General features: G+C 61.9%; 51 protein-coding genes (2 of these 51 only partly in view). 35 read left to right on the forward strand and 16 right to left on the reverse strand.

The annotated features are described in order from the left end of the window. From AC1RMD_RS11715 to AC1RMD_RS11795, 17 genes are all read left to right on the forward strand, one after another. Positions 1-1,352, forward strand: partial view of a M9 family metallopeptidase gene (locus tag AC1RMD_RS11715; protein WP_492926790.1) — the 3' portion only. 895 nt of this gene lie to the left of the window's left edge; the window shows 1,352 of its 2,247 coding nt (coding positions 896-2,247); its start codon lies off the left edge, out of view; it ends in the stop codon at positions 1,350-1,352. Between the two features lie 632 nt (positions 1,353-1,984). Further along, a complete protein-coding gene (gene mraZ, locus AC1RMD_RS11720; protein WP_492926792.1) occupies positions 1,985-2,413 on the forward strand; it encodes a division/cell wall cluster transcriptional repressor MraZ in 429 nt (142 codons plus the stop codon). Positions 2,414-2,422: 9 nt separating this feature from the next. After that, a complete protein-coding gene (gene rsmH / locus AC1RMD_RS11725; protein WP_492926794.1) occupies positions 2,423-3,397 on the forward strand; it encodes a 16S rRNA (cytosine(1402)-N(4))-methyltransferase RsmH in 975 nt (324 codons plus the stop codon). Then, on the forward strand, positions 3,394-3,669 hold the full coding sequence (gene ftsL, locus AC1RMD_RS11730; protein WP_020705059.1) for a cell division protein FtsL: 276 nt from the start codon (positions 3,394-3,396) through the stop codon (positions 3,667-3,669). The genes rsmH and ftsL overlap by 4 nt, the downstream gene beginning before the upstream one ends. Further along, positions 3,666-5,441, forward strand: coding sequence for a peptidoglycan D,D-transpeptidase FtsI family protein (locus AC1RMD_RS11735; RefSeq protein WP_492926796.1), 1,776 nt, complete (start codon positions 3,666-3,668; stop codon positions 5,439-5,441). The genes ftsL and AC1RMD_RS11735 overlap by 4 nt, the downstream gene beginning before the upstream one ends. Continuing rightward, positions 5,438-6,994, forward strand: a complete 1,557-nt coding sequence (locus AC1RMD_RS11740) for a UDP-N-acetylmuramoyl-L-alanyl-D-glutamate--2,6-diaminopimelate ligase (RefSeq protein WP_492926798.1) — start codon at positions 5,438-5,440, stop codon at positions 6,992-6,994. Before AC1RMD_RS11735 ends, AC1RMD_RS11740 begins: the two co-directional genes overlap by 4 nt. Further along, on the forward strand, positions 6,994-8,388 hold the full coding sequence (locus AC1RMD_RS11745) for a UDP-N-acetylmuramoyl-tripeptide--D-alanyl-D-alanine ligase (RefSeq protein WP_492926800.1): 1,395 nt from the start codon (positions 6,994-6,996) through the stop codon (positions 8,386-8,388). The genes AC1RMD_RS11740 and AC1RMD_RS11745 overlap by 1 nt, the downstream gene beginning before the upstream one ends. A 2-nt stretch (positions 8,389-8,390) precedes the next feature. Then, on the forward strand, positions 8,391-9,560 hold the full coding sequence (mraY, locus tag AC1RMD_RS11750; RefSeq protein ID WP_492926802.1) for a phospho-N-acetylmuramoyl-pentapeptide-transferase: 1,170 nt from the start codon (positions 8,391-8,393) through the stop codon (positions 9,558-9,560). Beyond that, the gene (murD, locus tag AC1RMD_RS11755) at positions 9,560-11,104 is read left to right on the forward strand and encodes a UDP-N-acetylmuramoyl-L-alanine--D-glutamate ligase (protein WP_492926804.1); all 1,545 of its coding nucleotides are present in this window, start codon (positions 9,560-9,562) and stop codon (positions 11,102-11,104) included. Before mraY ends, murD begins: the two co-directional genes overlap by 1 nt. Further along, on the forward strand, positions 11,104-12,324 hold the full coding sequence (gene ftsW / locus AC1RMD_RS11760) for a putative lipid II flippase FtsW (RefSeq protein ID WP_492926806.1): 1,221 nt from the start codon (positions 11,104-11,106) through the stop codon (positions 12,322-12,324). The genes murD and ftsW overlap by 1 nt, the downstream gene beginning before the upstream one ends. Then, on the forward strand, positions 12,321-13,388 hold the full coding sequence (gene murG / locus AC1RMD_RS11765) for an undecaprenyldiphospho-muramoylpentapeptide beta-N-acetylglucosaminyltransferase (RefSeq protein ID WP_492926808.1): 1,068 nt from the start codon (positions 12,321-12,323) through the stop codon (positions 13,386-13,388). Before ftsW ends, murG begins: the two co-directional genes overlap by 4 nt. Further along, positions 13,385-14,788: a UDP-N-acetylmuramate--L-alanine ligase gene (gene murC / locus AC1RMD_RS11770; RefSeq protein WP_492926809.1), complete on the forward strand. Its 1,404-nt coding sequence runs from the start codon at positions 13,385-13,387 to the stop codon at positions 14,786-14,788. Before murG ends, murC begins: the two co-directional genes overlap by 4 nt. 2 nt (positions 14,789-14,790) lie before the next feature. Beyond that, a complete protein-coding gene (locus AC1RMD_RS11775) occupies positions 14,791-15,762 on the forward strand; it encodes a D-alanine--D-alanine ligase (RefSeq protein ID WP_492926810.1) in 972 nt (323 codons plus the stop codon). 8 nt (positions 15,763-15,770) lie between these two features. Continuing rightward, on the forward strand, positions 15,771-16,562 hold the full coding sequence (locus AC1RMD_RS11780; RefSeq protein ID WP_492926811.1) for a cell division protein FtsQ/DivIB: 792 nt from the start codon (positions 15,771-15,773) through the stop codon (positions 16,560-16,562). Positions 16,563-16,572: 10 nt separating this feature from the next. Then, positions 16,573-17,805: a cell division protein FtsA gene (gene ftsA, locus AC1RMD_RS11785; protein WP_020705070.1), complete on the forward strand. Its 1,233-nt coding sequence runs from the start codon at positions 16,573-16,575 to the stop codon at positions 17,803-17,805. Between the two features lie 121 nt (positions 17,806-17,926). Beyond that, positions 17,927-19,153 carry a cell division protein FtsZ gene (ftsZ, locus tag AC1RMD_RS11790; protein WP_020705071.1) on the forward strand — a complete coding sequence of 409 codons (1,227 nt, stop codon included), beginning with the start codon at positions 17,927-17,929 and terminating at the stop codon, positions 19,151-19,153. A gap of 83 nt (positions 19,154-19,236) precedes the next feature. Next, a complete protein-coding gene (locus AC1RMD_RS11795) occupies positions 19,237-19,740 on the forward strand; it encodes a peroxiredoxin (RefSeq protein WP_492926812.1) in 504 nt (167 codons plus the stop codon). A 63-nt stretch (positions 19,741-19,803) separates the two neighbouring features. Here the strand turns inward: AC1RMD_RS11795 and AC1RMD_RS11800 are convergent, their stop codons facing one another. Further along, positions 19,804-22,530, reverse strand: coding sequence for a leucine-rich repeat domain-containing protein (locus tag AC1RMD_RS11800; protein ID WP_492926813.1), 2,727 nt, complete (start codon positions 22,528-22,530; stop codon positions 19,804-19,806). A gap of 101 nt (positions 22,531-22,631) precedes the next feature. After that, a complete protein-coding gene (locus tag AC1RMD_RS11805; RefSeq protein WP_492926814.1) occupies positions 22,632-24,020 on the reverse strand; it encodes a KAP family P-loop NTPase fold protein in 1,389 nt (462 codons plus the stop codon). 214 nt (positions 24,021-24,234) lie between these two features. On the opposite strand from AC1RMD_RS11805, the gene AC1RMD_RS11810 reads away from it, so the two are divergent. Then, on the forward strand, positions 24,235-24,750 hold the full coding sequence (locus AC1RMD_RS11810; protein ID WP_492926815.1) for an NADPH-dependent FMN reductase: 516 nt from the start codon (positions 24,235-24,237) through the stop codon (positions 24,748-24,750). Here the strand turns inward: AC1RMD_RS11810 and AC1RMD_RS11815 are convergent. Beyond that, positions 24,744-25,208, reverse strand: a complete 465-nt coding sequence (locus AC1RMD_RS11815) for a DUF2244 domain-containing protein (protein ID WP_492926816.1) — start codon at positions 25,206-25,208, stop codon at positions 24,744-24,746. The two genes, AC1RMD_RS11810 and AC1RMD_RS11815, sit on opposite strands and share 7 nt — an antisense overlap. A gap of 63 nt (positions 25,209-25,271) precedes the next feature. Next, entirely contained in the window at positions 25,272-26,048 is a 777-nt protein-coding gene (locus AC1RMD_RS11820) for a class I SAM-dependent methyltransferase (protein WP_492926817.1), read from the reverse strand. A 90-nt stretch (positions 26,049-26,138) separates the two neighbouring features. On the opposite strand from AC1RMD_RS11820, the gene AC1RMD_RS11825 reads away from it, so the two are divergent. Continuing rightward, on the forward strand, positions 26,139-26,912 hold the full coding sequence (locus tag AC1RMD_RS11825; protein WP_492926818.1) for a helix-turn-helix transcriptional regulator: 774 nt from the start codon (positions 26,139-26,141) through the stop codon (positions 26,910-26,912). A gap of 55 nt (positions 26,913-26,967) precedes the next feature. Here AC1RMD_RS11825 and AC1RMD_RS11830 read toward each other — a convergent pair whose 3' ends face one another. After that, complete coding sequence (locus AC1RMD_RS11830; RefSeq protein ID WP_492926819.1) at positions 26,968-29,259, reverse strand: PAS domain S-box protein; 2,292 nt, start codon at positions 29,257-29,259, stop codon at positions 26,968-26,970. A 230-nt stretch (positions 29,260-29,489) separates the two neighbouring features. Between AC1RMD_RS11830 and AC1RMD_RS11835 the strand changes: the two genes are divergently transcribed. The 6 genes from AC1RMD_RS11835 to AC1RMD_RS11860 all read left to right on the forward strand — a co-directional run bounded on the left by AC1RMD_RS11835 (position 29,490) and on the right by AC1RMD_RS11860 (position 34,694). Then, entirely contained in the window at positions 29,490-30,029 is a 540-nt protein-coding gene (locus tag AC1RMD_RS11835; protein WP_492926820.1) for a DUF2867 domain-containing protein, read from the forward strand. A 288-nt stretch (positions 30,030-30,317) separates the two neighbouring features. Beyond that, complete coding sequence (locus tag AC1RMD_RS11840; protein WP_492926821.1) at positions 30,318-30,749, forward strand: VOC family protein; 432 nt, start codon at positions 30,318-30,320, stop codon at positions 30,747-30,749. A gap of 22 nt (positions 30,750-30,771) precedes the next feature. Further along, on the forward strand, positions 30,772-31,473 hold the full coding sequence (locus tag AC1RMD_RS11845) for a response regulator transcription factor (RefSeq protein WP_492926822.1): 702 nt from the start codon (positions 30,772-30,774) through the stop codon (positions 31,471-31,473). Next, a complete protein-coding gene (locus AC1RMD_RS11850; protein ID WP_492926823.1) occupies positions 31,466-32,689 on the forward strand; it encodes a sensor histidine kinase in 1,224 nt (407 codons plus the stop codon). The genes AC1RMD_RS11845 and AC1RMD_RS11850 overlap by 8 nt, the downstream gene beginning before the upstream one ends. A 76-nt stretch (positions 32,690-32,765) precedes the next feature. Continuing rightward, positions 32,766-33,644, forward strand: coding sequence for an extracellular catalytic domain type 1 short-chain-length polyhydroxyalkanoate depolymerase (locus tag AC1RMD_RS11855; protein WP_492926824.1), 879 nt, complete (start codon positions 32,766-32,768; stop codon positions 33,642-33,644). A gap of 207 nt (positions 33,645-33,851) precedes the next feature. Further along, positions 33,852-34,694 (forward strand): DMT family transporter, encoded by an 843-nt coding sequence (locus AC1RMD_RS11860; RefSeq protein ID WP_492926825.1) that lies wholly within the window; start codon positions 33,852-33,854, stop codon positions 34,692-34,694. Here the strand turns inward: AC1RMD_RS11860 and AC1RMD_RS11865 are convergent. Continuing rightward, on the reverse strand, positions 34,691-35,200 hold the full coding sequence (locus AC1RMD_RS11865; RefSeq protein ID WP_492926826.1) for a hypothetical protein: 510 nt from the start codon (positions 35,198-35,200) through the stop codon (positions 34,691-34,693). The two genes, AC1RMD_RS11860 and AC1RMD_RS11865, sit on opposite strands and share 4 nt — an antisense overlap. Beyond that, positions 35,197-36,549, reverse strand: a complete 1,353-nt coding sequence (locus AC1RMD_RS11870; protein ID WP_492926827.1) for an AAA family ATPase — start codon at positions 36,547-36,549, stop codon at positions 35,197-35,199. The genes AC1RMD_RS11865 and AC1RMD_RS11870 overlap by 4 nt, the downstream gene beginning before the upstream one ends. 227 nt (positions 36,550-36,776) lie before the next feature. Here AC1RMD_RS11870 and lpxC point away from each other — a divergent pair, with 227 nt between their 5' ends. Next, the gene (lpxC, locus tag AC1RMD_RS11875; RefSeq protein WP_492926828.1) at positions 36,777-37,712 is read left to right on the forward strand and encodes a UDP-3-O-acyl-N-acetylglucosamine deacetylase; all 936 of its coding nucleotides are present in this window, start codon (positions 36,777-36,779) and stop codon (positions 37,710-37,712) included. 12 nt (positions 37,713-37,724) lie between these two features. Here the strand turns inward: lpxC and AC1RMD_RS11880 are convergent, their stop codons facing one another. Continuing rightward, on the reverse strand, positions 37,725-38,204 hold the full coding sequence (locus AC1RMD_RS11880) for a hypothetical protein (protein WP_492926829.1): 480 nt from the start codon (positions 38,202-38,204) through the stop codon (positions 37,725-37,727). A gap of 223 nt (positions 38,205-38,427) precedes the next feature. Here AC1RMD_RS11880 and secA point away from each other — a divergent pair, with 223 nt between their 5' ends. After that, positions 38,428-41,214, forward strand: a complete 2,787-nt coding sequence (gene secA, locus AC1RMD_RS11885; protein WP_492926830.1) for a preprotein translocase subunit SecA — start codon at positions 38,428-38,430, stop codon at positions 41,212-41,214. 614 nt (positions 41,215-41,828) lie between these two features. On the opposite strand, the gene AC1RMD_RS11890 is transcribed toward secA, so the two are convergent. Further along, positions 41,829-43,913 carry a TonB-dependent receptor plug domain-containing protein gene (locus AC1RMD_RS11890; RefSeq protein WP_492926831.1) on the reverse strand — a complete coding sequence of 695 codons (2,085 nt, stop codon included), beginning with the start codon at positions 43,911-43,913 and terminating at the stop codon, positions 41,829-41,831. A 144-nt stretch (positions 43,914-44,057) separates the two neighbouring features. Here AC1RMD_RS11890 and AC1RMD_RS11895 point away from each other — a divergent pair, with 144 nt between their 5' ends. Both AC1RMD_RS11895 and AC1RMD_RS11900 read left to right on the forward strand, forming a co-directional pair. After that, complete coding sequence (locus AC1RMD_RS11895; RefSeq protein WP_492926832.1) at positions 44,058-45,170, forward strand: sensor histidine kinase; 1,113 nt, start codon at positions 44,058-44,060, stop codon at positions 45,168-45,170. A 5-nt stretch (positions 45,171-45,175) separates the two neighbouring features. After that, entirely contained in the window at positions 45,176-45,943 is a 768-nt protein-coding gene (locus tag AC1RMD_RS11900; RefSeq protein ID WP_492926833.1) for a LytR/AlgR family response regulator transcription factor, read from the forward strand. Here the strand turns inward: AC1RMD_RS11900 and AC1RMD_RS11905 are convergent. From AC1RMD_RS11905 to AC1RMD_RS11915, 3 genes are all read right to left on the reverse strand, one after another. Next, entirely contained in the window at positions 45,940-47,943 is a 2,004-nt protein-coding gene (locus tag AC1RMD_RS11905; protein ID WP_492926834.1) for a sensor histidine kinase, read from the reverse strand. The two genes, AC1RMD_RS11900 and AC1RMD_RS11905, sit on opposite strands and share 4 nt — an antisense overlap. Before the next feature lie 74 nt (positions 47,944-48,017). Further along, the gene (locus AC1RMD_RS11910; protein ID WP_492926835.1) at positions 48,018-48,419 is read right to left on the reverse strand and encodes a type 2 periplasmic-binding domain-containing protein; all 402 of its coding nucleotides are present in this window, start codon (positions 48,417-48,419) and stop codon (positions 48,018-48,020) included. A 15-nt stretch (positions 48,420-48,434) separates the two neighbouring features. After that, entirely contained in the window at positions 48,435-49,649 is a 1,215-nt protein-coding gene (locus AC1RMD_RS11915; RefSeq protein ID WP_492926836.1) for a porin, read from the reverse strand. Positions 49,650-50,041: 392 nt separating this feature from the next. On the opposite strand from AC1RMD_RS11915, the gene argJ reads away from it, so the two are divergent. The 5 genes from argJ to AC1RMD_RS11940 all read left to right on the forward strand — a co-directional run bounded on the left by argJ (position 50,042) and on the right by AC1RMD_RS11940 (position 53,990). Continuing rightward, the gene (gene argJ, locus AC1RMD_RS11920; RefSeq protein WP_492926837.1) at positions 50,042-51,280 is read left to right on the forward strand and encodes a bifunctional glutamate N-acetyltransferase/amino-acid acetyltransferase ArgJ; all 1,239 of its coding nucleotides are present in this window, start codon (positions 50,042-50,044) and stop codon (positions 51,278-51,280) included. A gap of 1 nt (position 51,281) precedes the next feature. Beyond that, a complete protein-coding gene (locus tag AC1RMD_RS11925) occupies positions 51,282-52,154 on the forward strand; it encodes an ATP-binding protein (RefSeq protein ID WP_492926838.1) in 873 nt (290 codons plus the stop codon). Then, the gene (locus AC1RMD_RS11930) at positions 52,151-52,567 is read left to right on the forward strand and encodes an NUDIX domain-containing protein (RefSeq protein WP_492926839.1); all 417 of its coding nucleotides are present in this window, start codon (positions 52,151-52,153) and stop codon (positions 52,565-52,567) included. The genes AC1RMD_RS11925 and AC1RMD_RS11930 overlap by 4 nt, the downstream gene beginning before the upstream one ends. A 20-nt stretch (positions 52,568-52,587) precedes the next feature. Further along, the gene (locus AC1RMD_RS11935) at positions 52,588-53,010 is read left to right on the forward strand and encodes an anti-sigma factor domain-containing protein (protein WP_492926840.1); all 423 of its coding nucleotides are present in this window, start codon (positions 52,588-52,590) and stop codon (positions 53,008-53,010) included. A gap of 128 nt (positions 53,011-53,138) precedes the next feature. Further along, positions 53,139-53,990: a DUF3667 domain-containing protein gene (locus AC1RMD_RS11940; protein ID WP_492926841.1), complete on the forward strand. Its 852-nt coding sequence runs from the start codon at positions 53,139-53,141 to the stop codon at positions 53,988-53,990. A 7-nt stretch (positions 53,991-53,997) separates the two neighbouring features. On the opposite strand, the gene yacG is transcribed toward AC1RMD_RS11940, so the two are convergent. The 4 genes from yacG to AC1RMD_RS11960 all read right to left on the reverse strand — a co-directional run bounded on the left by yacG (position 53,998) and on the right by AC1RMD_RS11960 (position 56,523). After that, positions 53,998-54,171 carry a DNA gyrase inhibitor YacG gene (gene yacG / locus AC1RMD_RS11945; RefSeq protein ID WP_008445476.1) on the reverse strand — a complete coding sequence of 58 codons (174 nt, stop codon included), beginning with the start codon at positions 54,169-54,171 and terminating at the stop codon, positions 53,998-54,000. A 9-nt stretch (positions 54,172-54,180) separates the two neighbouring features. Beyond that, positions 54,181-54,936, reverse strand: a complete 756-nt coding sequence (gene zapD / locus AC1RMD_RS11950; RefSeq protein WP_008445477.1) for a cell division protein ZapD — start codon at positions 54,934-54,936, stop codon at positions 54,181-54,183. A 65-nt stretch (positions 54,937-55,001) separates the two neighbouring features. Beyond that, positions 55,002-55,640: a dephospho-CoA kinase gene (gene coaE, locus AC1RMD_RS11955; protein ID WP_492926842.1), complete on the reverse strand. Its 639-nt coding sequence runs from the start codon at positions 55,638-55,640 to the stop codon at positions 55,002-55,004. Positions 55,641-55,647: 7 nt separating this feature from the next. Beyond that, positions 55,648-56,523 (reverse strand): prepilin peptidase, encoded by an 876-nt coding sequence (locus tag AC1RMD_RS11960; RefSeq protein ID WP_492926843.1) that lies wholly within the window; start codon positions 56,521-56,523, stop codon positions 55,648-55,650. Between the two features lie 175 nt (positions 56,524-56,698). On the opposite strand from AC1RMD_RS11960, the gene AC1RMD_RS11965 reads away from it, so the two are divergent. Continuing rightward, positions 56,699-57,157, forward strand: partial view of a hypothetical protein gene (locus AC1RMD_RS11965; RefSeq protein WP_492926844.1) — the 5' portion only. 3 nt of this gene lie beyond the right edge of the window; the window shows 459 of its 462 coding nt (coding positions 1-459); the start codon lies at positions 56,699-56,701; the stop codon falls past the right edge of the window.

The following is a 57,157-nucleotide window of genomic DNA, read 5'->3' on the forward strand; positions in this document are numbered from 1 at the left end:
CGGCGCTGCTGGGCGGCGGCTACGGTTACCAGCTCAACGACGCCACCAACGAGGCGTTCCGCTTCATGCAGTATCCGGCGCTGAAGGCCGGCGTCAAGCCGATGGTGCAAGCCATGCTGGCCAGCTCCAGCATGACCGGCGCCGACAGCGAACTGTGGCTGGCGGCCGCCAGCGCCGTCAAGTACTACGACAACGCCAACTGCGGCGAGTACGGCACCTGCGACTTCGTCAACACGCTGGCCAACGCCGTGCTCAAGTACAGCAAGGCGTGCAGCCCGACGCTGCGCATCCGCGCCCAGGACATGACGCCGGCGCAGTTGCAGGACAGCTGCGACAAGCTGGCGGCGGAGGAGGGCTTTGCCCACGAGATGTTGAAGACCAACCGCACGCCGGTGGCCAACGACAACAACACCACGCTGGAACTGGTGGTGTTCGACGACTACAGCAACTACAGCAAGTACGCCTCCATCATCTACGGCATCGACACCAACAACGGCGGCATGTACCTGGAAGGCCAACCTGACGTCCCGGGCAACCAGGCGCGCTTCATCGCCCACGAGGCCTCGTGGCTGCGGCCGTCGTTCCAGGTGTGGAACCTGGAGCATGAGTATGTCCACTACCTGGACGGCCGCTACGACATGCAGGGCGATTTCGGCATGGGCGTCTCGGTGCCGACCGTGTGGTGGATCGAGGGCATCGCCGAGTACCTGTCGCTGAAGAATAACAACCAGGCGGCGATCGACATGGCGCGCACCGGCACCTACCGCCTGAGCCAGATCTTCGGCAACACCTACAGCATGTCCGACTACACCAACCGGGCCTATCGCTGGGGTTATATGGCGGCCCGCTTCATGGTCGAGAAGCACCGCGCCGACGTTGACACCGTGCTGGGCGATTTCCGGGTCGGCGCCTACAGCGGCTACCAGGACTTCATGGGCCGCATCGGCACCCGCTACGACGCCGAGTTCGCCGACTGGGTGAACACCGCCAGCACCGCCGGCCAGCCGCCGCTGCCGGAACCGCAATTGCCGCGCTGTTCCTCGCTGACCTACCTGGGCAAGAACTGCGGCATCACCGGCCAGGCCTCGAGCAGCCAGGGTTATCTGTTCCTGATGGTGCCGGCCGGCGCCAAGAACGTCAAGATCTACAGCCGCGGCGGCAGCGGCGACGTCGACCTGTACCTGGCGCTGGACCGCTACCCGACCGTGGCCTCGTTCGACATGGTGTCGGCCTCGGCCGGCAACGCGGAAAACCTGTACCTGCCCAACCCGGTGGCCGGTCACTGGTACTACATCATGCTGAAGGCTAAAACCAGCTACAGCGGCGTGACGGTGTATGCCACCTACGACTAATGATTGATTAAGAAGCACTTAAAACGGCAGCCGCGAGGCTGCCGTTTCTGTTATTCGCCGACGGATTTCGTATAATACGGCTTGGCGGCGCAAGCCTTGCTTGTCTATACAAGTTGAGCGGTGCCGCGGTAATGTTCAACCACGCACCAGGTTTTCCCCACCCGCCTCATTGCGCCACCGGCGCGACTTGCCGCAAGAAATCCCGTCCGCACGCACATTCCCGGCCCCGTCCCCGTCCTTGTTTATTTGCTAGCACAATGTTGGCGCTTTGCAACTATATGCATTTAATTCAATTATTTTATGCCGCCGTTTTCAGCGCTTTGGTGCGCTGAAACACATGTGCATAGATGAGGTAGCACATTCACTGTTTGCCATAAGTACTTAATTTACCTGACTATTTTATTTCTACCCGGCTTCAAGGAATCGCGCTAAGTCCTTAATTTCATTACTAAAATCGCTGTTTCGTTTGCCTGAAAGCGCTTGACCACTATTCTTGCTTCCTCTAAAGTGGGCATCTGTGTGAAAAAGTGTCTTTTTGTGGGAAGTTTCCCCCGACTTAGCGGCGGGGGAAATGCAAACCGGAAAACGCCGATCATGCTCCGCTAACCCTACTGAGGTGTAAAGGTAATCCCGTGTTTCAAGGCGCGTCCGCAATCAATCTCGATGCCAAAGGCAGGATGTCTATCCCCGCCAAGCACCGTGACGCGCTCTCGATCCAGTGCGAAGGCCGCCTCACGCTGACCCGCCATCCCGATGGCTGCGTCATGCTGTTTCCCCGCCCCGTGTGGGAACAACACCGCCAGCAGATCGCCCAATGGCCGCTGCAGGCCCGCGCCTGGCAGCGCATCTTCCTCGGCTACGCCACCGACGTCGAAATGGACACGGCCGGCCGCATCCTGATCTCGCCCGAGCTGCGCAACGCCGTCGGCCTGCAGCGCGAAGTCATGATGACGGGCATGGGATCACATTTTGAAATCTGGGATGCCGCCAAGATGGCGGAAAAAGAGCAGCAGGCGATCGAAGCCGGCACCCCCGATGTACTCGCCAATTTCTCCTTCTAAGGCTCCGTGATGACAATTACATCGGTGCCGGAATTTCAGCATCGGACGGTGCTGCTGGACGAAGCGGTCGACGCCCTGGCGATCGCCGGCGCGCGCGCCGACGGCGTCTACGTCGACGGCACGTTCGGCCGCGGCGGCCACTCGCGCCTGATCCTGTCCAAACTGGGCGCCAACGCGCGCCTGCTCGCCTTCGACAAAGACCTGCAGGCGATCGCCACCGCCGGGCAGATCGACGATCCGCGCTTCACCATCGTCCACGACAGCTTCGCCACCATGCACGCGGCCCTGGCCGAGCGCGGCGTGGCGCAGGCCGACGGCATCCTGCTCGACCTGGGCATCTCCTCGCCGCAGGTGGACGACGCCGCGCGCGGCTTCAGCTTCCGCAACGACGGCCCGCTCGACATGCGCATGGACACCACGCGCGGCATGTCGGCGGCGCAGTGGCTTGCCATCGAAACCGAACAGACACTGGAAAAGGTGATCAAAGAATATGGGGAAGAACGGTTTGCTTTTCAGATTGCAAAGGCGATTGTTGCTCGCCGGGCAGTCGAACCAATTTCAAGCACACGACAGCTTGCCGGCATCGTGGCAGGCGCGGTCAAGACTCGGGAAAAGGGCAAGGACCCGGCCACCCGTACCTTTCAGGCTATCCGGATTTTCATCAATAAAGAGCTTGAAGACCTCGAGATCGGTCTGACCCAGGCCTGGAACAGCCTGGCGCCGGGCGGCATCATCGCCATCATCAGCTTCCACTCGCTGGAAGACCGCATGGTCAAGCGTTTCTTCGCCGCCAAGGCCAACGTCGAGCAGCCGGACCGGCGCCTGCCGATCCGCGCGGTCGACCTGCCGCAGCCGGAACTGAAGCTGCTGGCCAAGTTCAAGCCGTCCGACGCCGAGATCGCGGCCAACCCGCGCGCGCGCTCGGCCGTGATGCGGGTGGCGCGCCGCCTGCCGTTCACCGCCACGGCGAAGGGCGCGCCATGAGCGGCAAGATCAACCTGGTGCTGGCCGCGCTGCTGGTGGCCTGCGGGCTGTCGCTGGTGAACGCCCAATACCAGGCGCGCCACCTGTTCATCGAACTGGAACGCACGCAGTCGCAGGCGCGCCAGCTCGACATCGAATGGGCGCAGCTGCAGCTGGACCAGTCGACCCTGGGCAAGCACGCCCGCATCGAGGAAATCGCCCGCCGCGACCTGAACATGACGCCGCTGACCGCCGCGCGCACCCAGTACCTGACGCCGGAAGGATCGAAATGAGCCGCGGCGGCAATCTGAACACCTCGCGCGTGGCCCGCTCCAAGGGCGTGCCGTTCTCCAGGAACCCGGTGCTGGCGGTGCGCCTGCCGGTCTGGCGTTCGCGCGTGGTGCTGTTCGTATTGTTCGCCGCCTTCGCCGGCCTGGGCGCGCGCGCCCTGTGGCTGCAAGGCCTGTCGACCCAGTTCCTGCAGAAGCAGGGCGAGATCCGCTACGCCCGCACGCTCGACCTGCCGGCCACGCGCGGCAAGATCACCGACCGCGACGGCCAGGTGCTGGCGTCGTCGGTGCCGGTCAAGGCCATCTGGGCGATCCCGGACGACGTCCAGGAAGCGCCGCCGGCCAAGCTCAAAGAGCTGGCCAGGCTGCTCGGCATGAGCAACGCCGACCTGCAAAAGAAACTCGACTCCGACCGCGGCTTCGTCTACCTGAAGCGCCAGGTCGAGCAGGACGTGGCCGACCAGATCACCAAGCTCGGCATCGATGGCATCCAGACCCGCAAGGAATACAAGCGCTTCTACCCGCAGGGCGAAGTGACGACCCACGTGGTGGGCTTCACCAACGTCGAAGACGCCGGCCAGGAATCGATGGAGCTGGCGCAGCAGAAGACGCTGGTCGGCCAGCCGGGCAGCCGCCGCGTCATCAAGGACCGCCTGGGCCGCATCGTCGAGGACATCGAGTCGGTGCGCGAGCCGCACGACGGCAAGGACCTGACCTTGTCGATCGACAGCAAGCTGCAGTACATCGCCTTCACGCAGGTCAAGGAATCGGTGGAGAAGTTCCACGCCAAGGCCGGCGCCGCCATCGTGCTGGACGTGCACACCGGCGAAGTGCTGGCGCTGGCCAACTGGCCGACCTACAACCCCAACGACCGCACCAAGCTGACCGGCGAACAGCTGCGCAACCGCGTGATGACCGACACCTTCGAGCCGGGTTCCTCGCTCAAGCCGTTCACGGTCGGCCTGGCGCTGGACGAAAAGCGCATCACCCCGCACACCATGTTCGACACCGGCGCCGGCGCCATGGTGATCGCCGATCATGTGATCCACGACACCCACCCGCACTACCTGGTCGATGTCCAGACCATCATCCAGAAGTCGTCCAACATCGGCACCTCGAAGATCGCGCTGGGCATGCCGCCGCAGGAGATGTGGGAAATGTTCACCAAGGTCGGTTTCGGCCAGCAGCCCAAGTGGGGCTTCCCCGGCGCCGTGGCCGGCCGTGTGCGTCCGTACAAATCGTGGCGCCCGATCGAACAGGCCAATATGAGCTTCGGCCAGGGCATCTCGGTGTCGCTGATCCAGCTGGCGCGCGCCTACATGATCTTCGCCCGCGACGGCGACATCATTCCGCTGTCGTTCCAGAAAGTGACGGAGGCGCCGCACGGCACCCAGGTGGTCAGCGCCAAGACCGCCGCCGAGATGCGCGTGATGCTGGAAATGGTCACCCAGCCGGGCGGCTCGGCCGTCAAGGCCCAGGTGCCTGGCTACCGCGTCGGCGGCAAGACCGGCACCGCGCAGAAGGTGGTCAACGGCCGCTACTCGCAGACCAAATACATCGGCAACTTCGTCGGCATGGCGCCGATGTCGGATCCGCGCTTCGTGATCGCCGTCATGATCGACGAGCCGGGCGGCCCGGTGCACGTCGGCGGCGACGTCGCCGGCCCGGTGTTCTCCGCGCTGGCCGCCAACGCGCTGCGCGCCAAGAACATCACGCCCGATGCGACCCTTACCCATATCATCATTCCTGATAATGCAGCACAGGAGAAACCGTGACGACTTCTGACTTCGACCCGCTGGCAATCGCCGCCGCCATCCGCAAGCTCGCGCCGTCCGCGCAGTTGGCTTCGGATTCGCGCCGCATCAAGCTGGGCGATGTGTTTTTTGCCTACCCTGGCGACGCCGGCGACGGCCGCGGCTTCATCGCCAGCGCCATCGAGCAGGGCGCCGCGCTGGTGGTGCTCGACCCGGCCGGCTTCACTTGGAACGACGGCTGGGCCGTCCCCTATATCACCGTCGACCAGCTCAAGCAGCACGCCGGGGTGATCGCCCACGCCTACTATGAGCAGCCGGATGCGGCGATGTTCAGCGTCGGCGTCACCGGCACCAACGGCAAGACCTCCAGCGCCGTGTGGCTGGGCCACGCGCTGTCGCGCGGCGCCGAACCGGCCGCCGTGGTCGGCACGCTGGGGGTGGGCCTGTTCCGCGCGCGCGGCGACGTCGAATACGACGTCACCGGCTACACCACGCCGGACGCGGTGCTGCTGGCGCGCACGCTGGCCGAGCTGCGCGCGCAGGGCGCCGCCGCGCTGGCGATCGAAGTGTCGTCGATCGGGCTGGAACAGGGCCGCGTGGCCGGCATGCACTTCGACGTCGCGCTGTTCACCAACCTGACCCGCGACCACCTGGACTACCACGGCACCATGCAGGCCTACGAGGCCGCCAAGACCAAACTGTTCGACTGGCCCGGCCTGAAAACGGCGGTGCTCAACCTGGACGACCCGATGGGCCTGCGCCTGATCGCCCACCTGAAGGCGAAAACGCCGCTGGCCGGCGGCATTCCATTGATCGGCTACACCTTGCGCGACGCCGCCGCGCAGCCGGACATCGAGGGCGTGCTGATGCTGCGCGCCAGCCAGTTCCGCAGCAGCCGCAACGCCGGCACCGAATTCCAGCTGGAGTGCCCGCTGGGGGGGGCGCTGGTCAAGACGCATTTGGTCGGCAACTTCAACATCAGCAACGCGCTGGGCGTGATGGGCGCGATGCTGGCCAAGGGCCTGGGCCTGCGCGCCGCCATCGAAGCGGTCGAAGCGCTGCTGCCGGCGCCGGGCCGCATGCAGCAGGTCGGCGGCCAGGACGCGCCGATGATCGTCATCGACTACGCCCACACGCCGGACGCGCTGGAAAAAACCCTGGCCGCGCTGCGTCCCGTGGCCACCGACCGCGGCGGCCAGCTGTGGTGCGTGTTCGGCTGCGGCGGCGACCGCGATCCGGGCAAGCGCCCGCAGATGGGCAAGATCGCGCAGATGGCCGACCACGTGCTGGTCACCAGCGACAACCCGCGCAGCGAAGATCCGCACGCCATCATCGAGCAGATCGTCGCCGGCATGGACCGCAACCACCCGGCATCGACCGTGCAGACGCTGGACGACCGCGCCGCCGCCATCCTGTCGGCGATCAAGCACGCCGGCAAGCCGGACGTGATCCTGCTGGCCGGTAAAGGCCACGAGCCGTACCAGGAAATCAAGGGCAAGAAACTGCCATTCTCCGACGCCGACCACGCGCAACTGGCGCTGTCGGCCCGCTTAACCATGATGAGGACGAATTGATGCGTGCAGCACTCGCACAGATTCTGCCTTCCGTGACCGGCGCCGAATTGATCGGCTCCGGCGAAGTTGTATTCAACGGCGTCTGCACCGACAGCCGCAACGTCTTTGCAGGTTCGCTGTTCGTCGCCCTGCGCGGCGAGGTGTTCGACGCCCACAGCTTCCTCGCGCAGGTCGCGGAGAAGGGCGCCGCCGCGGTCGTCGTGGAGGAACTGCCGGAAGGCTGGGACGCGGCCAAGGTCGCGGCCATCGTCGTGCCGGACACGCTGGCGGCGCTGGGCCAGATCGCCAACCACTGGCGCCGCCAGTTCGCCATGCCCGTCATCGGCGTCACCGGCAGCAACGGCAAGACCACGGTCAAGGAAATGATCGCCGCCATCCTGGCCGCCGCCCACGGCGAAGACGGCCGCCTGGCCACGCGCGGCAACCTGAATAACGAAATCGGCGTGCCGCTGACGCTGTTCCGCATGGAAGCGAAGCAGCAGTCGGCCGTGGTCGAACTGGGCATGAACCATCCCGGCGAAATCGGCCGCCTGAGCGCCATCGCCGCGCCGACCATCGCCATGGTCAACAACGCCCAGCGCGAGCACCAGGAATTCATGCACACCGTGGAAGCGGTGGCGCGCGAAAACGGCGCCGTGCTGGCCGGCCTGGCGGCCGACGGCGTGGCCGTGTTCCCGCATGGCGACGAGTTCACCACTATCTGGGAAGAGCTGTCGGCCGGCCGCCGCGTGCTGCGCTTCGGCCTGACCAAGGATGCGGAAGTGAGCTGCACCTTCCGCGCCGGCGACTTCGGCAGCGAGATGTTCGTCACCATCCGCGAAGGCGAGGGCGAGCCTGAACAGTTCTTCGTCAACCTGCAAGCCGCGGGCGAACACAATGTGCGCAACGCGCTGGCCGCCGTGGCCTGCACGTATGCCGCCGGCATCGCGCTGGACCAGATCAAACTGGGCCTCGACACCTTCGCGCCGGTCAGCGGCCGCCTGCAGAAGAAGGCCGCCGCCAACGGCGCGGTCGTCATCGACGACAGCTACAACGCCAATCCGGACTCGGTGCGCGCCGCCATCGACGTGCTGTCCAGGGCCGCCGCCCCGCGCGTACTGGTGCTGGGCGACATGGGCGAAGTCGGCACCCAGGGCCGCGAGTTTCACGAAGAAATCGGCGCCTACGCGCAGAGCAAGGGCATCGAACAGGTGCTGGTAACGGGCGAGCTGGCCGCGCATATACAAGGCGCGTCCATTCGTCATTTTGAAAACTTCGGCGATTTGCTGGCTGCTGTCGAAGCGGCCGTCACGCCGGATGCAACCGTATTAATCAAGGGCTCCCGCTTCATGAAAATGGAACGGGTCGTGCAGCATTTGATTGGATCGCAACAAGCTAACAAGGAAAGTCACTAATCATGCTGCTCTGGCTCGCACAATATTTTCAGCAGGACCTCGGGCCACTCCGGGTCTTCAACTTCATCACCTTCCGCGCGGTGTTCGCCACCGCGACCGCGCTGCTGATCGGCCTGTCGGCCGGTCCGGCCGTGATCCGCAAGCTGACCGCCATGAAGTACGGCCAGGCCGTGCGCACCGACGGTCCGCAGACCCACCTGAAAAAACACGGCACCCCGACCATGGGCGGCGTGCTGCTGCTGATCTCGATCGGCGTCTCGACGCTGCTGTGGTGCGACCTGTCCAACCGCTTCATCTGGCCGGTGCTGGTCGTCACGCTGGGTTTCGGCGCGGTCGGTTGGGTCGACGACTACCGCAAGGTGGTGCGCCAGGACCCGGAAGGCATGCGCTCGGCGGAAAAATACTTCTGGCAGTCGCTGGTCGGCATCGGCGCCGCGCTGTACCTGGCGTTCTCGGTGTCCGCGCCCAACGCCGGCCAGGTGTTCGAGCTGTTCTTCGCCTGGGTGCAGTCGGGTTTCTCGATGGACCTGCCGCCCAAGGCCGACCTGATCGTACCGTTCTTCAAGACCATCAGCTATCCGCTGGGCGTGTGGGGCTTCATCGCCTTGACCTACTGCGTCATCGTCGGCACCAGCAACGCCGTCAACTTCACCGACGGCCTGGATGGCCTGGCCATCATGCCGACGATCATGGTCGGCTCGGCGCTCGGCCTGTTCGCCTACCTGACCGGCCACGCCACGTATTCGAAGTACCTGTTCATCCCGCACATTCCCGGCGCCGGTGAATTGATCATCTTCTGCGGCGCGCTGGCCGGCGCCGGCCTGGCCTTCCTGTGGTTTAACACCCACCCGGCCCAGGTGTTCATGGGCGACGTCGGCGCACTGGCGCTGGGCGGCGCGCTGGGCACCCTCGCCGTCATCGTGCGCCAGGAAATCGTCCTGTTCATCATGGGCGGCATCTTCGTCGCCGAGACGGTGTCGGTGATTATCCAGGTGGGCTGGTTCAAGATCACCAAGAAGCGCTACGGCGTCGGCCGCCGCGTGTTCCTGATGGCGCCCTTGCACCACCACTTTGAACAAAAAGGCTGGAAAGAGACCCAGGTCGTCGTGCGCTTCTGGATTATCACGATGATGCTGGTGCTGATCGGTCTCTCTACTTTGAAACTGCGCTGATGATCTACCAAGGCAAAAACGCACTGGTACTGGGACTGGGTGAATCCGGTCTGGCGATGGCGCTGTGGCTCGCCCGCAGCGGCGCGCGCGTGCGCGTGGCCGATACCCGCGAAGCGCCGGAACGCCTGCCCGCGCTGCGCGCCGCCGTGCCGGAAGTGGACTTCGTCGCCGGCCCGTTCGCTTCGGGTTCATTCGATCCTTCGCTGCTGGAAGGCGTGGACTTCGTCGCCGTCAGCCCCGGCCTGGCGCCGTACCGCGAACTGGCCGAAATCGCGCCCGCCGCCGCCGCCGCCGGCGTGCCGGTATGGGGCGAGATCGAACTGTTCGCCCAGGCGCTGGAAGCGCTGGAACATGAACGCGGCTACACGCCCAAGATCATCGCCATCACCGGCACCAACGGCAAGACCACCGTCACCACCCTGGTCGGCCAGCTGTGCGAACGCGCCGGCAAGACCGTGCGCGTGGCCGGCAACATCAGCCCCGCCGCGCTCGACGTGCTGCGCGAAGTGATGGACGCCGCGTCGGGTACCAGCGCGCTGCCCGAAGTGTGGGTGCTGGAGCTGTCGTCCTTCCAACTGCAAACCACCTACACGCTGGAGGCGGACGCCGCCACCGTCTTGAACGTGACCCAGGACCACCTGGACTGGCACGGCGACATGCCGTCCTACGCCGCCGCCAAGCACCGCATCTTCGCGGCCGACACCGTGCGCGTGTTGAACCGCGACGACGCCACCGTGATGCGCATGGCCAGCGCCACCGGCCCCAACGTCACCTTCGGCACCGATGCGCCGACCTTGCGCGACGACCTCGGCCTGAACAGCGAGCGCGGCGTGCTGTGGCTCGCCACCGCCGTGCCGTCGGAAGAAGAGGGCGAACCGAAGAAGCGCAAGAAGAACGATCCGCCGCCGCCGCCGGTCGAGTGCATGGTCAAGAACCTGATGCCGGCCGACGCGCTGCAGATCCGCGGCGTGCACAACGCCGCCAACGCGCTGGCCGCGCTGGCGCTGTGCCGCGCCATCGAGCTGCCGTTGGCGCCGCTGCTGCACGGCCTGCGCGAGTATCGCGGCCAGCCGCACCGCGTGGAACTGGTCGGCGCCATCAACGAGGTTGAATACTACGACGACAGCAAGGGCACCAACGTCGGCGCCACCGTGGCCGCGTTGAACGGCTTGGGCAAGGCCTTCGCCGGCGCCAGCCAGCGCCTGCTGGTGATCATGGGCGGCGACGGCAAGGGCCAGGACTTCACGCCGCTGGCCGAACCGGTATCGCGCTACGTGCGCGCCGTGCTGCTGATCGGCCGCGACGCGCCGCGGATCCGCGCCGCGCTGGAAGCGTCGGCGGACCTGGGCTACGAGATCGAAGACTGCGGCACCGACCTGCCGCAAGCCGTCAAGCGCGCCAGCGAACTGGCGCAAGCCGGCGACGCCGTGCTGCTGTCGCCGGCCTGCGCCAGCATGGACATGTTCAAGAACTACGCGCATCGCGCCCAGGTGTTCATCGACACCGTGCGCGAGATCGCCCTCGATGCCGGACAGGAGCTCTGATGGCTTTCCAGATGCCGTTCCGCTTTGCTGACAAGTCGACGCCGCCGTCGATGGACAGCCGCGCGCGGCAATCGAAGATGATGGAATACGACCAGCCGCTGGTCTGGGTCACGCTGCTGTTGATGCTGCTCGGGATGGTGATGGTGTATTCGGCCTCGATCTCGCTGCCGGATTCGCCCAAGTTCGCCAACTACGCGCGCTGGCAGAACACCTATTTCGTGCAACGGCAGGCGATGTTCATCGGCGTCTCGCTGCTGGCCGGCCTGTTCGTGTTCCGCGTCCGCATCTGCGACCTGCAAAAGGCCGCGCCCTACCTGTTCATCGGCACGCTGGTGCTGCTGGTGATGGTGCTGATCCCCGGCCTCGGCGTGGTGGTCAACGGCGGCCGCCGCTGGCTCTCGCTCAAGGTATTCAACATCCAGCCGTCGGAGCTGATGAAAGTGGTGGCCGTGCTGTACGCCGCCGACTACACGGTGCGCAAGCAGGAATACATGCACAAGCTGACCAAGGGCTTCCTGCCGATGGCGGCGGCGGTCGGCTGCGTCGGCCTGTTGCTGCTGCTCGAACCCGATCTGGGCGCCTTCGGCGTGATCGTCTGCATCGCCATGGGCATCCTGTTCCTGGGCGGGATCAACGCCATCTGGTTCGGCGGCATCGGCGTGGTGCTGGTGGCGATCTTCGGCTCCATCATCGCGCTGTCGAAATTCCGCCGCGAGCGCTACTTCGCCTACCTCAATCCGTGGGAAGAAGACAATGCGCTGAACAAGGCCTACCAGCTGACCCACTCGCTGATCGCTTTCGGGCGCGGCGAGATTTTTGGCGTTGGCCTGGGCGGCAGCGTGGAAAAGCTGCACTACCTGCCGGAAGCGCATACCGACTTCCTGCTGGCGGTGATCGGCGAAGAACTCGGCCTGGCCGGCGTGCTGGTGGTGATCGCCATGTTCTACTGGCTGATCAAGCGCGCCTTCGACATCGGCCGCCAGGCCATCGCCATCGACCAGACCTTCGCCGGCCTGACGGCCAAGGGCATCGGCATCTGGATCGGCGTGCAGACGTTTATCAATATGGGTGTCAACCTTGGCCTGCTGCCGACCAAGGGCTTGACCTTGCCGCTGATGAGCTATGGCGGCACGGGTGTGGTAATCAACTGCGTCGGACTCGCGATCCTGCTCCGGATCGACTACGAGAACCGGGTCCTGATGCGTGGTGGCAGACTATGAAACGATTGATGATCATGGCGGCCGGCACCGGCGGTCACATTTTCCCCGGCCTGGCGATCGCGCAGACGCTGCGCGCGCGCGGCTGGGAAGTGACCTGGCTGGGCACCGCCGCCGGCATGGAGCAGGAGCTGGTGCCCAAGCACGGTATCCCGATGGACAGCATCGACTTCACCGGCATGCGCGGCAAGGGCTTGAAGCACTCGCTGGGCGGTGCGCTGAAGATGGTCAAGGCCTTCGCCGCCTGCTTCGGCTATATCGGCAACCGCAAGCCGGACGTGGTGCTGGGCATGGGCGGCTACGTCACCGTGCCGGGCGGCCTGATGGCGCGCCTGCGCGGCGTGCCGCTGGTGCTGGTCAATGCCGACGCCGCGCTGCTGCTGTCGAATAAAACCCTGGTGCCGTTCGCCGAGCGGGTGTGCTTCGGCTTCCCGGCCAACTTCGGCAAGGCCGCCAGCAAGGCCGTCGTCACCGGCAACCCGGTGCGCAGGGAAATCCTGGACATGTCCGCGCCGGACCTGCGTTTCTTCGGCCGCGAAGGTCCGCTGCGTATCCTGGTGGTGGGCGGCAGCCTGGGCGCCAGGGCGCTGAACGACAACCTGCCGGCCGCGCTGGCGCTGATCCCGGCCGCGCAGCGTCCGCAGGTGACGCACCAGTCGGGCAAGAAGAACATCGATGCGCTGCGCGCCGCGTACGCGCAGGCGGGGGTGGAAGCGAACGTGGTCGACTTCATCGACGACATGGCCGCCGCCTACAGCCACGCCGACGTGGTGGTCTGCCGCGCCGGCGCCATCACGCTGTCGGAACTGACCGCCGCCGGCGTGGCCAGCGTGCTGGTGCCGCTGGTCGCATCGACCACCAGCCACCAGCGCGACAACGCGCAGTGGATGGCGAAACAGAACGCGGCGATACACATGCCGCAATCGGAAATGAGCGCGCAGAGTGTCGCGACGCTGTTGGAAACGCTGACCCGCGGCGCCTGCCTGACCATGGCGACGGCGGCGCGCAGTGTCGGCAAACGCGATGCGAACGACGCTATCGCACAGGTATTGGAACAACTAACATGAAGCACAAAGTACAGAACATTCACTTCGTCGGCATCGGCGGCAGCGGCATGAGCGGCATCGCCGAAGTGCTGCTGACGCTCGGCTACACCGTGTCCGGCTCGGACCTGGGCAGCAACGCCGTCACGCAACGCCTGGCCGGCATGGGCGCCACGGTCTATCAAGGCCATGCCGCCGACAACATCGGCATGGCCGACGCCGTCGTCACCTCGACCGCCGTCCAGCAGGACAACCCGGAAGTGGTGGCTGCGCGCAGTCGCAAGATTCCCATCGTTCCGCGCGCCGTGATGCTGGGCGAGTTGATGCGCCTCAAGCGCGGCATCGCCATCGCCGGCACGCACGGCAAGACCACCACCACCAGCCTGGTCGCATCGGTGCTGGCGCAGGGCGGCCTGGATCCGACCTTCGTCATCGGCGGCCGCCTGACCGCCGCCGGCGCCAACGCCAAGCTGGGCACCGGCGAATACCTGGTGGCCGAAGCCGACGAATCGGACGCCTCGTTCCTGAACCTGACGCCGATGATCGAAGTCATCACGAACATCGACGCCGACCACATGGAAACCTACGAGCACGATTTCGAAAAGCTCAAGCAGGCCTTCGTCAGCTTCACGCACCGCCTGCCGTTCTACGGCCGCGCCATGCTGTGCATCGACGACCAGCATGTACGGGCCATCCTGCCGCAGGTGACCAAGCCGGTGACCACCTACGGCTTCCACGAGGACGCCGAAGTGCGCGCCGTGAACGCCCGCGCGGTCGGCGTCGAGATGCACTTCACCGTGATCCAGGAAGGCTATCCCGACCTGGACGTGGTGCTGAACCAGCCCGGCCTGCACAACGTGCAGAACGCCTGCTCGGCCATCGCCATCGCGCGCGAGATCGGCATCGAAGACAAGGACACCCAGGCCGGCCTGGCCGCCTTCGCCGGCGTCGGCCGCCGCTTCACCAAATACGGCGAGGTGGCGATTCCAGGCGACGGCGCCAAGGCGGGGACCTTCACGCTGGTGGACGACTTCGGCCACCACCCGCTGGAAATGGACGTGACCACCGCCGCCGCGCGCGCCGCCTATCCCGGCCGCCGCCTGGTGCTGGCCTTCCAGCCGCACCGCTACAGCCGCACGCGCGACCTGTTTGAAGACTTCGTCAAAGTGCTGGGCACCGTCGACGTGCTGGTGCTGGCCGAAGTCTACGCCGCCGGCGAAGCGCCGATCGTGGCCGCCGACGGCCGCGCGCTGGCGCATGCGCTGCGCGCACGCGGCAAGACCGAACCGATATTTGTAGAGGCGATCGGCGATATGCCGGAAACCATCATGAGCGTGGTGCGCGACGGCGACGTCGTCATGACCATGGGCGCAGGCTCGATCAGCGGCGTCCCCGCCAAACTGACTAACTATCCAAAGGTCTGAAAGTGAATCACCTTACTCCTATTGACGCAAAAGCATACGGCAAGGTCGGCGTGCTGTACGGCGGCCGTTCCGCCGAGCGCGAAGTCTCCATCATGTCCGGCAACGGCGTGCTGGCGGCCCTGCAAAGCAAGGGCATCGACGCCCACCTGTTCGACACCGGCGTGCGCACGCTGGCCGAACTGGCCGCCGAAAAATTCGACCGCGTGTTCATCGCGCTGCACGGCCGCTTCGGCGAAGACGGCAGCCTGCAGGGCGCGCTGGAACTGCTGGGCATTCCATACACCGGCAGCGGCGTGATGGCCAGCTCGGTGGGCATGGACAAGATCACCACCAAGATCGTCTGGCTGGCCGCCGGCCTGCCGACGCCGCGCTACGCGGTGCTCAGTGCGGCCGCCGTCGCCGGCGCCGACCTGGACGCGGTAGCGGCCGACCTGGGCCTGCCGCTGATCGTCAAGCCGCCGCATGAAGGTTCGACCATCGGCATCACCAAGGTCAGCGCCGCCGGGGAATTCAAGGCCGCTTTCGATATCGCCGCCGCGCTGGACGATTCCGTGCTGGCCGAGGAATTCGTCACCGGCCGCGAGTTCACGGTCGCCATGCTCGGTTCCGGCGCCACCGCGCGGCCGCTGCCGGTGGTGGAGATCGTGGCGCCGCAAGGCAATTACGATTACCAGAACAAGTACTTCACCGACGACACCCAGTATTTCTGCCCGGCCGCGCTGCCGGAAGCCTTGACGCGGGAGATGCAGCGCCTGGCCGTGCTGGCCTACCGCGCCATCGGCTGCGAGGGCTGGGGACGGGTCGACTTCCTGCTGCGCGAGAGCGACCAGAAGCCCTTCCTGCTGGAGGTGAACACGTCGCCGGGCATGACCGGCCACTCGCTGGTGCCGATGGCGGCGCGCGCGGAAGGCATCAGCTATGAAGACTTGTGCGTGGAAATCCTGCGCACCGCGCGCTTGAAAATGAAGGGTTGAGCAACACGATGTGGCAAGACGCTAAAGCCTTGAATGCGACCGCCAGCGGCATTTTCGCCTTGACGTTGTTGGCATCCATCGCCGCAGGCGTGTGGTGGGTGGCGCAGCGGCCGATGTTCACGCTGCGCACCATCCGTATCGAGACGATCGGGCAGGACGAGTTAAGGCATGTGAATCACCTGACGCTGCGTAACAACGCGCTGGGCCGCATCAAGGGTAACTTCTTCACGACGAATCTGGATGCGGTGCGCCAGGCGTTCGAATCGGTGCCCTGGGTGCGCCGCGCAACGGTGCGCCGCGAATGGCCGGACCAGCTGATCGTGGCGCTGGAAGAGCATGAGGCGCTGGGCACCTGGGGCGAGGACGGACGGTTGTTGTCGACCAAGGGCGAGTCGTTCACCGCCAACCTGGCCGAGGCGGAAGAGGACCATGTGCTGCCGGAGTTCGACGGACCGGAGGGCAGCGAGAAGGAAGTGCTGTCGCGTTACGACGAGCTGCGCACCTGGTTCGCGCCGCTCAAGCTGGTGCCGGAGTCGTTGTCGCTGTCGGGGCGCTATGCATGGACGGTGCGGCTGAATAACGGCATGAGCGTGGCGCTGGGGCGGGAACAGACCAGCACCACGTTGAAGGAAAGGGTGGACCGCCTGATGGGAATTTATCCGCAGCTGGTGGAGCACTTGCAGAACATCGAGACCATCGATATGCGTTACCAGAATGGGCTGGCACTGAGTGCGACGGGATTGAAGATTCCGGCCGAGGGAGCCAAGCCAAAACCGATCGTGAAGAAAAAAATACAGTAGGCAGAGATAAATGACTAAAGACGCTAAAAACCTGATCGTTGGCCTCGACATCGGCACCTCGAAAGTGGTGGCCGTGGTGGCCGAGGTGATGGGCGATGGACGCCACGAGGTGATCGGGCTGGGCCAGCACGAATCGAAAGGCCTGAAGAAGGGCGTGGTGGTCAACATCGAAGCGACCGTCGAATCGATCCAGCGCGCGCTGGAAGAAGCGGAGCTGATGGCCGATTGCAAGATCCGCAATGTCTACGCCGGCATCGCGGGCAGCCATATCCGCAGCTTCAATTCCAGCGGCATGGTGGCCATCAAGGACAAGGAAGTGACGGCCACCGACGTGGCGCGCGTCATCGAAACGGCAAAGGCGGTTAACATACCGACCGACCAGCAGCTGCTGCACACGGTTCCGCAGGAATTCATCGTCGACAGCCAGGAAGACGTGCGCGAACCGATCGGCATGAGCGGCATCCGGCTGGAAGTCAAAGTCCACATCGTCACCGGCGCCGTCTCGGCGGTGCAGAACATCGTCAAGTGCGTGCGTCGCTGCGGCCTTGAAGTGTCCGACCTGATACTGCAGCCGATGGCTTCGGCCGACGCCGTGCTGACGCCGGACGAGAAGGAACTGGGCGTGGTGTTGATCGACATCGGCGGCGGCACCACCGACGTCGCCGTGTTCTCGGACGGCGCGATCCGCCACACCGCCGTGATCCCGATCGCCGGCGACCAGATCACCAACGACATCGCGATGGCGCTGCGCACCCCGACCTCGGAAGCGGAAGAGATCAAGATCCGCTATGGCGTGGCCAAGCAGGTGCTGGCCGATCCGGGCGAATCGCTGGAAGTGCCGGGCCTGGGCGACCGCGGTCCGCGCAACCTGTCGCGCCAGGCGCTGGCCGCCGTGATCGAGCCGCGCGTCGAAGAGCTGTTCGCCATGGTGCACCAGGTGGTGCGCGAGTCGGGCTACGAAGGCGTGCTGTCCTCGGGCATCGTGCTGACCGGCGGCACCGCGATCATGCCGGGCATGGTCGAGATGGCGGAAGACATATTCCTCAAACCGGCGCGCCTCGGCACGCCGGACTACCGTGGCCAGCTGGCCGACGTGGTGCGCAGTCCGCGCTACGCGACCGTGCTCGGCCTGTTGTTGGAAGCGAAAAAGCAGTACCTGCGTGGCCATATCGTTACGCGTCAGGATGGCTCGGTGAAGGCAGTATGGCAGCGCATGAAAGAATGGTTCCTCGGGAATTTTTAAACGCTTTTGTAGTACGAAACACACTAAACTTTTTATATTAAAACCGCAGTTTTCAATCCCCAGTTCTTCTAACGATATGAGGACTGGCGCTTGAAAACCGCATTCTGATAGGAGTCACATCATGGAGTTTGATATGGTCGATAACGCAGCTTTGGGCACCGTCATCAAGGTCGTCGGAGTCGGCGGCGCAGGTGGCAATGCAGTTCAACACATGATCAACAAGGGCATGTCCGGCGTCGAATTCATCGCCGCGAATACCGATGCGCAGGCGCTGTCGACCTCCAAGGCCGACAACGTGATCCAGATCGGCGAGACCGGCCTGGGCGCCGGCATGAAGCCCGACGTCGGCCGCAAGCTGGCCGAGGAATCGCGCTCGCGCATCGAAGACGCGCTGCGCGGCGCGCACATGGTGTTCATCGCCGCCGGCATGGGCGGCGGCACCGGCACCGGCGCCGCACCGATCGTGGCGGAAATCGCCAAGTCGCTGGGCGCGCTGACCGTGGCCGTGGTGTCGAAGCCGTTCTCGCACGAAGGCCAGAAGTGCATGGACATCGCCGACGAAGGCCTGGAGCAGCTGTCGGCCCACGTCGACTCGCTGATCGTGATCCTGAACGAGAAGCTGGAAGAGATCTACGAAGACGAATCGCTGATCGACTGGCTGCAGCACGCCGACGACGTGCTCAACAACGCGGTCGCCGGTATCGCCGAGATCATCAACGTGCCGGGCCACATCAACGTCGACTTCAACGACGTCAAGACCATCATGGGCGAGCAGGGCAAGGCCATGATGGGCACCGCGACCGCGTCCGGCGTCGACCGCGCGCGCATCGCCGCCGAGCAGGCCGTGGCGTCGCCGCTGCTGGACGGCGTCGACCTGTCGGGCGCCCGTGGCGTGCTGGTCAACGTGACCGCGTCGCGTGGCCTGAAGGGTAAGGAGATCAAGGAAGTCATGGCCGCCGTGCGCGCCTTCGCCGCGCCGGACGCGTCGATCGCCCAGGGTATCGCCTACGACGACAACATGGGCGACGACATCCGCGTCACCGTGGTGGCCACCGGCCTGGGCAAGGCCAAGAAGCACGTGCAGCTGGTTCCCCAGCAGATGCTGCGCACCGGCACCCACAACAGCCCGATGATGCCATCGGCTGCCCTGGGCGGCGGCGCGGCGTCGTCGTCGGTGTCGATGGGCGCCACCAGCGGCATGGGCGGCGGCGCGTCGCCGGCCTTCGACGGCATGAAGGCGCCGGCCGTCTGGCGTCGCGAATCGGCTTCCGAGCAGGTGCGCGCGATGGAAAAGAACGGCATGGAAACGTACGACATTCCCGCCTTCCTGCGCAAGCAGGCGGATTAAGGCATACTGCTCGCTCTAAGCCGGTGAAAGCCGCGCCTTGGCGCGGCTTTTTTACGTTAAACATTTTATAAAAGGAGTCATTCATGACCATCAAGATTGGCGACACCCTGCCGGAAGGCACCCTGTCCGAATTCATCGAAACCGAAACCGAAGGTTGCTCGCTGGGCCCGAACACGTTCAACGTACAAGACCTGGTCAAGGGCAAGAAGATCGCGATCTTCGGCCTGCCAGGCGCCTACACCCCGACCTGCTCGGCACAGCACGTGCCAGGCTACGTCAAGCACGCCGCCGACCTGAAAGCCAAGGGCGTCGACGAAATCTGGTGCATCTCGGTCAATGACGCCTTCGTCATGGGCGCGTGGGGCCGCGACCAGAAAGCCACCGGCACCGTCCGCATGATGGCCGACGGCAACGCCGCCTACTCCAAGGCCCTGGGCCTGGACGCCGACTTCAGCAAGTTCGGCATGGGCACCCGCTCGCAGCGCTACTCGCTGCTGGTTGAGAACGGCGTCGTGACCCAGCTGAACATCGAACAAGGCGGCAAGTTCGAAGTCTCGAACGCCGAAACGTTACTCGGCCAGTTGTAATACTTTCGTTTAGTCCCACAATTCAAAAAGCCGTTTCTCTTGTCGAGAACGGCTTTTTTTCATTTACCTTTCTACCCGCAAATTCTGTATTTTTTCCAAGACTGAAAAGTCAGTAACTTTTGTTTCCCTGATTTTGAGAACAGACAATTTCTTTAAATTTTTCAGCTCTCTAAGACTTGAGATATTAGTGTTGTTTAAATTTAAGTGGGTCAAGTTTGTTAACTCAGAAATTGGGGCCAAATCGGAAATGGATGTCCCACTCAAATCAAGTTCATATAGTTTCGTATTATTTGAAATTTCTGTAAAGTCAATAATTTTTGTCTTACGTAATCTTAAGCGTCGCAACTCCTTCATATTTCTTAATATGGAAAGGTCATCTATAATTGTGTCATTTAAACTAAGGGTCGTTATTTTGTTAAGGTGTTTTAATGGAGAAAAATCACTGATCGGATTATTGTCAGCATAGAATATGCTTAAATTTCTTAAATTTTCAATAATGGATAAATCCGAGACAAAATTATTGTCAAAGCTTAAGACGCGAAGCTCTGTCAAGTTTTTTAACGGCAATAAGGTCTTAATTTTTGCGGAATCAATATAAAGACCGGATAGATTTTTTAATCCCTTTAGTGAAGTTAAACTTGTAATTGGATTGTATGATAAACTAATAAATTGAATTTTCTTTGAACCACTTAGAGATGGTATTTTTTTTAATTCGCAACTATTTATTGATAGATCTTCCAAGTCGTGCAAACCCGATATGTCAATATTATTTACATTTCTGCAGATTGATAATTTCAAAGATAATATATTTGACGAGTTCTTTAACAGATCTTCTGAAATTCTAAATTTCCCCAGATCCAATAATCTTAGATTGCTTAGCTTTTCGATATTTGGGAAATCTTCAAAATTTTCCCCTTCGGCAAAAAGCAGTAATGTTTCCTCATGAGGGGATGCTATTAATTTCTCAATCCCTGTAGATGGTATGTTGTATTTCTCGGAATCTTTCTTTGCTGAATAAAATATGGCGTGTTGGTGCGCAACCAATGCATTTAGTACTACTTGTGTTGATGGGTTTATAAAAGTTTTACATTCTGCAATTGCTGTCGCGGAACACCGGATCGCGACATCATATTGAAATTCTTTGGAAATATATACATGTTTATTTGTAAGAATTTTTGCAGCAAGAGCTGATTTTGATTCGCTGAAATATTTTTGATTGCTTTTATTGAAAACAATTGAGGCTAAATACTCTGCCCATTCTTTATCTCGTTCAGCTGATATTAATTCAAATAAATATATTAAAATTTCCCGCCAAGCTGAGTTATCTGCCCATTTCATTAAATCTGGCCGTGTTACAGAGCCTTCAGATTTACTTGTATTGTGAATAAAGCTTGGGCTTATTATTTTTGCTGCAATATATCTTGCACAAAAATACTCTTGGAAGCTAAGGTGGACAAATGAAAATCGTCCCTCACCTCTGGGCAAAAGCAAACCACTACGCCTTGCTACCCACTTTAAAAATTCCTTGGCGCTAAGCTGAGCCTGAGAAACGCCAGAAACGTTCATGGAAATTTTTAGCCACTCTAGAACTTTTTCTTCTGTAACAATAACGCCTGCCGTCGAGGTTGGGGAACTATTGCTTCTTTGCAATTGCATCTGGAAGCCAACATATGCAATCCAATTCTCTCGTGTTTCCCACCCATATGGGGCAAGAGCATCATCCGATTTTATTTTTCGATGCTGATCTATAGTGTTAATATAAGCATTGGAGATTTCTTTATAAAGCAAGGCCCTACCATCTGGAAGATGAGCTCTTTCTCGATGAACAATAGCCATCAAACTGAGTAAATTTGGGGTGCGCGCAAGCTCCGCAGTAACACTCGATTGCTCCAGGGAGAAAATCAAGTCTTCAGCACGTTCTTTTCCCTCGTTCTCAGAAGCGGTACGTTGTAAGTACCAATTTTCCACAAATGAAGCAATTCTTTTTTTATCAAATGGCATCAAATAGCGGACTTCCGCCCATCGATCAAGTTTTAATTCTTGCCAAGTAATTTGATCATAATGAATTTCTGAAAAGCCACCTGAATTAAATTCTTTTGACACTTTTACTAAATTATTTTCTTTTGTGTTAAGTTTGAAACTTTCTGGAGCTATATGGTCGGCCGATAATAGATCCCCGGATATATTTTCCGAAAGTAAGAAATTCGGTTTATTCACTGGAAGATCGTCATATCCCACTACTCTGCTAGTTGCTAGCACACATGCGCCATCGTCCGAAGCTGCCTGAATCCAAGCTGCTACTCTCTTCCGATGATGCACAGGAATTTCGTCAACACCGTCTAAGATGAGTACGTATTCCTTTTTTGCAATTTTTAGTTTTAAACGATCTACTATCTCATTATTTATTTTTTCACCTAGAAGCCGCTCAGCGACAAAAATAGCCAAGTGAGAAATTCTTACATTTGAATTGAAACAGTGGCTCTCCATTTCCCTAAGCGTGCAAGGTATTGGTAGTTTATTTTCTAGTATCGGAGGAATAGGGGCGATTAGGCCAGACGAAAGTCTCCATGCCAACCAATTGGCTAACGTCGTTTTTCCTGATCCAGGGTCACCTAATAAGACTAGTCGCGAATTTTTGCTAAGTGCATCAAAGAGACTTTCACCCATAGGCCAATTTACTGGATCACTTGATGGATTAACTGGTTCCTCTGATATCAAAGGCTGCACAAATAAACTTTCTATTCTTATAGGTGGAAGATCTCGCATGTTAGGTAATGCCAGAGTATCCACGATACCTCTACGGCGCCTTATCTCACCTAAGTAAGGCCGTAAAATAATGTCTTCCCATAAAGGCACGGAACTAGTTGAGAACTTCTCTATTTCTATATTTTTCATTTTAGCAGCGGTTTAAAATCGTTGGCTAATAATTGGTCCGAATATTTTCTGATTATTGAACCAATCCAGAAATTATCAATATCGCCAGGATTGGGGAACAGATCTTTTAAAATTGGTTGGCTGGTTTCTTCATCGTACCCATCTATTATGTGCAACATAGAAAGGGTAATGGCCCAATCGGGTTTTTCCAAGCCTTTTTCTCCAGTGCAGTAAGTGAGAATTTCATTCCAGAAGTCTGGAGTGAAGTGCCACCTTTCCCATATGTCACGGTGAAATTGATTAATATATGAAGCAATCAATACCCGTACGGCCCAAATTTGCTGATTTGCAAGGCCACTTTTTGGAAATGCAACTTTCTCTGCAAATCTCCCCCATTGATTGGATAATGCCTTTAATCTACGGGGATTGGGTGGTAAGCAAATTACCTTATCTACAGCTTCAAGCAATGCCTGCTTTTCTTCAATGTTATATAACCAAGTGGAAAATAAAAAAATAGAAGATGCCGGTGAGGGAAGGCGATAAATATCGCTGCATATTTTTTCTAAATAATGTGCCGCCCTTAGTTGACTAGATCGTAATTTTGCTTCTTCTGAGTTTCCAGATGCAGCCAAACTTGTTGGTGTAGATATTTCTTCTCGGATGGCATCTACTAATATTCTCTCATTCATGCCGAGTACAAAAACGCATTGTGGTATACTGAGATATATTTTCAACCCCTCTAAGAGCCTTATAGCAGATTTCGGATTGCATCTATCTAAATCATCAATGAATATTACCGCTCTGGAGTTTTTTTCCGGAAGCAAACATTCAATGGTTTGACACAAATGATTTCGGATCGAAGTAGCCGTGGCAGGGATTGAGAAATTATCTCGTTCCCACTGCTCGCCACGTTTCTCAATTTTTTCAACACTAGGAAATGCCTCTGAGCCTATTAGCTTAGCGGCACCACTTAAGTTGTCTAGAACACTATATGCTAAAACTGTTCCTAATTTTTCAAGGCGAGCCCTTACTGAAGCCACTACTCCCATTTGTGAACGCATTTCGTTTAAAAGAGCTACCACCGGTACTGATTCATTTTGATAGCGCCATGCATCAAACCACACTGTAACTACTTCTTTTTGTAAAATATTTCTCCTGCGAGTAGAAAGTGGTGCATGAGTATGTTCTATAGAGCCATCTACAGGCATCTCGCCACCAAGCGCAAATTGCACTTGTCGCATAAAACTCGTTTTCCCGCTACCCCACTCCCCATGTATTCCGAGAACATGGGGCACGGAACAGTTCTTTATTCTGTTCGAAATCCGAGCCACTTCGTCGCCCCAATCAAGTTTGTCCTTTATTGTGGGCAGATCATTGTGCAGTATGGGTTGGCTATCGCTGGGCATGGAATTTTTTTGGTTGTAGATTACAACAATTATCTCACTATCTTACCGAAGCAAAAATGTAAATCACACATGTTTATGACTCCAACATTGCAGTAACGGAACATCTAGGATTCCTGTATGGAAGCAGTTGCTGAGGGTATTGAGTTGCGCTCTATTACGAACGATGTTTTATGATGGTAAATTGCCAACAAATACGGTTTGTTTGATCGGGAGGATGATGAAAATTCTAGCGATTTCCGGCAGCCTGCGGGCCGCCTCCATCAACTCGATGCTGCTGCGCGTGATGGCCGATGTGGCGCCGTCCGGCATCGAGGTGCGGCTCTACCACGGGCTGGGGCAGCTGCCGCTGTTCAACCCGGATATCGCCGAGCCGCCACCGGTGGTGGCCGCCTTGCGCGACGCCTTGCTGGCCGCCGATGCGGTGGTGATCGCCAGCCCCGAATATGCGCACGGCGTGACCGGCGCGATCAAGAACGGCCTCGACTGGATGGTCGGCAACGAGACCTTCATCGACAAGCCGGTGGCGCTGTTGAACGCTTCGCCGCGCGCCACCCATGCCTACGCCTCGCTGCGCGAAACCATTAGCGTGATGTCGGCCCGCGTGGTGGAGGCGGCGTCGATCACCTTGCCGCTGCTGGGCGCCAACCTGAGCGAGGAGGCGATGGGCGCCGATCCGCAAATCTGCGGCATGCTGCGCGCGGCCTTGCTGGCACTGAAGGCCGATCAGTAACCCTGCACGCGCAGGCAGACAGCCAGTTCATCGGCCAGCCGGCGCCGCTGGGCCGCGCCCAGGAAGCGGCCAACCTCGATCTGCCCGCCGTGGTCTTCCAATTGGATCAGGTCACTGTCGCGCCGGGGCGGCAGCAGGCGGGTGGTGCGTGGCTGCAGCCGCAGCTCGCTGCGCTTGCGGCCCCGGCGCTGCGCCACCACGATGACGCCGGGCGATATATCGATACGGTCATAGTCGTCGCGATGGCGCGCGCAGTAGCGCAGGCAGGCCGCCAGCGCCGCCTGTTCCAGCGTGGCGTAGACCAGCACATACCAATAGCCCTGCCACAGGAAGGCCAGCGCCACCAGCGCCGACGGCACGCACAGCGTCGCGAACACCAGCGCCAACTGGCGCTGGGTCAATGTGCAGCGGCGCTCCAACAGCCAGCTGCGCGGTTCCGATGGCATATCGCGCGGCATCGCGTTCTCCCAGGACGTCCGTAAAGTATATCCCGGTTCGCCGGCGCGCCGCCGAGAGGGACGTCAGTAGATGTCGCCGAAATCGTGCTTGGCCTTGAACAGGGTGGAGTCGATCGAGAACGAACAGTCGGCCTGGACGGCGAAGTATTGCAGCGTCTCCTCCGGCGCCGTCGCGAACAGGCTGCGGATCGCCGTCACGCGCTCGGCCGGCGTGCGCATGCGCGCGGTCCACTCGTCGAATTTCATCTCCAGCTTCCAGTCGCTGACGCGCTCGCAGGTGAAGCCGGCGCCCTCCAGCATCGTGCGCCATTCGGAGGGCCGGTAGTCGCGCACGTGCGAGCCGTCGCGCAGCAGCTCGACAGCCTGCAGGGTGGTGTCATGCAGCGGGCTTTCCGGCGCGGTGATGTCGATCACCACCAGCACGCCGTCTTTCTTCAACACCCGCTTCACTTCGCGCAACGCGGCCGGCACGTCCAGCCAGTGATGCGCCGAGAAGCGCGTGACCACCATGCAGAACGAGGCGTCGGCAAACGGCAGGCTGGCCACGTTGCCCTGCTGCGGGATGACGTTGTCCAGCCCGCGCTCGCGGGCGGCGCCGGCCACCACGGCCAGCATTTCCGCCGACAGGTCGAACGCCGTCACCGACTTGGCCACCGGCGCCACGGCGAAGCTGGCGTGGCCGGCGCCGCAGCCCAGGTCCAACACCGTCGGATGCGGCCCCAGCAGGCGGGCCATTTCGCGCAGTGCGGCCAGGTCGGCGCCCTGCGCGTGGACCGTGCTGGTCAGGTAGGCGCTGGCGGTATTGCCGAACTGTTGGGCGACGACGGCTTGCTGTTTCATGTTTTTCTCCAAATTGGGGCGAGTCAGGGCAGAATAGGCGTGTTTTTATCCTGTAACAAGACAAGAACTTATCCTGGTATAAGAACCACCATGCACACCAAACTCGGCGAATTCATCCGCACCCATCGCGAGCGCACCTTGCCCGCCAGCGTAGGCCTGCCCGGCGGCGGACGGCGCCGCACGCCCGGCCTGCGGCGCGAAGAACTGGCGCAGCTGTGCGACGTCAGCCCGACCTGGCTGACGTGGCTGGAGCAGGGCAGGCAGGTGCAGGCGTCCGGCAAGATGCTGGCGCGGCTGGCGGACGTGCTGCGGCTGTCGGCCGCCGAACGCGCCTACCTGTTCAGCCTGGCCGACCGGCTCGATCCGCACCACGACGACGACGGCGGCCACGCGGAGCAAGCGCTGGACGCGCTGGTCGCGGCCATCGATGCCCCGGCCTACATCCTCGACCGGCAATGGAACGCGGTGGCATGGAACCCGCAGGCGGCGCAATTGTTCGCCGGCTGGCTGGCGCCACGTCCGCCACCGCAGTCCCGTCCCAACCTGCTGCGCTATATGTTTGTCAGCCCGGCGGCGCGCGAGCTGATCGTCGACTGGCCGGAGCGTGCCCGGCGATTGGTGGCCGAATTCCGCGCCGACATCGGCCGCCATGCCGGCGAGCAGGCGCTGGCCGGGCTGATCGCCGAACTGTCGGCGTCCAGCGCCACCTTCGCCGAGCTGTGGACCCTGCAGGATGTGGTTGGCAGGGAAGGGGGACTGCGCTGTTTCCGCCATCCGCAGCGGGGCGATCTGGCCTTCAACCAGGTAACGCTGCATCTGGCCAAACGTCACGATCTGAAGCTGGTGCTGCTGCTGCCACGCTGATGCCGCGGCACACACCGCTTGCTCCAGGCCACTGCCGCCGCGACGGCAAACAATGCTACTGGGATTTGGGCTGCGCCAGGGCGTCGTTGATGGCCGCGCACAAGCTGTCGAGGTCGATAGGTTTGGTCAGGTAGCGGAAGAAGCCGGCCGCCATGCCGCTGCGGATCTCGCTGCGCATGGCGTTGGCCGTCAGCGCGATCACGGGAATGTGGGCGGTGCGAGCGTCGGCGGCCAGCGCTTTTTTCGCTTCATGCCCGCTCATGCCCGGCAGGTTGATGTCCATCAGGATCAGGCGGGGCTGCTGGCTGATGGCCAGCGCGATGCCTTGCGGCGCGTCGGTCGCGCTGATCAGCCGCAAGTCGCCGCGAAAGCCGATCGCTTCTTCGATCAACTTCAGGCTGGCAGGATTGTCCTCGATGTACAGGATGGTGGCCGATTCGCCTTGATGTTGGGCGGCGCCGAACGACGCCGCCTCGGCGTCGGCGTCCGTCGGCGCCGGCAACGCTTGCTGTGGCAAGGCCGGCAGTTCGATCCAGAACACGCTGCCGACGCCTACCGTGCTGCTGACGCCCAGCGTGCCGCCCATCAGCTCGACCAGGCGCTTGGTCACGACCAGGCCGATGCCGGTGCCTTCCTCCGCGCCGGCTTCCTGGCCAAGGCGGTTAAAGGGTTGGAACAGCGCTTCCAGCTGTCGCGCATCGAGTCCGGCGCCGGTGTCCTGCACCGAGATGCGCACCAGCTGCGCCGTCGACGTGACGTTGAGCACCACCGCACCGCTCTTGCGGTTGTACTTGATGGCGTTCGACAGCAGGTTCAGGACAATTTGCTTGAGGCGGGTATGATCGGCCAGCACCACCACCGGCTCGGCCGCCGCGTACAACATGCGGATGCCGCGCCGGCTCGCCTGCTCGTCGAGCATCGCCACCAAGTTGGTCAACAGCGGCATCAGTTGCACCGGCTCCAGCGACAAGCTCATGTTGCCCGATTCGATCTTGGCCAAATCGAGGATTTCATCGATCAGGGCCAGCAAGTGTTTGCCGGCGGCAACGATGTTGAGGACGAAGGTGCGCTTTTGCTCCGCGGTCGAGGGCAGCGCGTCATTGGCCAGCAGCTGCGAGAAGCCGAGGATGGCGTTGAGCGGTGTGCGCAATTCGTGCGACATGCTGGTCAGGAAGCGGTCCTTGGCCTGGTTGGCGCGCTCCAGTTGATACTTCTGCTCGTTGAGGGCCTGCTCGATGCGCTTGCGGTCGGTGATGTCGCGGATCGCCGAGGACACCAGCACGCCGTCCTCGGTCTCCAGCGGCGACAGGCTGATCTCGACCGGGAATTCGGTGCCGTCGCGGCGCAAGCCGTGCAGCTCCAGCCCGGCGCCCATTGAACGCGGCCGCGGCTGGCTGACGAAGCCGCTCCGCAGCGTTGGGTGTTGCGCGCCGTAGCGCGCCGGTATCAGCACTTCGATCTTCTTGCCGAGCAGTTCGGCGCGCGGATAGCCAAACAATAGCTCGGTCTGCGAATTGATCAGCACGATCTCGCCGGCCTGATTGACAATGATGATGGCGTCTGGCGCCGATTCGAGCAGGCCGCGGAATTTTTGTTCCGCTTTCTTGCGTTCGCTGACGTCGCGGATCGCGCTGATGACGAAGGTTCCGGCCTCGGTCTGGATCGGCGACAAGCTGATCTCGACCGGGAATTCGGTGCGGTCCTGGCGTACGCCGTGCAGATCCAGACCGGCGCCCATGGTGCGGGGGCGCGGCTGCTCAAAGTAGCGCGTGCGGTGGCCGACGTGCGCGTCGTGGAAACGCTCCGGCAACAGCACCTCGATGCGCTGGCCGACCAGCTCGTCGGACTTGTAGCCGAACAGGCGCTCGGCCTGGGTATTCGCCAGCACGATGGTGCCGGTGAGGTTGGTGACGATGATGCTGTCCGGCGTGGATTCGAACACGCTGCGGAACTTTACTTCCATCAGTTGCGCGTCGCGTGTCGCCTTCAGCTGCGTACGGTCCCTGGTGCTGGAGACGATGTAGCGTACCCGGCCCTTGTCGTCGGGAATCGTGACGCTGGAGGTGTCGATGTAAATCAGGCTGCCGTCTTTTTTCTTGCGCAGCGATTCATAGTCGCAACTGCCGATTTCGTCGAGCTTGCGTCCAATTTCGCGGTCGGCGTCGGCCTGTCCCGGGAGGGAAATCAAAGACCACAGATTGTTGCCGATGGCTTCTTCGGCGACGTAGCCGAAAATGCGCTCTGCGCCTAGGGTCCAGCGCACCACCATACGGTCGCGCGTGGTGACAATCACGCCACCTGGTGCTTCGGTCAAAATTAGCTGGTCCAGATCATCTGGCTTAAGCATAGGGCGGAACCGGTTGTTCGTTCATTAAAAAGCAGTGATTGAACATAGTCAATTTTGTCGAAGCCGTCAACGAACTTGCCATTCGATATCGTTGTAATTCGGTGTGGCGCTGGCGTGCCGGCATGGTGGGTTAGCGTATGCGTCCCACGGAGTGGTCCTTAAACTGGACCACGCAACCGCTTCCCGCATTTGATGTTATAGTTCCAGCATCATTTTTCAGAAATGCTCACGTGCCGATCGAACTCAGTTTCGCAACACCGGTTGCGCTTCCCGCGCAGTCCAGCATCACCGGCCTCTACAAGTCGGTCAACCTGGCCGATGCCTTTGCCATCAGGCTGCCATCCGGCGCCTCCGCCGATCCGGATCTGCTGGCCCGGTTCATTTTTTCGCACCAGCCTGCATGGATCGGGACACTCACCAATCTTCGCGATCTGATTGTTGCCGGCTTTGGTCTGAAGACGGCCAGGCATCTGGCAACGCTGGCCCATGCCGCGAAGGCTGAACGGCTGGGCATCTTCAAGGTCTACAGCACCAACGCAACCGAGGTGGTGGTGGGGGAAGACGACACGCATCTCGATTTCCGCTTGTCGATCCTGTGCAGCGGCGGGCCGGAGGCCGACAGCGGACGCGCATTGACCCTCTCGACGGTGGTCCATTGCCATAATCTGCTGGGGCGGGTCTACATATTCTGCATTGCGCCTTTTCACCGCATGGTGATCAAAGCCAGCCTGCGCCGCGCCGCGCGTATCGGCTGGCCTGCCGCGGCCTAGCGATATCAACGCCCCCGACAAGGGCGCGTACCGGATCTGGAAGGACGGTGCGCTGGCAGGAAAATTCAGGGGCGCGCGGATGGTGGCGGTCTACCGCGAAGACACCGGTGCTGACGCTTGCTGGCGCCAAGGCAACGCTGGCCTTGCCCTCGCCAGCGTCCGGTAATACGAGGACTCCGAACTTCCGCAGTTCAAACTCTAGGCCGTCAATGAACTGTAGTGAATTTTACTGAGAGGAACGTGGGAATGATGATGCGAACAATAGCGGCGCTATGCATGGGAGTTCTGATGACGGCTGCTCAGGGCGCGGCCGCCGCTGCCGAGCCGGCCGGGCACATCATCGGCGTGGGCGGCGTGTTCTTCAAGGCCAAGGACCCGAAGGCGCTGGCGGCCTGGTATCGCGATGTGCTGGGCATGCCGCTGGAAGTGTGGGGCGGCGCGAAATTGCGCTACGACGCCCCCCGGCATCCGCCGGCGCTGATCTGGAGCGCGTTCCCGGCCTCGACGAAATACTTCGCGCCATCGACCAGCGAGTTCATGATCAACTACGCGGTCGACGATATGGACGCCCTGATCGCTCGGCTGGAGGCGAAAGGCGTCGCCATCCTGAAGCGCACCGACGACGACCCGAACGGCCGCTTCGCATGGATACTCGATCCGGAAGCGAACAAGATCGAACTCTGGGAGCCGAAACCCGCAGCTTCGCCCAACAAGCCATAAGATCCGGGCTGGCAAACGAATAATGAACCGCAACGCCTTGACGATACTGGTGGTGGAAGACCATCCGACGATCGCGCGCCAGATCGTCGACTTCCTCGATGGATTGAAGTGGCAGACCGACCACGCCGCTACCGGCGCGCTGGCCATCGAGCTGGCGACGCGCGACCCTTACGATGTCGTTCTGCTCGACCTGAATCTTCCCGACATCGATGGGCTGGAGGTGTGCCGCGCGATCAAGGCGCGCGCGCCGCGCAACGTGCCGGTACTGATGCTCACCGCCCGCGACGCGTTCGAAGACAAGGCGCGCGGCTTCAAGCAGGGCGCCGACGACTACCTGACCAAGCCATTCGACCTGCGCGAGCTGGCCCTGCGTTGCGAAGCGCTGGCGCGCCGCGGGCAACTGCATCTCAGCCAGGAACTGCGGGTCGGCCCGCTGACGCTGCTGCCGCGCGAAAAGCGCGCCCTGTGCGACGGCGCGCCGCTGCCGTTGACGGCGCTCGGCTTCAGGATCCTGCTGATGCTGTGCACCGCGTCCCCGCACGCGGTGTCCCGCTCCGCGCTGATGCACGAGCTGTGGGGCGCCGATCCGCCGGACAGCGATGCCCTCAAATCGCACATCTATGCGCTACGCAAGCAACTGGAACTGGCCGGCGCCGGAAAGTTGATCGTCACCATTCCCCAGCTCGGCTATCGGCTGCAACCGGAAGCGGCGGACCGTGTTTAGCTCGATCCGGCAGGGCCTGTTTGCCGCACTGGCCGGCTTCACCGTCCTGATTTGCGTTGGCTATACCGGACTCGCGCTGGTCATTTCCTACGTCACCGAGGACATGCTGATCGACCGGTTGCTGGAGCGCGAAGCGGCGGCCATGACGGCGCATTTCGGCCTGCACGGCGTGGTCCCGCCGCCGGCCGACGCGATGATGCGCGTCTATCGCAGCGCCGAGGCGCTGCCGGCCATCGTGCGCGAGCGGGTCGCCGCTGGCCAGGCGCGCGCCGAAATCTCCACCGGCACGGGCCAGCACTATCATCTGCGCGCGCTCGACCTGCCGGGGCAGTCCGGCCTGCAACGTGTCTATCTGTTGGCCGACGTCCGTCCGTTGCTGGTGGTGTCGAAGCTGTTCCAGGATGTCGGCGGCGTGTTGATCCTGTTTGCGCTGGGCTTGATCGCCCTGGCGCTATTGCTGGCCTACCTGCTGTCCAGGCGGCTGGTCGCGCCGCTCCAGGTGCTGGCGAACGAGGTGCGCAACCTGCCGTCGGACAGTCCAGTCGAATTCAGCGCCCGGCATCGCCGCGATGAAATCGGTTACCTGGCGCAGAAGCTTGGCACGACGCTCACCGAACTGCATGCCGCGCTGAACCGGGAGCAGGCGTTCACGCGCGACATCAGCCATGAGCTGCGTACGCCGCTGACGGTCATGACCAATCTCCTCGGGCCGGCGCAATCATCGCTACTGGATGCTGACGATGTGGCGCAGCTGCGGGCTGGCGTCGGCGAGATCGGCAATACCGTCGACGTCCTGTTCGCACTGGCGCGCGCGGAGCATATCGCCGAGGAGGCGTTCGACCTGCGCGGCTGTATCGAGGAAGCGCTGTTGCGCCTGCTGGACAAGGGCGCCTGGGAAGACGAACGACTGGTGCTCCAGCTGCCCGACCGCTTGGAGGTCTGGGGCAACCGCCACCTGTCCACGCTGCTGATCAACAACTGCCTGGGCAACGCCCTGTTCCATGGCGGCGCCGATTCGCGGCTGCTGCTGTCCTTTGCCGACGGCATGCTTAGCCTGAGCAATACGGTCGAGCCGGGCCGGCCCGGCACGATGCAGGGTTTCCTGCATGGCCAGCATCTGCTGCTGCGCAGCGCCAGGGCCATGGGCTGGGAGATCGCCTTCCATGCCGGCGCGACGGCGTATCGGGTCGAGATCGTGCCGCGCCGCGCGTGCTGAAATCGGCTGGATTTCACCCAGGTTTCACCGCCGGTTTTTTATCCTGTGTGCTCGACAACCTTCCCGAGCCATGCACATGAAAATACTGATCTGCCTGATCTTCCTTGCCTGCGCCGCATTTCCGGCGCTGGCCCAGGTGAAGTCCCTTCTGCACAAGGAGGAGAAACGCCGCTATCTCGTCTACACCCCGGCGTCCTATGCGAGCCAGCCTCAGAAGAACTTTCCAGTCGTCTTCAATTTTCACGGCAGCGGCATGACCATGGCCGAACAGATGCTGTACACGCAAATGAACCGCGCCGCGGACCGCCACCAGTTCATCGTCGTCTACCCGATGGGCATCAAGCAGGACTGGAACGTCGGCTTCGGCATGTCCTATCTCGAAGGCAGCGACGACATCGGCTTTACGGAGGCGCTGCTGGCCAGGGTGGCGCAGGATTACCGCGTCGACAGCCGGCGCGTGTACGCGGCCGGCCTGTCGCGCGGCGGCTTCTTCACGCTGCGCATCGCGGCCGAGCTGCCGCACCTGTTCGCGGCCGTGGCATCGGTCGGCGGACCGATGCCCGAGCCGGTGATGCAGCACCATGCAAAGCCGGGCAAGGTCGGCGTGCTGCTGCTCCACGGCACGGCGGACCAGGTGGTGGCGTATGCCGGCAAGCCAGGCAGTTATCTGTCGGCGGAGGACAGCTACGGCTATTGGCTGAAGCAGAACGGCATGGCAGCGGCCGGCGCCAGCCGCCGCCTGATCGACAGCGACGCCGCCGATGGCACGGACGTGACCTGGCTGGAGCAGGGCAATGGTCAACAGAGCGTGGCGCTGGCGACGGTCAGGGAAGGCGGCCATACCTGGCCTGGCGCCGACCCGTTCAATGTCGGCCTGCCGATCGGGAAGACCACCCGCGACATCGACGCGAACGAAGTCATCTGGAACTTCTTCGACCAGCATCGCCGTTTCTGACGCGGCGTCGCCGACGGCATGCGCTGAGTTGGCGTGGCATTCTGCAAGGAAAACATCCCCTTGCTATAATCGGGGCGACCGGGCACTACCCGGTCCTGGCTCCCGACGTCGCCATGATGACGTTCCCAGTGGTCCGCACGGACCTGCCGCAAGGAGCTTCCCCTGTCCACCGCCACCCGCTCGGAAAACCTGCACAGCATCTATGCGATGCTGGCAGCGGTCGCCATGTTTTCGTTCATGGACACCACCATGAAGGTGCTGTCCTCCCACTATCCCGCCACGCAAGTGACCGCCATGCGCGCGCTCAGTTCGCTGCCGCTGCTGTGCGGCTACATGCTGTATCGCGGCGCCTTCCGCGGCATCTTCCAGGTGCGCTGGGGCATGCACATCTTCCGCAGCCTGCTCGGCATCGCGATGCTGACCTCGTTCGCCTACGGCCTCAAGGCGCTGTCGCTGGCCGAGGCGTATTCGATCTTCTTCATCGCGCCGTCGCTGATCACGGCGCTGTCGGTGTTCATTTTGAAAGAGAAGGTCGGCACCGGTCAGTGGGTCGCCATCGTGGTGGGCCTGCTCGGCGTGCTGGTGGTGCTGCGGCCCGAAGGCAGCGGCTTCCTGACCTTGGGTGGGCTGGCCTTGCTGGGCTCGGCCGCCTGCTACGCCATGGCGGCGATCACCAGCCGCGTGCTGGCCCGCACCGACAGCAACGAGTCGATGATGTTCTGGTACCTGCTGATGATGGCGGCCGGCGGCCTGGCGATGTCGGCCAGCCACTGGGTGCCGGTGCGCGCCGAGGACGGCTGGGTGCTGCTGGCGCTGGCGCTGAGCGGCTTCCTCGGCCAGCTGGCGATCACGCGCGCCTTCAGCTCGGGTCAGGCCTCGGTGGTGGCGCCGTTCGAATACTCGGCGCTGGCCTGGGGCGTGGCCATCGACTGGCTGCTGTGGCACACCCTGCCCGACGGCTACACGCTGCTCGGCGCCGGCATCATCATCGCCAGCGGCATCTACCTGGTGCGGCGCGAATCGGTCCACGCGGAGGCCGAACATCCTTAACGACGCCTCCGGGGTTGAATGACTGGTTTCTTCGGTTCATAAGCTTTCAGTCCTGCATCCCCGGTTAGAATTTCTACTAAGTAGCCTGCCTTCGCATAGTGTTCCGCGACACTTTTAATTGTGGCATCGCCTATGGATGTTCCTCCTGCGGCGAGAGGAGGCCAGACTTCCGCTAAACTATTTAGATTCTCGGCGTCCCAAAGTGCCGATTGATCTGTGAACGCTGCCCAAGGAGTCTGCGCGTCTGCAGTGTTCCGGAGGCACACGGCTAATTGCCGTGCCTTTTCAAAACGATGAAGTGGCGCCTGAGCAATATGGTTCCCAGTTTCGATAAGTGTCGCCATAGGCAGTACGAAAGTACTATCTTTTTCACGTTCTGCTGCAAGCAAATTCTCCACCCTCGCATGGTCCCAACGGTCGTCAAGTGGGCCAGCCTCTTCTTTTCCGGGAACCTGCAACCAACAGCAAAGTACTGAGGTGTCTAGAATGAGTACCCGTTTGCTCATTCGCTCACCTGCCTGAGGCCTATCGTAGGTTCAGCGGATTCCTCTCTCCATAAATCCAACTGCGATGTTTGGGTGTTGGTTGCAGAGGCCTTTTTTCGTTTTCCAGAAAGGGTCTTTTCAATTAACCCCTTGCTAGAAAGTTGGCCAATGGGCCCTTGAGCTAACAGCTTTGGAAGTTGCTTAATATCTTCCAGTAGCGTAAGTACGCTATGTCCTGATTGAGCGTCGCGGTGTGCAACAGTAATAAAGGGGACCATTTCTGTTCCCATTGCGTCCAACAGTGCTGGGTTATGAGTTGTCACTAATACGTCTACGCCACGCTTTGAGCCTTCCTCTTTCAGCATGTCTAACAGTAGTTGGGCGCGAGAGGGGTGTAGACCGTTATCTACCTCCTCGACTACTAACAAGCTCCCAGTTGGTCGCGTAAGGAGTGCAGTAAGAATTGCTAAAAAACGCAAGGTGCCATCCGACATCCCCCTGGCATCGATCGTATGGGGATCAAGTCGATCAAGCCAGTGCTCCTCACAATATAACATTGCGTCAGAGTTAAATCTCCCCACCGTTTCTGCGTAGACTCGTCGAATATCACGCTCTGGAAGCTGGCTGGCATACTGGGTAAGTACGCTTTCGATCTCCTGCTGCTTTTCCTTGGGCAATGCTGCAAGAATGCCCGCGATGTTGCGAGCGTCTGACTCAAGTTTTTCCGCTAAAGGGGAATAGCTTCGCATATGCGAGGGAATGGGGTCTAGAATAAATATTTCACGTAACGCGGTGACAACCTCCGCTACACCATCCTGGATTTCTTGACGTAATTTCTGGCCGACTAATTGAAATAGTACCGTGTGCGTGCGACTCAATTCTCGTCGAGTTCCATGCTTCTCGTTGTAAAGCCTTGCCACGATCGTCGGTGAGTCGTCAGTGCAAGGATCGGTGCGAAAAAGCTTAATATTTCCAGTCTGTGATTTTCTTTCGCCATCTTTGCCCACCCTATGCTTGATACGTGTGAGTTGTTCGGCGAACACGTCGCAGCGGTTTTCACTAACACGGCAGTCCATGCGATATTCGTAATCGGTCGTGTTGTCCACGCGGCAGACAACTCCCAATGCAAAAGTATTGCCGGGACGTTTCGCGGCCCATTCCACTCCGCCTCGCAATGCGATCTGTGAGCCATCTCCCTGTAGCGCTGACGTGAGCATTGCACCTGAGGCAATTCGGTTTAACAGCGAAAATGCGTCTAGGGCATTTGATTTTCCACTAGCGTTTGTGCCGACTAGAACTGAAATGGGGTCGATATGAAGAGACGCTTTCTCATAGCTCTTCCAGTTTTCTAACTGTAATTCAGTAATCATGTATGTAGCCCCACTGCGATTTCGTTGCTAAATATTTACTATCTTGGTAAGTTGGTATATAGCTATGCTTGCGCTAGCACTGTAGCGCAAAGTGCCGACTTCCCCAAACGACGTTCATGGAAAGATATCATTAAAGAGTGGGGGCGAGCTTTTTGTCATCCAGTCCGTTGTCGCGTGAGGGGGTAAGGGGGGCAACAGGTCGAAGCTAAACTCGCTATAATCGTCGGATGTTAAAACAACGCACTATCAAAGAAATGGTCCGCACCACAGGTGTCGGACTGCACTCCGGCACCAAGGTCGAACTGACGCTGCGCCCGGCCGCGCCGGACACCGGCATCGTGTTCCGCCGCGTCGACCTGACGCCGGTGGTGGAGTTCCCCGCCAGCGCGATGGCGGTGGGCGATACCCGCATGGCCTCGGTGCTGGTCAAGGACGGCGCCCGCGTGTCGACCGTCGAGCACCTGATGTCGGCCTGCGCCGGCCTCGGCCTGGACAACCTGTACATCGAAGTGAGCGCCGAGGAAATCCCCATCATGGACGGTTCGGCCTCGTCGTTCGTGTATTTATTGCAACAGGCCGGCGTGCTGGAACAGCCGGTCGCGAAGAAATTCATCCGCGTGCTGAAACCGGTGGAAATCCGCGAAGGCACGGGCGACAAGGAAAAATGGGCCCGTCTGACGCCGTACAACGGCTTCAAGCTGGACTTTTTCATTGAATTCAACCATCCGGCGGTCGACGGCACCCAGCAACGCGCCCATGTGGACTTCGGCGACGTCTCCTACGTGCACGACGTGGCCCGCGCCCGCACCTTCGGCTTCATGCAGGACGTGGAAATGCTGCGCGGTATAGGCCTGGCGCGCGGCGGATCGCTGGAAAACGCGATCGTGATGGACGAGTACCGCATCCTCAATTCGGACGGGCTGCGCTACGACGACGAGTTCGTGCGCCACAAGATCCTGGACGCCATCGGCGACCTGTACCTGGTCGGCCACCCGCTGCTGGCCAGCTACGAGGCGCACAAATCCGGCCACGCGCTGAACAACCAGCTGCTGCTGGAGCTGCTCAAGCATCCGGATGCGTATGAAATCGTCTCGTTCGCGACCAATGAAGTCGCGCCGCCTTCGTATCTGCGCCAAATGGCGCGCGAGTGGGCGCTAACTTAGTCCGGTGTGCTTCTAGGTTGGGCGCCGTTTCGCCACCATCGCTTTAAGGGCCGCGATCAGCGAGGCGTTCTGCGGGGTGTCGTCCAGCGTATCGCCGAGCTCGTCGAAGGCCGTCACGGCCGCTTCCGTCAGCCACAGCGAGCGCATCTGCTCCTTGATCTCGGCCGGCTTGGTCATCAGCACCTTCAATTTCACGCCCTGCACCTGCCAGCCGCGCAGGGCCAGCGTGTCCTGCAGCTTGGGCAGTTGCTGCTTGAGCTTGGCCGCCAGCGCCGCGTTCGGCAACGACAGGGTCAGTTGCCCGGCCTCGAAGGCCAGGATTTCGCAGTACTTGAACATGGCCGGCAGCGCCGCCGCGCAGTCTTTTTGCAGCGCGGCCATGCGCTGGATGGCCGGCAGCAGGGCCGCCATTTTGTCGTCGCGGCGCAGGAAATCGGTCGCGCCGACGGGGGTGTGACGCCTGATGGACACGTTGGAAGAGTTGAATCGCATGTGCAGCAACATATCACAGCGGCAAAAAAACGTCACCACCGGTTAAAATAGCTTAATTTTGTGACATTGTTCACTCTTGGGCTATTGTTAAACAGGTCAATAACCCAATGTAGGCGCGGACGCATGATAAAATCACCGTCTTTTGCCATAGTCGAACTCCGTGCGGTAAGGCGTTTTTCCCCTACAGAGCTTTTTTTAACGGCGTTTTTTCAAGAATTCAAGCATGTCATTACTGACCCAGATTTTCGGTAGCCGCAACCAGCGGCTGCTCAAGCAATACCAAAAAACGGTACGCGAGATCAATGCGCTCGAGCCGGCGATGGAAAAACTGTCCGACGCCGAGTTGCAAGCGAAGACGCCTGCATTCAAGGAACGCATCGCCAATGGCGAATCGCTGGACGCGATCCTGCCCGAGGCGTTTGCCGTCTGCCGCGAAGCAAGCAAACGCGTCTTCAAGATGCGCCACTTCGACGTTCAGCTGATCGGCGGCATGGTTTTGCACTTCGGCAAGATCGCCGAAATGGGCACCGGCGAGGGCAAAACCCTGACCGCGACCCTGCCGGCCTATCTGAACGCGCTGTCGGGCAAGGGCGTGCACATCGTCACCGTCAATGATTACCTGGCGCAGCGCGACGCGGAAACCATGGCCAAGCTGTACGGCTGGCTGGGTCTGACGACCGGCATCAACCTGTCGCAGATGGAGCACGCCACCAAGCAGGCGGCCTACGGCTCCGACATCACCTACGGCACCAACAACGAATTCGGTTTCGACTACCTGCGCGACAACATGGTGTTCGAAGCCCGCGACCGCGTGCAGCGCGTCCTGAACTTCGGCATCGTCGATGAAGTCGACTCGATCCTGATCGACGAAGCCCGCACCCCGCTGATCATTTCCGGCCAGGCCGAGAACCACACCGACCTGTACTACAAGATCAATGAGCTGCCGCGCCTGCTGACCATGCAGGTCGGCGAAGAAACGCCGGACGGCAAGGGCAAGGTTGAAGTCCCGGGCGACTACACCAAGGACGAAAAAGCCCACCAGGTGCTGCTGACCGAAGCCGGTCACGAAAAAGCCGAAGCGATCCTGACCCAAATGGGTCTGCTGCCGGAAGGCGCGTCGCTGTACGACTCGGCCAACATCACGCTGGTGCACCACCTGTACGCGGCGCTGCGCGCGCACGCGCTGTACTTCAAGGATCAGCACTACGTGGTGCAGAACAATGAAGTGGTGATCGTCGACGAATTCACCGGCCGTCTGATGACGGGCCGCCGCTGGTCCGACGGCCTGCACCAGGCAGTCGAAGCGAAAGAGGGCGTGAAGATCCAGAACGAGAACCAGACCCTGGCCTCGATCACCTTCCAGAACTACTTCCGCATGTACGCCAAGCTGGCCGGCATGACCGGCACCGCCGATACCGAAGCCTACGAATTCCAGGAAATCTACGGCCTCGAAACCGTGGTGATCCCGCCCAACCGTCCTTCGCAGCGCAAGGACCGTCAGGACCAGGTCTACAAATCGTCGGCCGAGAAGTACAACGCCATGATGCTGGAAATCCGCGAATGCTACGACCGCGGCCAACCGGTGCTGGTCGGTACCACCTCGATCGAAAACTCGGAACTGCTGTCGGGCATCCTGACCAAGGGCGGCCTGCCGCACAACGTCCTGAACGCGAAACAGCACGCCCGTGAAGCGGAAATCATCGCCCAGGCAGGTAGCCCGAAAGCGATCACCATCGCCACCAACATGGCCGGCCGCGGTACCGACATCGTCCTGGGCGGCAACGTCGAGAAGCAGATCCAGTTCGTGGAAGCCGACGCTGCGTTGAGCGACGCCGACAAGGCCGCGCAATCGAAAGCACTGCGCGACGGCTGGCTGGCATTGCACGAGCAGGTGGTTGCTGCCGGCGGCCTGCATATCGTCGGCACCGAGCGTCACGAATCGCGCCGCGTCGACAATCAGCTGCGTGGCCGCGCAGCACGTCAGGGCGACCCTGGCATGTCGCGCTTCTTCCTGTCGCTGGACGACCAGCTGCTGCGCATCTTCGCGGGCGACCGCGTGCGCGCCATCATGGACCGCCTGAAGATGCCGGAAGGCGAACCTATCGAAGCGGGCATCGTCTCGCGTTCGATCGAGTCCGCGCAGCGCAAGGTCGAGGCACGCAACTTCGATATCCGTAAGCAGCTGCTGGAATACGACGACGTCGCCAACGACCAGCGTAAAGTGATCTACCAGCAGCGTAACGAGCTGCTGGAAGCGACCGACATCTCGGAGCTGATCCAGTCCCTGCGCCACGGCGCCTTCACCGACCTGGTACGCGAATACGTGCCGGCGGAATCGGTGGAAGAGCAGTGGAACATCAAGGGCCTGGAAGCGGCGCTGGCGGCGGAATGGCAGATCGACTTGCCGTTGCGCGCCATGCTGGAAAAAGAACAGAACCTGAACGACGACGACATCCTGGAACGCGTGATCGCTGCGGCCGATGCGCTGTATCAGTCGAAGATCGACATCGTCGGCAAGGAATCGTTCGGCGGCTTCGAGCGCAACGTGATGCTGCAAAGCGTGGACAGCCACTGGCGCGAACACCTGGCGGCGCTGGATCACCTGCGCCAGGGTATCCACCTGCGCGGTTACGCGCAGAAGAACCCTAAGCAGGAATACAAGCGCGAAGCGTTCGAACTGTTCGGCCAGATGCTGGATATGATCAAGAACGAAGTGGTCAAACTGATCATGACGGTGCGTATCCAGTCGCGCGAAGAGATCGATGCGGCCGAAGCGGCAATGCAGCAGTCGCACGTTGAAAACGTGAGCTACCAGCACGCCGACTTCAACCCGAACGCAGCGCCTGAAGAACTGCTGGCGCCAGCGCCGGTATTGGGCAACCTGCCACCGGAGCTGCAAGGCCTGAGCGCCGAGCAGCTGATGGAGATGGGCCTGAAAGTCGGACGCAACGACCCATGCCCATGCGGCAGCGGCAAGAAGTACAAAGCCTGCCACGGCAAGCTGGCATAAACAAAAAACCGGAGCTAGTCTCCGGTTTTTTTATGTTATGTGGTGCGAGCTCCTTTGCTCGCGCGCTTACCAATGCAACGGCTTCTGTATTGGTTTCTTCTTGGTTGGGACGGTGGGCGGCAGTTGTGCATCATCCAGCTGCTCGTCAGTCAGATGCGTGATATTCCAATGCGAATATTTTGAAAGCGAACCGCTGATACTCCTATGTACATTTTTCCCGGAGACGGGCGGGTGGACTGGCGTCCGTTCCGTGCGTGGCGAAAGTTGCTAATGCTGGGGCGGTGAAAAAAATGACCTTGTCCAGAGTTTCGTTTTGGTCTCGCCGTAAGAGTAATGCTTCGAAGAACTTCACAATATCGAACCACTTGAATCGCGTACCCCGTAAGCGCCCATAGTAAAGGTTGTAGCCATCAACGTAGGCCACAGTCTTCCCGCTCGACGCATTGTTCGTGGACACCAGCTTGCTCTCTTTGGATGTGAAAAAGCCGCCCATAAGAGCGGCTCTTCCGTCCCGAGTGAGGGTCAACTTAATGACACTACAAGGGATGAGTGGTATCTCAATGCTAAACCCGATTAACTAGCTTGTCAATTCTGTGTAGTGCCTTGCCGTGCGTCTAAAGCTGTCGCTCGTAGACTGCGCGGATACCGGCGCGAGTGGGTGTGCTGGCGGTGCGGGTGGCGGTGTAGCTGGCGTCGGCGTAGAAGCTGCCCAGCAGTTGGTCCTGGTGCAGGACGTTCAACAGCGACACGCGCAGCCGCGATTTGCTGTCGAATTTCCATAGCGCGTAGCCGTCCAAGGTGCGCGTTACGCCGGTGTAGCTGGCCAAGTTGCCGCTGATCCTGACCAGGCCGCCCGTCTGCAAGCCGGCGTTGAAGCCCAGTGTCAACGTACCGGCGGGGCGGTAGTCCAACCCGACGTTGGCGCTGAAGGGGATTTGCGCGCTGAGACGATTGTCCGGGCCCGGCACGGCGTCCAGCCGCGACCAGTTGCGCGAGGCGTTGGCGCGCACGTCGACCGGCCATGCGCTGAGCGGGAACTTGGCGTCGAACTCGATGCCGGCCACCTTGGCCTTGCCGCCGTTGAACGGCGTCGTCACCCACGAACCGTTTTGGCTGAACAGGCGCTGCACCGTCACGTCGCGGATGCGCCGCGCGTAGGCCGATACGCTCACCGAGCCCTCCTTGCCGAAGTACGATTCATACGCCGCATCCAATCCCCATGCCAATTCCGGCCGCAGATCTGGATTGCCCTGCACGTCCGGATTGGTGGGGCCGTTGTCGTTGTTGATGGTGTAGCGGCGTGGCAGCAGGTCGCGGGTTGGCGGCGCCTTGTAGGTGCGGGCGAGGGCCAGCCGCACCTGGTCGCGCTCCTGGTTCGGCAGCTTCCACATCATCTGCGCCACCGGACTGAAAACGCTGGAGTGGTTTTGCACCGCCGCCAGCAGGGCCCCGTCGGTGCGGGTGTCCAGACCTTCCCAGCGCAGTCCGAGATAGGCCTGCAGGCGGGCCGTCACGTCCCATTCATCTTGAGCGAAGAGGGCGATGCGGCGCACGCGCGCCTCGTACTCTTGCAGCAGTTGGCCCAGCGCAGCGCCGCTGGCCGTACTGTCGTCCTGGAGGCGCGTCTCGCTGCGGCGCGTGTCGGCGCCGTCCCAGCCGATGGCGAGGCTGTGTGCTTCGCGCAGGCGGGCCAGGTATTTGCCGCTGGTGGTGAGGCTGTCGTCGTCGGCGGTCGATGTGACTGCGCGCGTGAACAGCGGCGTGCCGCCTTTGCTGGCGCCGTGGAAGGCGTAGTCGGTGTTGCGGTGGTTGTAGTCGTAGCCCAGTTTTACGCTTAGCTTGCCGTCCGCGCCGACCGCGTGCGTCCACGTCGCGCCGCTGCGCAGGAAGGCCGTGTGCGACAGCGCGTGCCAGTCATTGTTTGGGTAGGCGGTCGATGCGCCGTACATGGTGGTTTCATGGGAGTCCCCGTGGCTGCTGGTGCGGTACAGGTCCAACAGGTTTTGCCATGCCAGCGTATCGCCGTTTGCCAGTGTCCAGGTCAGGCGCGGCGCCAGATTCAGTTTGGTCTGGCGCGATGCGTTCAGTTCCGCGAAGGTGCGCAGCGCGGCCGGTCCTTCTACGCGCTCGGTGGTGCCGGGCGTGTTGCGGAAACCCGTTTCACTTAGCGTGGCGGCCAGGCCGTACGATAGCGCGCCGTCGCGATCCGCGATCTGCATCGTGGCGGAAGGGCCGGTTACGCCTTGCAGGTTTTCGATGCCCAGCTTGAGGTCGCGCTGCGCGCGGCTGCCTTTGCGCAGGATGACGTTGATGCTGCCCGCCATCGCCTGCGCGCTGTATTCGGCCGACGCGGTGCGCAGTATCTCGATGCGCTCGATCAGTTCGGGCGAGATGGCGTCGATGGACATGCCCTGCGGTGCTGGTTCGCCGTTGATCAGCAGCTGCGTGTAGCCGGCGCCCAGGCCGCGCATGCGCACTTCGCCGCCGGCCACGGAGATGCCAGGCTGTCGCTTGAGCAGGGCGGAAAGCGTGGTGTCGCCAAACAGGTCGATGTCCGCCCGGCCGACCACGATCTTGGCCGCCGTGTCGTTGCGGCGCAGGGCCTGGGCGGCGGAACCGTTGATGTCGACGCGCTGCATGTCGGCGGCGTCCTGCGCATTCGCGCTCGCCGCGAGGCAGAGCAGTAAAAGAGGTTTCATGAGATGGGCGTAAGTTAATCCGGCGCAGAGTATCGCGCCGCACCGGCCGTGCGAGAGCGCCTTTGTGACGAGCGCCCGGATTGCGGTGACGATGCCCGGCCGCCGCGCATTTTGGCGGCCCATGCCGCTGATATACTCGCCGTCATGGATCAACCCTCCCTCACATGGCGCGAAGTACGCAACACCCTGCTGGTCAATCTGCTGGTGTGGGGCTTGCTGTGCGCGGTCGGCGCCGCCAGCGTCTACAGCGACGTGTTGCGCGAAGGCGGCAGCCGTAGCTATGGGCGCGTAATGCTGAACTGGGATTTGAATCACGTGCTGATGATGACGCTCAGCTTCGGCCTGTACCTGGTCTTCCGGCGCCGGCCCGAGCTGACCGCCAGCGCCCGCGCCATCGCGCGCTGCTACGCGATGGTGCTGTTCATCTTCCTGCCGCTACAGCTGGTCTACATGGCGGTGCTGGACGCGCTGCGTGAAGATGGTGCGCTGGACCTGGCCCATGCCTTGCGCCTGTTGCTGTCGCCGCACGGTTTCAATGTGTTCCTCGAATTCGCCTGGGCGACCGGGACCTACACGGCGGTCACCGCCATTTGCATCTGGCGCCGCAGCCAGGCGCGGGACAAGGCCTGGCAGCAGGCGCTGACCGACAACCTGCATCTCAACCTGGAGCTGGAGCGCCAGCGCATGCTGGCCCTGCGCGCGCAACTGGAGCCGCACTTCATCTTCAACGCGCTGAACGCGATCAGCGCGCTGGTGCGCACCAGCGACGGCGACCTGGCGCTCAACGGCATCAACCGCCTGAGCGATCTGCTGCGCTACGCACTGACCGCCAGCGGCCGCGATTGGGTCAGCGTCGGCGAGGAGCTGGCCTTCGTCGACGACTACCTGGCCTTGCAGCGCCTGCGCTACCGGGCGCGCCTGCAAGTGCAGATGGATATCGGCGACGTTCATGGCGGCGAATGCCCGCCGCTGCTGCTGCAACCGCTGATCGAAAACGCCTTGCGCCACGACCTGGATTGCCACGAAGGGGACAGCGATATCGGCATCCACATGCGGCGCGAAGGCGAGCAACTGCACATTCGCATCAGCAATCCGGTCACGACGGACGCGTCGCCGAATCCGGGGCTCGGGATGGGGCTGGCCAACACGCGGGCGCGCTTGCAACTGGCCTATCGCGGCGATGCATCGCTGGACAGCGCCTTGCGCGACGGCCGCTTCGAAGTGGCGATCCGCATGCCTCTTTATCCGAAGGAGTGACGGCGATGCGTGTCTTGCTGGTCGACGACGAAGAACCGGGGCGCATCAACCTGCGCTACGCGCTGGCGCGGCATCCGCAGTGGCAGGTGGCCGGCGAATGCGCCAGCGCTGCCGCCGCCCGCGAACTGCTGGCGCGGCAGGAGGTGGACCTGGTGTTCCTGGACGTGCAGATGCCGAAGGAATCCGGCATCGACCTGGCGCGCAGCCTGAGCGCAATGGCGGAGCCGCCGTTGATCGTGTTCGTCACCGCCTACAACGTCTACGCGATCGAAGCCTTCGAAGTGCACGCGATGGACTACCTGCTCAAGCCTTTCGACGACGCCCGCCTGGCACAGACGCTGGAACGCGCGGCGGCGATGCTGGCGCAGCGCCAGCTGGCGGGCTTCGCGCCGGCCTTGCGCGCCTACGTTGCCGCGCAGCCGGCGGCCGCGCCGGCGGGCTACTGGCAGCAGGTCAGCGTGCGTTCGATCGGGCGCATCGAGTGCATACGGCTTGAGGATGTGCAGTGGCTGGAGGCGGATGGCAATTACGTCAAGCTGCACCTGGCGACACGCTGCGTGTTGTACCGCATGCCGCTCAGCCGACTGGAGGAACACCTGAACCCGGCCCGCTTCGTCCGCGTGCATCGCCGAGCCATCGTCGCCGCGGAGCAGTTCGCCGCGATGTCCGTGGTGGGGGATGGCAGCTACCTGCTGGCGCTGCGCTGCGGCGATACGGTGGCCGTCAGCGAGCGCCACGTGGAAGCGGCGCGCGCCCGCCTCGCGGCAGTCTAGCGTGTAGCGTCGCGCTGCGGCGCGGAGTACGGCAGCAGCATGCGCACCGCCGTGCCCACGTCCGGCGCCGAATCGATGGTGATGCGTCCACCCAGCACGCCGGTGACGATGTTGTAGACGATGTTCATTCCCAGCCCCGTCCCGCCCTGGCCCATCTTGGTGGTGAAGAAGGGATCGAACACGCGGCGCAGCACGTCGTCCGCCATGCCGACGCCGTCGTCGCTGAACATCAGCTCGACGATGTCGTCGTCCACCGCTTCCGCGCGCACGGTGATGGTGCCGCCCTTGCGCTGGTCGAAGGCGTGGTTGAGCGTGTTGTTGACGAGGTTATTCAGTACCTGGTACAAGGCGCCGGGATAGGAGTCGAAGCTCAGTCGTTCCGGTATCTGCAGTATCACCTCGCACTCGGCGCGGCGCAGGCGCGGCATGTAGGTGGCCATGGTGTCGTGCACCGCCGATAGCAGGTCGAACCTGCGGCGCTGGTCGTTGGTCTGGTCCACGGCGATTTGCTTGAACGACGAGATCAGCTCCGCCGCCTTGTGCAGCGAGCCGGAAATCAGCTGGCTGGCCAGGCGCACTTCCTCCAGGTGCGCGGTCAGTTCCGAGCGCCGCAGCGCGCCGGCCGCCACGTGCAGGTCGAACTCCACCACGCGGTCGCGCAATGCGGTCGACGCCAGCAGGCTGTTGCCGATCGGCGTATTGAGCTCGTGCGCGATGCCCGCCACCAGCGATCCGAGCGAGGCCATTTTCTCGGCCGCCAGCAGTTCGTCCTGCGTATGCTGCAAGGTCTCCAGCGCCGTGCTCAGGTCGGCATTGGCGCGCTCCAGCGCCGCCGAGCGCTCGCGCACGCGCGACTCCAGCGACACGTTCAAGTCCTTCAGCTCGCGCTTGGCGTTGAGTTCCTCGGTCAGGTCCAGCAGCGCCCAGATGATCGAGTCGTTGCCGTCCAGGGTCAGCGAGGACGACCAGATCGCCACGCTGCCCACGCTGCCGTCGGGCAGCAGCACGCCGGCGATGGCGCCATGCACCGCGCCTTCGGTCTGATACATTTTCCAGATGCGGTCGCGCTCCAGCGTGCTGGCCCAGAATGGCACTTCGTCGCTGCGCTTGCCGATCAGGTTGGCGGCGCCGGCGCCGAAGGTGTGCGTGACCGCGCGGTTGGCGGCGACGATGCGGCCGTCGCGGTCCGACACCGTCAGCGGCAGCGGCGCCATGTCGAACAGCGTCTTGAAGCGCGCCTCCGATTCCGACAAGCGCAGCTGCGATTGCTCCAGCTGCGCGATGCGTTCGCGCAGCGCTGCGCTCATGGCGTTGAGCGTGCGCGTGAAGACGGCGATTTCATCGTCGCCCTCGACCGGCAGCGCCTTGTTGTAGTCGCCCAGCGCCATTTGCTGCGACTGGTCGGTCAGCGCGTGCAGGCGGCGTCCGATGCCGTGGGTGAAGGCGTAGAACAGCACCACGCCCAGCGCCAGCCCGATCAGCGAAATCACGCCGCCTTGCAGCAGCACCTCGTCGCGCGCCTGCTTCAGGTCCTTGGTGGTGAGCCCGAAATTGATGGAGCCGACGCGGTTGTCGCGCAACAGCAGCGGCGAGCGCGCGTGCAGCATGGCGTCGTCGAGCAGGGTGCGCACGCCTTTGAAGCTGGTGCCGCCGCCTTGCCGCAGCAGGTCCGGCAACGGGCCGTTGCGCTTGCCGGCTTCGATGATGGGTTTTTCGTTTTCGTCGAGGATGACCAGATAGCGCACAAAACTGTCGTCCGGATCGGCCAGCATTTCGGTCAGGTAGTTGGTCAGTTCGGACAGGCGGCCGCGCGTGGCGTAGGGGCTGAGGGAGAGATTGAGCGTGACCGCGTATTCGCGGGCGACGCGTTCGGCGTTGGTGCTGACGGCTTGGTTCATCAGGCGCAGGCTGTTCCAGATCAGCAGGCCAACCACCAGCGCCTGGATGACGGCGCTCAGCAGCAGAAATTTCGCGCGCAGCGATAGACTCAAAACGTACACTCCTTGTGGCGTTGCCAGGAGCGCACGTACCTGCCGTCCGCGCGGGACGGCAGGGTGCCAGGGCTACCTGGAGGTTAAGGCAGGGTCAGGATCACTTTGACGGTGTCGTCCACTGCCGACTTGTCAATATAACCGATCGCCTTCGGATCGGCAGCAACTGCTTTCTTCACCTCGGCGTTGTTCGGATATTCCTTCGGCGGCGTGGCTTTGCCGGTGAACACCAGCTTGGACCACAGGGCCTTGACCTGCGCCGGGTCTTTTTCCGCGACCTTCTGGTAGAAGTCGGCGCGGATGTGCGAACCTTCGGCCTGGTCGACCGGCGTGAACAGGTTGGATTTACCGAGGAAGAACTGCGAAGCCTGTTCCGAGAACATGCGGGTCGCCGGGTTCTTCTGGCTGACGATGACAACGGTTTCCGCCGAGGCGCCGGCTGCGGCGAACGACGACAGCAACGCAGCGATGATCATTTTTTTCATGTTGTGGACTCCCGATTAGAAGACGAAATCGATCGCCGCGGCGACCACGGTGACGTTGTTGTTGAAGCCAGGCTGGACGAAGATCAGCGAGCCGCCTTTGGTTTTAGGCTTGGCGCGGTCGACCTGCACTTTCAACGCCATCGATTTGGCGAAGTCCCAACGCACGCCGATCAGGTCGGACGTCTGTTCGGTCGCTGGCAGCAGGCCATACACGGCGACGCCCAGTGGGTGGTTCTTCGGCAGGTTGGCGGGCGGGGTCACCGAGCTGCCGGCGTCGCGGACGGAGGCGTGGGCGTAGTAGGGCAGGAACTTGCCGACGCGGTAGCCGACCATGGTGTACCAGGCATTGGTGTCAGGAACGTAGACGGCTTCCTTGGCGCGACGCTGGGCGTACTCGGTCTGGACCACGATGTTGCGCCAATCCATGGTGCCGCCGATCGAGGTGAAGGCGATCTTTTTGCCATCGGTCAGGCCGAGGTCATTGGCCAGCTGCTTGAAGCCGAACTGGTTCAACGTCCCGGTCAGGGTGTTGATCGGGCCCAGGTCGTTGGTCTTCAGGTCGGCGCGGGCGTGTGCGACGCGCAACAGGAATGGGCCGTACTCGCCGATGAAGGTGATGCCGGCGGCAGGCGCGCGGTAGGTCGCGACGGCGCCGGCGCCGGTCGGCACGAACAGCTTGCCGCGGCTGACGCCGGCGAAAGCCTGGGTGGTGAAGTTGAAGTCGCCGAAGGCGTGCTGATAATTGACGTCCGCGCCGTCGACGTTTTCGATCGGGGCCTGGCCGTACATCTCAATCGGCGGACGCATCATGGTGTTGGCGTAGCCGACGTTCTGGTAGTCCGAGATCAGGAAGGTCGGCACCACGACGCGGCCGACGCGCACGCTTGTTTCGTCGTTGATGCGGGCTTTCAGAAAGGCCCAGGTCAGGTCGGTGGTGAAGGTCGGGCTGGTGTTCTTGCGGGTCAGGATCTGCGCGGTGCCGGACAACCAGTCGTTGATGCGGTAGGTCGCTTGCAGGCCGAGGTTGGTGTCGAGGCCGATCTTGGCCTGGTCGCTCACGCCTTCAGCCTGGTTGTAGCGGGCAAATTGCGCCTGGTCGGTGTTGCTCTTGGCCACGCCCAGCGTGCCGAAGGCACTGATGGTCAGGTTTTCGTCACCCAGGGTGCCTGCCTGTGCCTGCATGGTGGCGGTGGCGGCAAATACGGCAGCTACTAGAAGTTGCTTTTTCATGTGGTCGGTATCCTTTGATTTGTTGTCAGTTGTTTCTTGCTATTGACGATCGTGTCGCCTTGTTTGTCTCGTGACATGCGGGGATGGGGCACTCGGGCTAAACCATAAACTAATTTCCGTACGGCATGAATTCAATTTTTATGAATTAGAACGTACGTACTAAAATCTTGTGGCTTTTAAGTTGAAAACAGCGATTTCCTCAATGAATTCATGGGGTTGTATGACATCCTTCTAGTGCTTTTTGAGCAAATTTGCGCTTAAGTTATGCCTGGGGAGGATGGTGAGAATTTGTAACCGATAGTTGTGGCTGTGGAGGGAATGATGCGATGCGCCATTTTGTCCGTCAGGTATTACAATAGCGGCTCCCACTTTCCACTCACGAGAACACTCATATGGCCGTCAATTCCCCTCTGCCCGTCGCCTCCGCACTGAAGCCTGTAGCCGGCATCGAAATCGGTTTTGCCGAAGCCGGCATCAAGAAGCCGAACCGCAAGGACGTGCTGGTGATGAAAGTGGCGCCTACCGCCACCGTGTCCGGCGTGTTCACGCTGAACCGTTTCTGCGCCGCGCCGGTGCAGATCGCCAAGGCCCACCTGGCGGCCGCCAAGGAAAGCGGCAAGCCGATCGCCGCGCTGCTGATCAACACCGGCAACGCCAACGCCGGCACCGGCGAAATGGGTCTGGCGCTGGCCAATGAAACCTGCGCCGCGCTGGCCGCGCAGCTGGGCTGCGAAGCATCGCAGATCCTGCCGTTTTCCACCGGCGTGATCCTGGAGCCGCTGCCGGCCGCCAAAGTGATCGCCGGCCTGCCGCAAGCGGTCGCCGGCCTGAAGGCCGACAACTGGTACCACGCCGCCGAAGCCATCATGACCACCGACACCCAGCCGAAAGCCGGCTCGCGCACCGTCGCCATCGGCGGCCACACGGTCACCATGAGCGGCATCAGCAAGGGCGCCGGCATGATCAAGCCGAACATGGCGACCATGCTGGGCTACCTGGCGCTGGACGCCAAGGTGGCGCAGCCGGTGCTCGACGTGCTGGTCAAGCAGGTGGCCGACCAGTCGTTCAACTGCATCACCATCGACGGCGACACCTCGACCAACGATTCCTTCATGCTGATCGCCACCGGCGCCGGCACGCTGGAAGTCACCTCGGTGGATTCGCCGGAATACGCCGAGCTGGCGGCCGCCGTCACCGAGCTGTCGCTGTTCCTGGCGCAGGCCATCGTGCGCGACGGCGAGGGCGCGACCAAGTTCATCACCATCACCGTGGAAGACGGCGCCAGCGTCGAAGAGTGCCGCAAGATCGCCTATTCGATCGGCCACTCGCCGCTGGTCAAGACCGCGTTCTTCGCTTCCGACCCTAACCTGGGCCGCATCCTGGCCGCCATCGGCTACGCCGGCGTCGACGACCTCGATGTCAGCCAGCTCAATCTGTACCTGGACGATGTCTGGGTGGCCAAGAACGGCGGCCGCAATCCGGACTACAAGGAAGAAGACGGCCAGCGCGTGATGCAGCAGAGCGAGATCCTGGTGCGCGTCAAGCTGGCGCGCGGCGCGGCTGCCGCCACCGTCTACACCTGCGACCTGTCGCACGACTACGTGAGCATCAACGCCGACTACCGTTCCTAAGATGGCGACGCCTCTCGAACAATTCCTGGTGCGCGCCGAGGCCTTGCTGGCGCGCGTGGAGGCGGTGCTGCCGCAGGCGCCGCGCGAGCCGGACTGGAAGCTGGGCTTCGCTTTCCGCTGGCGCAAGCGCAACGGCGGCGGCGCCAGTTATCTGCAGGCGGTGGCGCATGTGTCGCCGATCGCGCTGGACGACCTGCAGCATATCGGCCCGCAGAAAGAGCAGATCGAGCAGAACACCCGCCAGTTCGTGCAGGGCAAGCCGGCCAACAACGTGTTGCTGACCGGCGCGCGCGGCACCGGCAAGTCTTCGCTGATCAAGGCCTGCCTGAACCAGTTCGGCAAGGACGGCCTGCGCCTGATCGAAGTCGACAAGGCCGACCTGGCCGAGCTGCCCGACATCGTCGACATCGTGGCGGGTCGGCCGGAGCGCTTCATCGTCTTCTGCGACGACCTGTCGTTCGAGGAGGGCGAGAGCGGCTACAAGGCGCTGAAGGTGGCGCTGGACGGCAGCATCTCGGCGCAGTCGGACAATGTGCTGATCTACGCGACCTCCAACCGCCGCCACCTGATGCCGGAGCGTATGTCCGACAACATGAGCTACAAGCACGACGAGGATGGCGACCTGCATCCCGGCGAGACGGTGGAAGAGAAGATCTCGCTGTCCGAACGCTTCGGCCTGTGGCTGACGTTTTACCCGTTCAAGCAGGACGACTACCTGGCCATCGTCGGCCACTGGCTGTCGTCGCTGGGCTGCAGCGAGGCGCAGATCGAAGCGTCGCGCGCCGACGCCTTGCGCTGGGCCTTGCAGCGCGGCTCGCGTTCGGGCCGCGTGGCCTGGCAGTTCGCCAAGGACTACGCCGGGAAGCTGGCATGAGCGGCGCCGAGGTGAAGGTCAAGCCGGTCGATGTCGCCGTCGGCATCCTGATGAAGCCCAACGGCGACGTGCTGCTGGGCCAGCGTCCGGCCGGCAAGCCGTACGAAGGCTATTGGGAATTCCCCGGCGGTAAAGTCGATCCGGGCGAGAGCATACTGCAGGCGCTCAAGCGCGAGTTCGTCGAGGAGCTGGGCCTGTCCATCAACAGCGCCGAGGAGTGGTGCGGCATCGAGCATGTGTACGAACACGCGCACGTGCGGCTGCACTTCTTCATCAGCCGCGACTGGAGCGGCGAGCCGCAAAGCCTGGAAAACCAGGCCTTCGCCTGGCAAGGCGCGGTCGGCGTCGAGCCGCTGCTGCCGGCCACCATTCCGCTGCTGGAGTGGCTGGACATGGTGCGCTACGGATCGTGATGGGGCGCTGGTGGAATAGCATGAGCCTCTGGCGCGGGCTGGCCGGCGTCGCGCTGGCGGCCTGCGCGGGCTTGGGCGCGCTGCTGGTGCTGCGTCCCGAGCCGCCTGGCCCGGCCTGGATGGCGGTGCTGTCGGCGCCGCAGGACCGCAACGCCGGCTGGATCGCGTCGGTGAGCGTGGACCGCCAACTGACGCTGACGCCGCTGCACGACACCGTCGTCGCCAACCGCAAGGCATTGCAATTATGGATATCCGCACCGGGCTGGACTGCGCCGGTGTCGCTGGGTTTGTTGGAGCACGACCGCCAGTTGAAACTGTCGCTGGAACAGTTGCCGGCGCTGGCCGCGGAGCCATCGTTCGACATCACACTGGAACCGCAAGGCGGCTCCGCTACGCCCACCGGGCCGGTACTGTACAACGGGCAGGCTGTCAAACCGCGCTGACAGGCAGAGTGTTGTATCTGTGAACATTGCTGTTTGACTAAGTTTTCGACACTGCCTATGATGGCCGCCTGTTTCCACAATTTTTCTTGTCAATGAAATTTGTCAGTCTCGGCCCACGGGCCCATGATGTGCGTCCCAAGTCCGCCGGTTCCTGTCACGATTGCGCCGCGCCGGTAGATGGCAAGTATTGCAGCCAGTGCGGCCAGAGCAGCCATGTGCACGTGGCCTCGGCCGGCGAATTCATCCATCATTTCATCGGCCACTTCGTGGCGGCGGAGGGCAAGCTGTGGCGCACCTTCGGCGATCTGCTTCGGCGTCCGGGCCAACTGACGGTCGACTTCATCTGCGGCCGCCGCACCCGCCACATCGATCCGCTGCGCCTGCTGTTGACGGTGTCGATGCTGGTGTTCGGCGCGCTGAAGCTGCAGACCCACCTGGTCGACAACAAGCAGCCTGAGAGCAAGCCAGCCGCTGTGCAAACGCAGGACGCCAAGCCGCTGGAAAAGCCGTTGACCACGAAACTGATGGTGGACGTGTTTGAACGGCTCAGCCCGACATTCCGCGAACATCTGGACAAGTTCGAGGCGCTGCCCAAAGCTGAACGCGGCAGTGTCTTATGGCATAACTGGCTGAAGCTCGGGCCGACGCTGATACTGTGCCTGATTCCAGTCGTTGCGCTGTTCCTCAAGCTGCTCAACGCGGGGACCGGCTGGCGTTATGGCGAGCACCTGGTATTTTCGATGCACCTGCAGACCTTCGCCCTGCTGGACTTTCTGACCTGGATGCTGCTGGAGGAGGTGACGGAATATGCCGCACCAATCGCCCTGCTGGTGCTGGCGGTGTACATGATGTTCGGCATGCGCCGCATGTACGGCGGAAGCTGGCTGGTACTGGCGGCGCGCTGGGGAGCGCTGGTGTATCTGGAAGTGAAGGCCTTCCTGCTGATGAGCCTGATCGCCTTCTTTATTTCCCTGCTGTGAGCCCGGCTTATTCTTCGTCGTTCGGATCGACCGGCGGCGCGGCCGGGATGGCGTACTTTTCCTCGGCCCAGGCGCCGAGATCGATTTGTTTGCAGCGTTCCGAGCAGAACGGACGGAATTTATTCTCTTCCTTCCACTCCACTTTGGCGGAGCAGGTAGGGCAGTCAACTACGGTGGCCATGATAATTCTTTAAAAGTTACAGAGGGTGAGCTCGAATGGTACATCATCTTCCAGCGGCTTGGGTTTCAGGTCGCCGCCCTGCGAGGTGAAACGCACCCACAGCATGTACTTGTTGGCCGAGATTTCCGGGATCGCGCCCAGCGATTCATCCAGGGTCAGGCGCAGCATCTGGTAGACCTTGCCCTGCAACATCTGCTGATAGCTGCCGGCCACGGCGATCATCTTGACCGGGCCGCCGGAATCGCGCAGCAGACGCAGCACCAGGCCCAGCGCGTCGAACAGCGGCGCCAGCGGCGCGAACCAGGTGGCGATGTCGTTGAAGCGCTGTTCGGCCGGACGTTTTTGCCAGGCGTAGTAGGACGGCAGGTCGAATTCGCAGGCGCCGCCGGGAATGATGGTGCGGCCGCGTATGCTCATCAGCCATTCGTTGTCGCGCACGTTCTGCCCGGTCTTGCCCTGGGCCGCGACCAAGGCGCTGCTCACGCCATCGAGCTCGGCCAGGATGGCGTCCAGCGTTTCCGCTTGCACATTGGGGTTCATGCGGTAGCCCAGCAGCGATTGGCGCTGGCGCTCCAGTTCTTGCAACAGGTCGGACTTCAAGTCGGCGCGGCCGGCCACCTCCAGCATGTCGAAGATGGTCGCCAAGGCGACGTGGTGCTGCATAGGGTGTTCTTGATGCACAAAGAACTTGAATTTCTCGTACAGATCCTCTAATCGCAACAACGTGCGGATGCGCTCGTTGAAAGGATATTCGTAGACAATCAAAATAACATCCCTCAGTAGTTGGACTTGCGATTAATTCCCGTGATTTTGAAGCAAGCCAAGCAAAATTACAAACGTTGCGAAGGTATTGTTGCCGTTCTTTTCGCAAATGCCAGATATAAATCGTGAAGTCGGGCGATTTGGGGCTCCAAAGCCTCGATTCCGCCACCGTTTTCGATAATGTCGTCCGCCGCGTCCAGCCGTTGCTGGCGGCTGGCCTGCGCCGCCATGATGGCGCGGACCTGGGTTTCCGGCAGATTGTTACGCGCCATCACGCGCGCGATTTGCACTTCCTCCGGACAGTCTACCGCGAGTACGCGCGTAACCCGCGCACGCCAAGTGCCCGATTCGACCAGCAGCGGCACGGCGAAGATCACATAGTCGCCAGTGGCGGCCTCGGCGGCGGCGAGCGCGGCGTCGCGGATGCGCGGATGCAGGATGGCTTCGAGGCGGGCCTTGGCGCCGGCGTCGGCAAACACCAGGCTGCGCATGCGGGCGCGGTCGAGCGCGCCATTGGCGTCGGCGAATCCGGCGCCGAACTCGGCGACGATGGCCGGCATCGCCGCGCCGCCGGGCGCGGTCAGGCTGTGGGCGATCAGGTCGGTGTCGACCACGCTGGCGCCGCGCGCGGCGAACATATCGGCCACGGTGCTCTTGCCGCTGCCGATGCCGCCGGTCAGGCCGATGGAGAAGGGCAGTGTGCTCATCGTCGCCTTACAGGTAAGGATAGAAGGTGCGGGTGAACGCCATGATCGGATCGCGGTACAGGAAGATGATCAGGCCGGCCGCCGCCAGGTAGGGGCCGAACGGGATCTGGTAATCGAAGCCGCGGCGGTTGACCAGCATCAGCGCGATGCCGACCACCGAGCCCACCAGCGACGACATCAGCACGATGGCCGGCAAGGTCGCCCAGCCCATCCACGCGCCCAGCGCGGCCAGCAGTTTGAAGTCGCCATAACCCATGCCGTCGCGGTGACGCACCAGTTTATACGCCCAATTGACCGACCACAGCGCCAGATAGCCGGCCGCCGCGCCGATGACGGCGTCGTGCAGCGTGGCGAAAGTGCCGTTGAGGTTGATCAGCAGGCCGGCCCAGATCAGCGGATAGGTCAGGTCGTCCGGCAGCAGCTGGGTGTCGAAGTCGATGAAGGTCATGGCGATCAGCAGGTACAGGAACAGCAGGCCGGACAGGCCGGCCCAGCCGCTGCCGAAGTGCCACGCCACCACCGCCGACAGCACGCCGGTCAGCGCTTCGATGGCCGGGTAGCGGGCCGAGATCGGCGCCTTGCAGTTGCTGCATTTGCCGCGCAGGACCAGGTAGCTGAGCACCGGGATGTTTTCCAGCGCGGTGATCTGGTGCTGGCAGTGCGGGCAGGCCGAGCGCGGCACCATCAGGTTGTAGCGGGTGGTGTGCGGCTCATCCTTGCCGGCCTCGACGGCGCAATAGTTGTCCGATTCGCGCTGCATCATTTTCGGCAGGCGGTGGATCACCACGTTCAGGAAGCTGCCGAACAGCAGGCCGAACAGGCCGGCGATCAGGCTGATGGCGAGCTCGCCGGCGGGCGCAAACAACAGGGTTGGTTCAGGCATGGCAGGTCGGGCCGGTAGATAATCACAGAGGCCCATATTAAAGCATTACAGCAACATTGCGGGATGGTTTTTCAGCGCGCGCGGCCGGCGTCAAGACCCTCCTTGGGGATATGGAAACGCTATTGAGGTTATGGCAAGGTGGAGAGTCTGCCATTCTGCGCTGCGGAGTCCGCCTTTGCCCTCCCTTACCCCGCCCTTGCTGCTGGGCTTGTTGGTTAGCTGCCTGGTGCTGGTCGGCGTGCTGCTGGCCTGCCTGCGCGCAGCCTGGCGGCGCCGCCTGTGCCGCCAGGCGCGGATCGCGTGGCAAGAGCAAGCCGCTTTCGCTCTGCAGGATACCTTGCTGCAGAACATGCAGGGCATGATATTGCGCATCCAGGGCGTAGGCCATCGGCTGCCGGCCGGCAGCGCTGAACGCGCCACCATCGAAACCATCCTCGACCAGGCCGACGAAGCGCTGGCCGAAAGCCGCGACCGCATCCTCGCGCTGCGCGGCGGCATCGAGGTGCCGGGCCTGGAGGAGCAGGGCGCCAAGGTGTTGCACAAAGTCCCCGCGCGGCTGTGCTACCGGCAGCCGTGCCGCGGCGGTTGGCGGCGCCGGCTGGCGGCCTGGATGGGCCGCGCCGACAATGCGGGG

The organism is Duganella sp. GW822-FHT06D06, assembly GCF_058799615.1.

Excerpts from the sequence above, each read along its gene's own strand:
- rsmH (WP_492926794.1), top strand. The coding sequence starts at position 2,423 with ATGACAATTACATCGGTGCCGGAATTTCAGCATCGGACGGTGCTGCTG.
- ftsL (WP_020705059.1), top strand. The coding sequence starts at position 3,394 with ATGAGCGGCAAGATCAACCTGGTGCTGGCCGCGCTGCTGGTGGCCTGC.
- AC1RMD_RS11735 (WP_492926796.1), top strand. The coding sequence starts at position 3,666 with ATGAGCCGCGGCGGCAATCTGAACACCTCGCGCGTGGCCCGCTCCAAG.
- AC1RMD_RS11745 (WP_492926800.1), top strand. The coding sequence starts at position 6,994 with ATGCGTGCAGCACTCGCACAGATTCTGCCTTCCGTGACCGGCGCCGAA.
- mraY (WP_492926802.1), top strand. The coding sequence starts at position 8,391 with ATGCTGCTCTGGCTCGCACAATATTTTCAGCAGGACCTCGGGCCACTC.
- murD (WP_492926804.1), top strand. The coding sequence starts at position 9,560 with ATGATCTACCAAGGCAAAAACGCACTGGTACTGGGACTGGGTGAATCC.
- ftsW (WP_492926806.1), top strand. The coding sequence starts at position 11,104 with ATGGCTTTCCAGATGCCGTTCCGCTTTGCTGACAAGTCGACGCCGCCG.
- murG (WP_492926808.1), top strand. The coding sequence starts at position 12,321 with ATGAAACGATTGATGATCATGGCGGCCGGCACCGGCGGTCACATTTTC.
- murC (WP_492926809.1), top strand. The coding sequence starts at position 13,385 with ATGAAGCACAAAGTACAGAACATTCACTTCGTCGGCATCGGCGGCAGC.
- AC1RMD_RS11780 (WP_492926811.1), top strand. The coding sequence starts at position 15,771 with ATGTGGCAAGACGCTAAAGCCTTGAATGCGACCGCCAGCGGCATTTTC.
- ftsA (WP_020705070.1), top strand. The coding sequence starts at position 16,573 with ATGACTAAAGACGCTAAAAACCTGATCGTTGGCCTCGACATCGGCACC.
- ftsZ (WP_020705071.1), top strand. The coding sequence starts at position 17,927 with ATGGAGTTTGATATGGTCGATAACGCAGCTTTGGGCACCGTCATCAAG.
- AC1RMD_RS11795 (WP_492926812.1), top strand. The coding sequence starts at position 19,237 with ATGACCATCAAGATTGGCGACACCCTGCCGGAAGGCACCCTGTCCGAA.
- AC1RMD_RS11805 (WP_492926814.1), bottom strand. The coding sequence starts at position 24,020 with ATGCCCAGCGATAGCCAACCCATACTGCACAATGATCTGCCCACAATA.
- AC1RMD_RS11810 (WP_492926815.1), top strand. The coding sequence starts at position 24,235 with ATGATGAAAATTCTAGCGATTTCCGGCAGCCTGCGGGCCGCCTCCATC.
- AC1RMD_RS11815 (WP_492926816.1), bottom strand. The coding sequence starts at position 25,208 with ATGCCGCGCGATATGCCATCGGAACCGCGCAGCTGGCTGTTGGAGCGC.
- AC1RMD_RS11820 (WP_492926817.1), bottom strand. The coding sequence starts at position 26,048 with ATGAAACAGCAAGCCGTCGTCGCCCAACAGTTCGGCAATACCGCCAGC.
- AC1RMD_RS11825 (WP_492926818.1), top strand. The coding sequence starts at position 26,139 with ATGCACACCAAACTCGGCGAATTCATCCGCACCCATCGCGAGCGCACC.
- AC1RMD_RS11830 (WP_492926819.1), bottom strand. The coding sequence starts at position 29,259 with ATGCTTAAGCCAGATGATCTGGACCAGCTAATTTTGACCGAAGCACCA.
- AC1RMD_RS11840 (WP_492926821.1), top strand. The coding sequence starts at position 30,318 with ATGACGGCTGCTCAGGGCGCGGCCGCCGCTGCCGAGCCGGCCGGGCAC.
- AC1RMD_RS11845 (WP_492926822.1), top strand. The coding sequence starts at position 30,772 with ATGAACCGCAACGCCTTGACGATACTGGTGGTGGAAGACCATCCGACG.
- AC1RMD_RS11855 (WP_492926824.1), top strand. The coding sequence starts at position 32,766 with ATGAAAATACTGATCTGCCTGATCTTCCTTGCCTGCGCCGCATTTCCG.
- AC1RMD_RS11860 (WP_492926825.1), top strand. The coding sequence starts at position 33,852 with ATGCTGGCAGCGGTCGCCATGTTTTCGTTCATGGACACCACCATGAAG.
- AC1RMD_RS11865 (WP_492926826.1), bottom strand. The coding sequence starts at position 35,200 with ATGAGCAAACGGGTACTCATTCTAGACACCTCAGTACTTTGCTGTTGG.
- AC1RMD_RS11870 (WP_492926827.1), bottom strand. The coding sequence starts at position 36,549 with ATGATTACTGAATTACAGTTAGAAAACTGGAAGAGCTATGAGAAAGCG.
- lpxC (WP_492926828.1), top strand. The coding sequence starts at position 36,777 with ATGTTAAAACAACGCACTATCAAAGAAATGGTCCGCACCACAGGTGTC.
- AC1RMD_RS11880 (WP_492926829.1), bottom strand. The coding sequence starts at position 38,204 with ATGCGATTCAACTCTTCCAACGTGTCCATCAGGCGTCACACCCCCGTC.
- secA (WP_492926830.1), top strand. The coding sequence starts at position 38,428 with ATGTCATTACTGACCCAGATTTTCGGTAGCCGCAACCAGCGGCTGCTC.
- AC1RMD_RS11890 (WP_492926831.1), bottom strand. The coding sequence starts at position 43,913 with ATGAAACCTCTTTTACTGCTCTGCCTCGCGGCGAGCGCGAATGCGCAG.
- AC1RMD_RS11895 (WP_492926832.1), top strand. The coding sequence starts at position 44,058 with ATGGATCAACCCTCCCTCACATGGCGCGAAGTACGCAACACCCTGCTG.
- AC1RMD_RS11900 (WP_492926833.1), top strand. The coding sequence starts at position 45,176 with ATGCGTGTCTTGCTGGTCGACGACGAAGAACCGGGGCGCATCAACCTG.
- AC1RMD_RS11910 (WP_492926835.1), bottom strand. The coding sequence starts at position 48,419 with ATGAAAAAAATGATCATCGCTGCGTTGCTGTCGTCGTTCGCCGCAGCC.
- AC1RMD_RS11915 (WP_492926836.1), bottom strand. The coding sequence starts at position 49,649 with ATGAAAAAGCAACTTCTAGTAGCTGCCGTATTTGCCGCCACCGCCACC.
- argJ (WP_492926837.1), top strand. The coding sequence starts at position 50,042 with ATGGCCGTCAATTCCCCTCTGCCCGTCGCCTCCGCACTGAAGCCTGTA.
- AC1RMD_RS11925 (WP_492926838.1), top strand. The coding sequence starts at position 51,282 with ATGGCGACGCCTCTCGAACAATTCCTGGTGCGCGCCGAGGCCTTGCTG.
- AC1RMD_RS11930 (WP_492926839.1), top strand. The coding sequence starts at position 52,151 with ATGAGCGGCGCCGAGGTGAAGGTCAAGCCGGTCGATGTCGCCGTCGGC.
- AC1RMD_RS11935 (WP_492926840.1), top strand. The coding sequence starts at position 52,588 with ATGAGCCTCTGGCGCGGGCTGGCCGGCGTCGCGCTGGCGGCCTGCGCG.
- yacG (WP_008445476.1), bottom strand. The coding sequence starts at position 54,171 with ATGGCCACCGTAGTTGACTGCCCTACCTGCTCCGCCAAAGTGGAGTGG.
- coaE (WP_492926842.1), bottom strand. The coding sequence starts at position 55,640 with ATGAGCACACTGCCCTTCTCCATCGGCCTGACCGGCGGCATCGGCAGC.
- AC1RMD_RS11960 (WP_492926843.1), bottom strand. The coding sequence starts at position 56,523 with ATGCCTGAACCAACCCTGTTGTTTGCGCCCGCCGGCGAGCTCGCCATC.